This is a genomic window from Bacillus sp. m3-13, assembly GCF_000175075.1.
Classification (GTDB): Bacteria; Bacillota; Bacilli; order Bacillales; family Bacillaceae_I; genus Sutcliffiella_A; species Sutcliffiella_A horikoshii_C.
Map to the genome: position 1 here is coordinate 288,358 of NZ_ACPC01000020.1, position 57,671 is coordinate 346,028.

Consider the following 57,671-nt stretch of genomic DNA (forward strand, 5'->3'; position numbering starts at 1 on the left):
ACAAACCCCGCAACTGCAGGTAATGCGATTAAAAATATTAGGCTCGTGTTTTTTCTAACCTGCTCATATGCTGCGATCTCCCCTTTTTCCTCCATTACTTTCACAGCGATTGGGAATGCTGCCAGGTTAATAATCATCATCAAAGTGAAAATTGTCTGTTCTGAAAGGTCATAGGTTACCGCATAAATACCGGTTGCACTTGTGTCCAACAAATAATTTATAATTAAGCGGTCAGAGTTATGAATAATCACACCCATCAACAACGTAATCGTTAAGGGCATTCCGTATTTCAAAAATTGTTTTAAGTAATCCGATTGGAAAGCCTTTAGGTTAACACCTAGCTTCCAATACTTCAATGTTGGCATCAACAAAGTAATCCAAAATGCCAGAATGAGTCCCGATAGCAGACCAATCTCTGCAAATCCGGCATAGATGAAAGCTGTACCAAGAACCAACCCTAATGTTGTACGACTGAACGCTAACATACCATAAGATTTGGGTGATAGTTTAGCTCGCATGAGCGTCAGATTAATACTATTCCATGATTGCGTCCATGAAAACAATAGGGTGAGAAAGATAAAAATCGGTGAGAACTCTTTTCCTTGGAAAAAGAACATAGTAATGACTCCAACAACAAGTGTCGCGACAATCAATGCTAAAAAGGATAATTTAATTGTCTCTAAAAAGCGACTATCTTCTTTATATTTAGGATAATACCGAAGCAAACTCAACTTTAGCCATTCAAAAAGAACAGCGTTCACCATTCCGGCAACCGCAAAAACCAGCGCATACATCCCGTATTCTTCAGGACTTAATAATCTAGTAAATATGGCGATACTGGCAAAGCTGACAAGTGCCGGTACACCATGTGATAAAAAATAAGCAAAAGCATGTTTTGATAGCATAAATATGGTTCCTCCACATCATCAATACAATTCCATTCATACCTCATTTATTATACATAAAAGTCGAGATAACTAAAACTTTGAGTCATATTTACTAATAGGGGATTTATTAACTTAAGTTGTACACAAAAAGCTGCCCTGCATAAGGACAGCTTTTCTAATTATTTCAAGATATTCAATTCAATTTCGCTTCTGGTACTTTCAGAAATTGCACCTGTTCCACCCAAGTAATGTACAGATGGAACGTAATGAATGTTTGTATTAATGTAACCAGAAACAGCATCTGGCAATGAATCCTTTTTCGTTAATAAAAGCGGCGCCTCCATTTTAGCTGCAAGAACCGATCCTGGAAGAGCATCAATAAATTGCTCTCCGCGTGCAAAGAAAAGGTTACGTGGATCTAAATTGTACTCATTTACAATGGCTACACTAGTTGCGTAACGGTCCGGCCCGCTGACACGCTTCACTTCATCAACAAGGCTGGACAATTTCGCTTCTACTTCATTCGACACTGCGCTTTTACCACCAATGATGGTGACCTTTTTCACATTGTTATTTCTCAAATACTCTTCGACACTTGACGATACTTCCTCAACCTTGGTAAAGAGAATCGGAATTTGGTTCAAAGCAGCATGAGATGCAACAGATAGTGCATCAGGTGAAGTAGAGCTACCTGATGTGATGATAACTTCCCCTTTTGCATCAATTTGACCTGCTACTTCCACTGAAGTGTCATAACGGTCACTACCTTTAATTCGTGTAACCTGTGTAGCATATTTGCTTAATTCCGCTACTGTTTTATCAGAAACAGCAGCTTGTCCACCTAGAACAAAAATCTGGTGAATGGTTTGTGTTGATAACAATTCTTTAACTGAACTTGGAATTTCGTCTGTTTTCACTAATAATAGAGGTGCATCATACTTTTTCGCCAACACACTTCCAGTCAGCGCATCAACGGGATTGTCTCCGCGCCCGATAACTACCGTTTGGAAGCCTTTGTCCCAGCCGTACTCAGCAATTGCAGTACTTGTTTCATAACGATCAGAGCCTCTTAAACTATTATTAATATGATCCATGAAATAATTGGCAAAAATAGTTCCAGAATAGTAGAAACCAAGAATATCAACATAGGAATCTCCTTGATCTGCCATTGCCTTGGCACCGTATTGACTCATTCCTACGCCATGGCCCCAGCCTTTACCTTTAATGTCATAGACTCCATCTTTTAACGAGATTGTTGTGACAAAGTGACTTTTAAAATCATTTATTCCGAAGATGGAACGCATGTTAGTGATTGGGCTGTTCACTTGTTGGTAAGAATGCAACTTGATTTCTGTTTGCTCTTCACCGTCAACTTCCTTTGTTTCCATTACAAAGCTTCCATCTTTATGTTGAACCATAAAATCCACAGTATAGCTACCATGTGTTCTTCTTTGACCTGGTGTTGTAGTATTGGAAACAGCCACATCTTTGATTGAAACAATTTTAATAGTTGCATCTTTTAGATCAGTAGTTTCCTTTTTTAAATAATTCTTGACGTTCGTTAACACTTTTGACTCATTTGTATTAGCAAATTTCAACGGGTTTTTCAATCCAATTTCTTGAGTGGATGCCCACCAGTCTTGAGGGGTTTTAAGGTCAAGATCCTTCAGTTCGATTTGTTGCTCTCTTAGAGAAAGATTCCAATCAAAAGCTGGATCGTTTGGATCTTCTTTTGCAGTTAAATAGTCTAACTGACTACCACCTGGCCATGCCCCTTTATTACTTTCAATATAACCACCGTTATTCGAGCTAAATACTGCATCGATTAGACGGTCATTATATGTTAGGACTTGTCCTTTTGTTTCATTAACAGCTCTATTAGTATTCTCAAACTTCGTATCATCCCACCAGATGTAACCGTCATAACGTTGTGAACCAACATCATCTGTGATTACTTGATGGACTCGTTTCAAAGCGTAAGTCCTTGCCGCAACAGCTTGAGCCTTTAGAGCTTCAATATTCCAACTAGGATAAATCTCACTCGGCAAAACGCCTTTAAGGTAATCTTCCATCGGCAATTTATTAACAGGTACCAGATAGTTATTTTCAATCATGAAACGAATGCTTCCTAGATAAGGACGTCCATTTAAGCGGATGTAATTGCTTTTTCCGTACTTAACAGGCTTTATTTCAAACGTTTGATTAAAACTTTTAATTTTTTTGCTATTTTCATAGAGTTCAATGACACTGCCATTTAATTTCACTTCATAATTTCTATCTTGCTTAAGCTCAAAACCACTGCCTACCAATTTATACGTTCCATTAAAATTGAAAGGAATTGCTTTTTTCTCTTTCAGATGGTACTTCAATTTCACTGAAACCTCATTTGGAATGGAAGCTGCAGATGAAGCCTCTACTTGTGTGAGGCTCGGCAGGAATACAAGACAAGCCACTAGCAATGAAACAATCCACTTTTTCATTTCTCTTCCCCCATTGTGTTTCTTTTCTTATTTTTCTACAACTTCAAGCTCGGATTTTCCGGAATAACCATACTCCCCTGTTACCTCATATGTTTCTTTTACTAAGCCATAGCCAGGAGCATAATAGCGTGTATAAATGGTATCAGCATCTTCTACTTCATCTGTCACTTTCTGAATGACATAGACATCCTCAAATGAACCATATTCTACATCTAGCTTGACTCCGCTTTCTACTACTTCCCAATGTGCTGTTGTTTCAGAAAGCAGCACTTCCGGGTTCTCATTTGGTGTGAAGGAATCTAGCATGTTTACAGAAGCATCATCCACAGATACCTCTTCATAAACAAGAGCCACTTCAGTTGGTGTCCATTTATAGATCTGAATAGACTGATTTCCACCAACCATCATAGCAAGCTGCACATATTCTTCATTTACTGCAATTACTTTTTCTGTAACGACAATGTCCTCGCCATCGGTGAATTTCTTTTCCCAGCCAACGCTTGGTTGATAAACCTTTAAGCCAGGATCTGAGGGAGCTTCACTTTCCTCTGCCTCTTCGGTTGAAGAATCTTCTTTAGGCTTTTCTTCTTTTTCTGTAGTATCCTCCTCATTAGTATCGGCAGAACCGGTATCTTCTGAAGTTTTATCTTGCGTTTCTTCGCTAGTTTCATTGTTTGTTACGATTTCTTTTTCTTCGGTCTTGGAGCAAGCAGAAATAATCAATAATAAGCAAGTTAAAACAATTAATAGATAAGACTTTTGCAAAACAATCACCTTTCAAAAGAAGCTCGATAAGATGATTCTTATCGAGTCTTCTGTTTGTTATTTTAATTTTGTAGTAATAGTAGAAATTTGAGTATTATTTATCGCACTTGTTCCGCCGATAACTTCTACTTTATTTACACGAACGTTATTTGTATAAGCCATAAGGAATGACTCAACATTTCTGTTTCTGCTGTCTCCTACTAATACTAGTGGAGCACCATTATGAATGGCTAATGGGGCAGAAACTAAAGCATCAGGGAAGTTTTGACCTGTTGATACAAGAACCGTCTCACCTGTAAGGTCACTTGAAAAATGCCACAATAGCTGTGCCAATGTTTCATATCTATTTGCTCCGGATAATCTGGAGATTTTACTTGCACCTGTTATGGAACCTTCTACTTTAGTTGACACCGCTGCATTTCCACCAACAATGACAACTTCTTTACCTGCCAAATAAGGGATTGCTTGTTGCGAAATCCAGCTTTGTTCAGTGAGGAGAATTCCCCAGCCCTTTTTAGCTGCAATCGGTGCAGCCGCAAGAGCATCAGCAAATCCTTGACCAGATGCTAAAAACACCCCACTTACATCACCTAGTTCAGATAGGATGGCTCTGTTCGTTTCATAGCGATCTTTACCTGAAATACGCTCTACTTCTAAACCGCTATCGCGGAGAGTGGTTTCCGCATTTTGGGGAACCGCACCATGTCCTCCGATAATCACCACTTTATTTGCTCCCAGACGAGTAATTTCAGCGAATACTTCTTCGTTAAGTTCTGTATTCCTAGAAAGTAAGATTGGAGCATTTCCGTATTTTGAAGCTAGCGGCCCAGCAGAAAGGGCATCTGCAAATGTTTTACCAGTTGCTAGGATGACCGTTTTTTCTTCTTTTGCTCCGTCAAAACCATTTGGATAGATTTTTTTTGATGTCTCAATAGCAGTCAAATATCTATCTGTACCAGAAAGTCTCTCTACATCTACGACACGACTGACTGGAACCCCGCTGATATTTGTCCAAATCACTTCGCCTGTCCCGATAACAGTAAGTTTGGAATTGGAGCTCGCCTTAGCCTTACTTAGTGCATAATCATAATCAAGATAGTTTCCTATAAGCTTATCCTGACTGTATACTTCATATTTAGAAGTTATATAGTTCGACCAAACGATGAACCCGGTTTTGTCTTGAATAACTCTTGAATCTTTTCGATTCTTTGCAAAATTAATGGCATCTTGTTCTGTATAGAACTCTTGCAATAAACCATTTACCTTATCGTAAACTTTATATTTATCACTTGTGAAGATGGTTTGTTGCTTATCTTTGTCCCAAACTTCAACAAATTTAGTTTGTTTTTTTGCATAGTTCAGTGCATCTTCTTTTTTATTCAAAAGTAGCTAATTTATTGCGATCTTTATCATACACTTCATAAATTTTGAAGTAATTGATGACCGCTGTAGCCAATCCTTGAGCAGCATTTTGCTGGAATTGAGAAGTTTTGATTATCTTCTCTTCTTCCTTGTTCGACATGAAGCCAAGCTCAACAAGTACAGATGGCATTTGCGCGTTTCTGATAACGAAAAATGCTTGGTGGTTGTGAACGCCTCTATCAATGTATCCCTTTTCAACCTGTCTAATTTTACCTAGGGTTGAATTATGTACTAATCTAGCAAACTTTCCACTTTCTTCAGCTAATCCTACCTGTATTGGGTCAGGTGGATATTGCTTTTCCGACTCACTCATCGCACTGTAATCATAGTAATAAGTTTCAAACCCTTTTGCCACTTGAGAAGTTGGATGTGCGTTATGGTGAATCGAAAGAAACAAACTTTCATCATTGTTGCCTTTAACAAAATTATTTGCCACTACCATTCTTTGAATCAAGTCTTCCTTTGAAGTTGCAGCGAAATCTTTATTATTGGATTCACGTGTCATATAAACTTTGATGTCTGTGTTCTTTAGTAATTCTTTTAAACGGATTGCTACATCTAAATTAGCATGTTTCTCACAATAACCAGTTTGGTTACCTGAGAATCCACACGTACCGGAGAATTTCCCACCATGCCCCGGATCAATAACTAGTACCTTCTCTGCAAAAGAAACAATCGGTGCCATAAAAAATAGGAACACTAGCAAACTACAAATCTTAAAATAATTCACAATTAACACTTAACCTCCCAAGAATGAAAAAATTATCGAATCTTGCTATATTATACCATCGTATATTACAGAATTGTGTCGTTTTTTACATTTTTTCCTTTTACAAATTGAACCAATTTTAAAAATAGTTATTAAGCTTAGTCTTGACGCACGTATCAAGGTAATTTTACCCAGTAAAAATGAGTACTATCTACTATATATAAAATGGATAAATTCTAATAGAAAAAGCCGCCAGAGGTTTCCCTCTAGCGGCTTTAATACAATTAATCTATTACTTTACGATTTTTGCTAAGTGCTCAAACACTGTAGCAGATACAGCATTTTCTCCACCAATAACAGTTAAAGTATCTACTCCCTCAGAAGCTACGAAACCTTCAACATGGCCAGAGACGCTAGTACCAACTAGTAAAATACCAGTGTGGTCATTAGCAGCAAGTGCCGCACCAGCTAGTGCATCGGCAAACTGCTTGCCTGTTGCAACATAATAATGGTTTGCATCTAAACCAAAGTGCTTTGCAACATTTACAGCAGTTTCATAACGATCTTTTCCTCCAATTCTCTTAGGATTTGGTAGGGATTTCAATACGTTATCAGAAACAGCAGCTGTTCCACCCACAACAATGGCTTGTTTAGGGCTAAGTGCGATTAATGCTGCATTAGTTTGTTTTGGTAATTCTTTTTGATCCGTTAATAGAATTGGCATGCCGTTTTGTGCTGCATAAGAAGCAACAGATAAAGCATCTGGGAAGTTCTTGCCATTAACAACAACTACTCCATTCGCTCCATTTGGTGCAACTTCTGTAGCAATTGCTCCAGCAGTAGACCATCTATCAGAACCGGATAGGCGTTTCACTTCCAGACCATGCGCTTTGAAAGTATCTTCTACATCTTTGCTTACAGCTGCAGTTCCACCAAGGATGTAAACTTTCTTCGCACCTAATCTCTCAATCTCAGCTTTTGTAGCATCTGGTAGAGATGCAGTCTTTGTTAATAGTAGTGGTGCATTGTATTTATGAGCCAACGGTACACCAGCAAGTGCATCTGCATAGTTGTCTCCACGTGCAATAACTACTACATCCGACTGTTCCCAACCTTCTTTACTTAATTCTACTGCAGTAGCATAACGATCTGCACCTCTTAAGCGATCAACACGCTCTGCAACTTCATTACGGTAAACAGTTACTTCTTTCGTTACTGTGTTTCCACCTAGGTCTGTTAAAGTGAAGACAAAGTGGTTGTTTCCTGGTTCTAGACTTAGTGTAGTATCATATTCCACGCTAGCAGGCTCCATGATTTTCACAGGACTTGTGAAAGGCTGTTCAAATTCATGATTATCATCTACGTGAAGAGAAACGTAGTTGAAGTTGTCTTCTAATAGAGTAGTAGCTGTTACTTCTTCTACATCCATATCAACAAACTTCGGCACATCTACAGTTAAAGTTGGCACTGTTGTGTCAACGAAAACCTTTCTGGAAATTCCAAATTCATTACCTGCGCCATCCAGGGCAGTGATAAGAACATCGTAATATCCATCTTCTTCATATGTTACTGTCGTTTCGAATTTGTAGCGGTCTTCTCCCTCTTCATTTACAAGAGTCGTAGCTACTTCATTACCATTTACCATCACTTTTTCAACACGAACGTCATCTGTAACATAACCAGACACAGGAACTTCATTTGTTGCATATGCTCCAAATGGTTCTGGATCCATCATAAATATTACAGGCTCTGTACCGTCACCAAAAGTGAAAGTATCAAAACCGATATTCATTACTTTGTCTACTGCAAGAACTTCAATGTCATTAATATCAGAAGTAGGTAATGTTACGCTTGTAGCATCAGCGGCAAGTTCCATCGCTTCACCATTGACATAAACAAGGATTAAATCAATTCCAACTCCTGAGTCAGTAGCAGTCCACTCAAGCTCACCAGTCTCTTCATCGAAAGATGTGATTTCCACTGCTGGAGCAGTAGTATCAACAACAACCGGAATCTTTTTGGATTGCCATTTATCTGTACCATCAACTAGAGCGTTGATTTCATAATAGTATTTACCGTCTGCAACTACATTGCCCTTAACCGTACCATCCCATGCACGATCAGCATTCAATGAGTAGTATGAGCCGTTTCCAGCATTATAATAAGTCTTTCTTACGTAGTTGGTAGATAATATTCTACGAACCTGCTTCCCATTTTCGTCAAGTACATTGTATTGTACTTCTTTTGCATTACGAAGGTATGCATTAATGAAGTTAATGTCATCGTTCCAAGCATCTCCATTAGGGCTGATACCGTAATAAAGGTTCCCTTCTTTATCTTCCAAGTGATCGATGAAGAATACATCTCCGTCAATTGCGTCAGACGGGAATCCTGCTTCATAATACTTGTCTTCTTCAAGTACTTTAAAACCGTCCATTACAGAAGGCTCGCTCCAATCACCATAGAAGCCTAAGAATGGAACAGAAAGATCTGCTTCATATTCATGAGAAAGTGTTACAAAACCTTCTACAAAAATATTTTTCACAAGATCCATACTTTTAGGTGTGCCATCCACTGTGTAACCAGGAACTTTTGCATTTGCCAAGTCAATGGAAACAGTGAATTCTTTCGTTTCACCAGCTGCTAATGTAAGCTCTTTAGGAGCTGTCACTTTCGCACCTTCTAAAGCACCAGTTGTTAATGCATTTAGAGTTGGCCCATTTTCTTGCTCTAAGAAAGAGTCTGTTAAAACAGAAGTATCAACTTTGTATGAAACTTCGTAATCTGCAATATTAGTAGCAGAAAGAGTGAAACTTACTTTAGTGGAATCAAATGCTTTTAATTCTACTTTACCTTCACCGCTATTCTTTTCTACTACATATGCAGGTGTATCTACTGCTGCAAAAAGTTGCATCATTCCTGCACCTTGTCGGCGAGGAGAATAGTCATTACCATACAAATCTTCGATGCTGTCAGCAGTGTTCATCATCAAAGCTTTTGCTAATCTCGTACGCTCTTCAGCGTTCAGATCAGTAAATCTCTCATCAGTTTTCAAGTATTGTTGAACTAGTGCAGCACCACCAGCTACGTGAGGAGCAGCCATGGAAGTACCACTTTTCACACCATACTTATCGTCATTTAATGTAGAGTAGATGTTTCCACCAGGTGCTGTTATTTCTGGCTTTAACTCTAAGCTCGGAGTAGTACCCCAAGAAGTAAACTCTGTCATTCTACCCATTTCCGGGCTTTCTTTCTGATTTAATTGCTCTACGTTTCCGTCTGTATTACCATTTTCAAGAGCTTCTACGATAGCTTGTCCGTCCTCATAGCTAAGCTTCATGAACGGAACAGCCCAACCACCTTGGTCTTCATAGAACAATGCTTCTGGATCATGGTTGTAAACGACAACCCCTGCTGCTCCTGCTGCAGCAGCATTTTGAGTTTTGTCGAAGAACGTTAATTCTCCACGTGACATCACTACTACTTTGCCAGTAACGTCCACACCTTGGTAATCTTCAGGATGACCAAGTCCATCTAATAAAAACAGTTCCACTTCTGCAAGGTCTTCCCAGCTATCAATGCCGTATCCAACCCCTCCAAAGTCTGTTCCATCGATAGTTAAAGAGTGTTGATATAAGTAAGCTGTGTTACCTGAAGCAGCTACTTGTAAAGTATCTTTGTTAAGACCTGGCGCTCCAACTACTCCAATATCAGGATTCTGGAATAATGGATTATCCCAACCGTATCCGATATGACCGGAGTTACCAGCAGATACAGAAGAAACGATTCCGTTTTCTACTGCACGTGTAATTGCTACATCTTCAGCACTATCCGCTTCATAGAAAGAAGCAGTAGAACCTAAACTCATGTTCAGCACATCTGCACCTAGTTTGATAGAATCATCGATTGCAGCAAGGTAAATATCTGACCAAGTAGAAGGATATAAAGGATCATTTGAGAATACTTTCATCCCTAATACTTGCGCTTCAGGTGCAACACCCATGATTTCTCCATTTGCAACTACGGTACCAGCGACGTGCATCCCGTGCTCAGATGGAGCAGGTCCTACATCTTTAATTTCGTAGTTTTGGTCATAGTAGTTATAGCCATAAGGTACTTTATCAGTATAGAATTTCCCTTTAAGGCCTTCAGAGTTTACTAGGCCATCTACTAGGTCTTTCGTTAAGTATTCTTCCGTGTCATCACTTAACACGAAATCTTTGTGAGAAGGATCTACTCCTGAGTCAATTACCGAAACGACCATACCTTCTCCCTTGAAATGAGCATCAGCCCAAACTTGCATGGATTGAATGTAATCATGACTAGTAGTCATGTTTGGTTCAAATTCTGGACGATTATACTCATTTGCTAAGTATACGTTCGCTACCCCATTTAAAGCTTCTATTTTCTTAATGTCACCAAACATCACTTCACCACTGAAGCCGTTGAAGGCTGTAGTAAATTGTTGCTTGTACTCCATAGATAAACCTTTAGAAGAAATAGCAGATTTTACAGTAGCCTGCTGTTTTTCAACTGTATCTACCAAAGATTTTTTAGTAGACTCATCAAGGTCTTTATAAAGAACATTTTTCTTTGTTGCATATTGAATTGGTGCTTCTCCATCCAATTCAACAATTACACGGACTTTATCCGTTGCTGAAAAAGCAGCCTTCGCTGCATCAGCGGCTTCCTCAAACTTTTGTCTTTCATCAAGCATTTGTCTTACTTCTTTTAGATCAATCCCATTAGGTGTTTTCGTTACCGATGTAGCACCAACAGCAAATTGCAGGTTGGAGAACACTAGTAAGAAAGCCACAAAACCTAGAAAGTACTTACGAAGTTGCACTAACAAAAACCTCCCCCAAATATTGTTGAAAAATGAAACGATACGTAAAAAGATAGTCCTCCTTTCTTCCTACATAAGATTTCAAATTACACTATAATTTTACAGAGGGTTTACTTTTTAGTCAATTGTTTATCTTTTAAATATTTAGAATATTATTTGTTGCATAGAAAAAGGAGCCTCTAGTAAAAGATTGGCTCCTTTATAAAACTATTTTACTATATTTGCATTTACTGACTTTGTCCCGCCATAGATGTAATAATGCTCAACCTTCGCTTCTTTTAAATATCCGGTAAGATTATTTATCATCGCTTGCCCATTTACTAATACTATTGGCATATTGTTCTTGGATGAAAAATTGCTTCCGCTCAATGCATCTGGGAACATTTTGCCGCTTGCTACTCCTACAGCTACACTTTCTGGATAGAACTTCTCGGCTACTTCAACTGAAGTCAAGTATCTATTAGTACCTGACACTCTAGAAACATCTTTGACCCCGGCAGCTTTCAACTTATTTACCGCATCTTCTGTAACCGCCTACCTTCCACCTACTACAGTGACTTTCTTACTTTGTTTAGTATTACATAATTATCCAATTCTTTTGTCAGAGTAATCTTGGTGGTATTAAGCAATATAGGTGTCGTAGTATTTGATGCGTATGGGGCGATACTTAAAGCATCAGCAAAGTCTAAACCTGATACTACTATAATTTCCTGTTGATTTTTCTTCACTTTTTTTGCTATTTCAATAGAAGTTTTTGTTCTATTTTCACCAGAGATTCTATCTATTTTAAAGGATTTTTTTATGTTTTTTACCATATTGGAAGAAATTTCTTTTATTCCTCCAAGGATAATTACTTTGCCTTCTTTCTTCAAAAGACGCTTCAATTCATTTATTGCATTTTGTAGAACTTTGTCGTTATCGTTAACTAGCAGAGTAGTTCCGTTCATAACTTAATTCAATACGACCCCTGCCTCCTGCTAGAATCGCTCAATTTTGCATACAAAAAAAGAACGCAACCTTAGTCACGTTTTTTACATCAGAACCTACACTCTCACATATTTCTTATTAGCATGCATGACCACCGCAACGACGGACCAGAACACTATAAATAAGCCACTGTAGAAGAAATGCGGATACGCCACTCTTCCCTCTAAAAACTCAAACAATAATGAAGCCAGAGATCCTTCTCTTTCAAATAGATTAATAACAATCTTCCCGAATAACAGGAATACAAGCATCTTCCCAAAATAAATTAAAAAGCTGTTTCGTCCAAATGCCTCTAAGTACCAAAGAGGGATTCCTGTAAGCTTCCCTTGCTTCCTTTCTCTTGTATCAATAAGGTAAAAGAGAATCGCCAGAAGTAGCAAGGTCAATCCGCTTGCTAGGATCGCAAAAGAAGGCGTCCATAACCGCTTATTTAATTCTATAAAGTTATTAAAAATAAATGCTAACGATATGAGTCCTATAGAGATACCAAAAACTCGTTGAAGAATCTGTTTTCTACCATTTAACACCAGCCCCACCGCAAAACCAAAAGCTACATTAGACAAGGCACTAAATATAGACAAAATCCCCTCAGGATCAAATCCTTTCTCTCCTTGTGCATACATATGTTTTTCACCGAACACCAACACATCTACCACTCCTGAAGGATTACAATCTCGCTGAGGCACTCCTCCTTCACATCCTACGCTCGAAATCACCAGAATCGACAAATAGGCGGTGGCAATAACCATCCCTAATGCCAGCATGCTCTTCCAACCCTTTGCCAAGTAAGATAGAACAACCACTCCAAGACCAGTAATCGCAAATAATTGCAACACACCTGTAAACCTTAAAGTAGATAAATCAAAACTCCATGAAGCTATTAGGTTAAAAAGAAGTCCGTATAGAACCAGTAAAAAAGTTCTCCTTAAAAGGTCTTTCCACCTCACACCCTTCCGATATACAATAGCTAAACCGATACCGTAAACAGTTAGAAAAGCAGGAAAAACAAGGTCTGTAATCGTCAAACCGTACCAATATGCATGACGGAGAAAGTCGTATTCCGCTCCCCCAGGCAAGGCACTGACAAATACTGATACTAGGACGACAATCCCCCTAGTAACATCTATTGATCTATATCTTTTTTTCGTGATATGATTATTAGTTTCCATAATTTTTGTTCCTACACTTTCATCTATAAAGTTTGATAAAATGATTGTAGCATACTTGTTGAACAGGAAAGGAATACAGATGAAAAAAATGATACTTCTATTTACACTTATACTAGCAGGCTGTTCAGCCACCAAGAATGATCAGGTTGACGTTTTCTATTCCCCACATCCAGATGATGAAGTTCTTAGTCTGGGACCAGCTATCATTCATGCTTTATCTTCAAGCAAAGAAGTACATGTTGTACTTCTTTCTAAAGGGAAAGCTAGCAAAGCCATCAATACAGTAAACGAACAGTTGGAATTGGAAGGCCAACCTCCAATCTCAGTTGATGAGTTTGGGGATGCAAGAGCAACAGAATTTAAGACGGCAGTTAGTGTTCTTGGTGTGAAAGCATCCAACGTCACAATCCTTGATCTGCCAGATGGAAAACTAAACAAAGATGATATATCAAATATCATTCTCCACAAAGATAAACTTGATGATAAAGTCATACACCATGTTATGAGTGATAAAGATCCTCACTCTGATCATTCTGTCACTGGACAGGCACTTCAAGACTTAATAGATGAAGAAATAGTGCATAATGGAAAATTCTATTTTCCTGTCCAAGAACACGAAAATTTCCCTTTTGATAACAAAATAAAACTTATAAACAAAGATCAAAAATCCCGCATGAAAGATGCTTTAGAAGCTTATGAAAAATGGGATCCTGCTTCCGGCAGTTATTCCATAGGCAAAATTTCTGTCCCAGATTACTTTATTTCAGCAAAAAAACAATATGGAAAGCCGGTACCATTACACACCAATAAAAAAACAGGATGGAAAACAATTGTTTTCCATCCGTTTTTTTCAATGATAACGTTTAGCGCCAAGATATCTTGGGTAAAAGTAACTATTGGACATTTCATCAATTGTCACGCCAACATTAGATCCAGCTGATTTGGCATGGATGAATTTGTTATTCCCGATATAAATGCCTGCATGGGAAGCTCCATTGTAGCTTGGGTCTGTTTTGAAAAATACAATGTCTCCAACCTCTAGCTTGGAAACCGATTTACCACCAGAATATAGGTCCCGCGTAGTTCTAGGTGTACTAATTCCATGTTTCTCAAACACGAATTTAATGTATCCACTACAATCAAAACCTGATGGAGTGGTACCGCCGTATTGATAAGGAGTACCTAAGTACTGTTTAGCAGTGTTCACAAGGGCATCTGTGTTGAAAGCAAGTACATTTTCCACATTCGAAGAAACCGCACTTGTCCCACCAATAATGGAAGCTTGAGAAGAGCTTACAGAATTTAAAACAGTCTGAACAGATGAAGGAACCTTGTCCTTTTGAACCAATACAAGGGATGAATCTTTCTTTGCAGCTAAGACAGAACCTGTTAATGCATCTGCATAACTTTGACCTGTTGCCACATATACATTTTCCCCAAACTGAACGTTAAGACCATTGACTACTTTCGACACAGTGTCATACCGATCTTTTCCGGAGTATCTTTTGGCATTTGGTACATCTTTCATAATCTTGTCAGAAATTACGCCTGTTCCACCAACGACAATTGTATTTTTATATTTAGAGAGTACCTTTTTGGTTGCAGAAGGCAAAGAGTCTGTCTTTGTTAACAAAATAGGATAGCCTTTTCTGGCTGCATGCGAAGCAATTGCTAAGCTATCAGGGAAATTTTTCCCATAAACAAGTACTGCAGTATCCGTCTGGCCCGCTAACTTCTCTGCAATTTTAACAGATGTTGAATATCTGTCCGTGCCGCTAATTCTTTCTATATTTGTAATGCCAATCTTTTTTAACTGAGTTTCTACATTTGCAGTAACTACACTTGTGCCACCAAGGATGATGACATGTTTAGCCTTTAGTCTTGTTATTTCATTCTTTGTTTCACTAGGAAGAGAACTATTTTGTGTTAATAAGATAGGTGCATTCAGTGAATAGGCAAGCGGTGTACCGGTCAGTGCATCAGGAAATTGATTTCCGGCTGCGATAATTACCGTATTAGAGCTTGTCCACCCTTTCTTAGAAACCGCCACTGCAGTTTCATATCTATTTTCCCCATTGATTCTATCAACATTAAAACTGTTTGCATAATTAACGGAAGGCAAAGTGACAATAACGACCATACCAAGAACCAGAACGACTATGTATCGTTTCCATGCTGAAGTCTTCATTTTTTCCCCCTAAATCTACATATTATTACATAATTCCTTACTCATTATAACACTAGTAAAATAGTCCGAATATTAAAATTCAGTAACAAAAAAGCGCTATAATGTAATATTATAGACGCTTTTTTGGCCAAGACTATTTAACTAGATTAATAACGGTATCTGTTCGTACAGCAGAAGTACCACCCAAAACAGATATACGGGAAAAATCTCTAACGCGTGCCAACTGCAGCGTTTCCGTTGGTAAGTATGTTGGATTCACAAGTAGAAGTGGCGCATTCCTTTTGGCAGCCAATACTGATCCAGTCAATGCATCTGGAAAGTCTGTCCCACTTACAGCCAACCCTTCATTTGATGAAAAGTCGAACTGTGTGCCAATTTTATAAGCTGTTTCATACCTTGTTGCTCCTGAAATCCTGGTAGCTTTAGGCATTCCATTTAATAGATTTTTATTCACAACAGCAGTACCACCAACAACAATAGTTTTACTCGCTGAGTTAAGAATCGTTTTTGTAGCACCTGGAATATAGGTCTTTTCAGTCAATAAAATCGGGATACCGTTTCTTGCTGCATATGGAGCGATAGCAAGTGCATCAGGGAATCCATAACCATTTGCTACAACAACAGTGGAAAAGTTTGTCCCCATTTCATTTGCAATCAATTTAGCCGTTTCAAAACGGTTAGCCCCTGCAATTCTTTTTACCTCCATCCCCATATTACGGACATTTGTTGAGACTGTATTAGAAACAGCCCCTGTTCCTCCGAGGATAACAACATTCTTTGCACCCAAACGTACCAACTCGTTTTTCGTTTCTTCTGTTAGTTCATTTTTCTTAGTCAGAAGAATAGGTGCATTCAACTTATATGCAAGTGGAGTTCCAGCCAATGCATCAGGGAAGTTGTCACCACGAGCGAGCACAACTGTGTCCGCTTTATCCCATCCAGCTTTAGAAATACTTACAGCTGTCGCATAACGATTAGGTCCTGAAATACGGACGTTTTCAAGATAACTTGACGCGATGAAATACGTTTCATTTGAACTCATATCTTTCACAGGGTACCAGACAAAATGGTTGCTGCTATTATTCCCTGCTTGATAAGGACCAACAATCTGCAGCGTTTCACCTGCTGTAGTCATTCTTATCTCCGAACCCTCCGGAGACTTTCTTAACCTGACTCCGCTTTCCGTCGCTTTTACAAGGTCATTTTTTGAGAAAAAGTGCTTGGAAATGGTGAAAGGCCCACTCACATAATAATGATTTTTTCTAAAAAGAAGCGATCCTGCATCGTTGTAGTAAATATCGTTTCTTAATTGGGTTTCTGGAAATTTTGTAACCGTCAACTGCGCCATGCGCTCGATATGACGATAAATGACATCTTGGTACGTATTATCGGGATAATATTGCGGATCATTTCTACGTGAAATGCCATTATAAGCCATAACCGCAAAGTACCAATCCTCTATTACAGCCATGTCATTCCCATTAATTTTCGGGATACGCCCCCAGCTGCTGTAGTTCCACTTTTCCTTTAATATCCTTAAGCCTTCTTGAATATTGTAACGAATATCTTCTTTTAACCTAAGTTCACGTTCAGCGGTCATATTTGGCTCAGTAATTTGCATAATACCAATACCACCGTCAAAGGAAACCACCGGATCTCCCTTTTTCCAAAGACCACTTGGATCATTTGTTGTACGGAATTGTCTCCAAGAACTTTCTTGCCATGCAATCGCCTTTACAAGTTCTGGAGGAACACCTGCGATAATTGCTTCCTGCGTTAACATGCTATTCAATTCAGCGTTCGTAGGATTCTCACCTAAAATACGATTATCCCCAGTAGCTTGAAAAGAATAACCCTCTGTAACAGTTTCTTTAGTAAGTTTTTGCTTTACACCTTTCTCTACTAAAGTTAGAGAACCATCTTCAGACTGCGTATATGTATCTTTTAGTAGCGTGACACTATCTATAAGACTTTCATTCGCATCTGCATAGGTTACTTCTATTCTGTCAGTATCAACACTTACAGAACCCATCTTATAATCTTCTGATAAGTATACTTGCTTTGAAGTACCATCCGACAGTTCCAATAAGATGAATTGCATATAACCGCCTGTACCTTGTTTTTTATTTTCTAGTAACACATACCCTTTATTGTTAACATTCCAAGTGGATACTGTGGAAAATTCAGCAAGATCCATCACTAATTCTTCTAGCAATTTCCCTTCAAAATAAACACTTGCAGTAGAAGTCTCTCCATTAGAAACCGATACTTCATATTCCCCTAGCGACACTGTAGCATTTCCGCTTGGATGAACAGAATGATTCTCCGCCTTCCATTCTGCGTGGCCTTTGTCTACAGCCAGTACCAGCAAAAGTAACAAACACAACTTTACGGCAATAATACTTTTTTGCACGAAAAACTTTCCTCCTTGTTGTAAAACTACAATTATTTCATTACAGTATTAATTTTATCAAATAGATTACAAGAGAATGAATAGGTAATTTGTCTATTATTTGCCGATATTGTCGTGTTTCCACTAAAAATGTAAATGATTGTGTTTATTTGTGAAAGAAAAGTTGTGAAATGAATGTTACAAAACTAGCAATTGGGGAATAAAGTAAAGTAGGAATATTACTAGAAAAATATACATAAGATGAGATTAGAAGAATATAGGGGAGGTTCCTAATGGAATTTACAAAACGATTTCTACCTGCACTTAAGCTGAAACGGCCGAAGTTAAACATTGCTTTTGAAAGAGAAAACTTCTCAGTCTTCTTTGAAACATACTGGATACAAATGATTATAGTGTCTTGCCTATCCAGTGTGGCACTGGGACTGCCGGCATACATTATTAAATTTGCCCATACAGAAGGCATCTTCACCTTTTATTTGCTTGCTCTATTACTCTCCGTCCCATGGTTTTTAGTGCCAATACTTTTTGTTTTGTATTATGTGAAGGACATAACCCTTGCAAAAAAGGCTGCTGTGATTACTGGGGGGGTATTACTTTTAACTTTCATTATATGGATTATTGCACTTTTTCAATTATAAAGCATGGCACGAAAGTTAATCCCCACTCCGTTATAGGGAGTGGGGATTGTGGTGTTATTTAAGGATAAGTCTACTCAAAACATCATTATTGACTGCAGAGTCTCCTCCTAGTACATAGAAAGTATCAATGTTGTGTTTAGCAATGAGATTTGTAGTTTCTATGCTCTCTTGGTTTTGCGTGTTCCCAATTAGTAAGATTGCTGTATTTTCCTTTGCTGCTAAAACAGAGCCAGTCAATGCATCAGCAAAGCTCTTTCCTGTTGCAACATAAAGCATATCTGTTGGCATGTTAAGTTCTTCAATGATAGCAACAGATGTAGCATAACGATCCTTACCTGCAATTCTATCAGCTTTAGGGAGGGCATTAAATGCTTTTTTACTTACCACATTGTCTCCACCTACTACAATAGTTGAAGTAACCTTATGGTTGTTAATGGTATTAGCCACAACTGAATTTAAAGGTTCGCTTTCTCCACCCTTTGTTAACAAGATAGGGATGCCATTTTTGGCGGCATATGGTGCAATGGCAAGAGCATCTGGAAAGTTGCTGCCACTAGCTACAACTGCTTGAGAAGTAACTCCTAGTTCTTTTGCAATGAGGGCAGATGTTTCATATCTATCTTTCCCTCCAATTCGTTTAACTGTTAACCCCATTTCCTTTATGGTGCTTTGAACTTTAGAAGACACGGCACTTTCACTACCCAAAATAATAGCCTTTGTTGCTCCTAGCTCTTTTATTTTTGCTTTGGTAGATTCATTGAGCTCTGCCTTTTTATGTGAAGTAAGCAAGATTGGTGCATCTAACTTATACGCTAATGGTGCACCAGATAGTGCATCCGGAAAGTTGCTTCCGTCTGCGATAATAACAGTATTGGCCTTATTTCCCCATCCCTCTTCAGAAATCTTGGCAGCAGTTTTATATCGATCTATTCCTGCAATTCTTTTCCCGAAAGGCTTTAAGTTAATTGTAGAGACATAACCTGTTAATTCATTATCCACTGCTCCGTTGGATGCAAAGTACCAGCCAAAATGGTTGTAAGAGCGATCTTCATATTTTTTAGGTGTTTCATCGGTCTTGACAAAACTTTCTATTGTTAGAACACCCGGCTTAAAGAAATTCTTTTTTTCCTCACCGGTTCTTGGTTGCGCCCTTCTGCCAACTTGTTCATCCACTCTTACTAAATCATTAGGTCCAAACAAATAAGCAGTGTGTGTAAGAGGACCGTATGTAGTGTAACTTTTTTTCTTGAAACGAATTATTCCTTCTACATACTCAATATCTTCTGGTTGAATTGGTTCAAGTGTTCGATTTAAATTTAGACCAGGGTTCCCTTCTTCCAATGCTGTTAGTACTTTATCCTGATAAGAGTTCATGTTTCTTTGTCCTTTTTTATCTTTGTTTTCCTCAGATAAATAGAATGGACTATTCTTAGGAACGATCCCATTGTATGCCATGATTGCAAAATACCAATTCTCAATGTATTTATGTCTGTTGTCTCCATCATTAAGCATTGGTATTACATTCCCACTGAATCTCTCAAACTTATCATTTAGAATCATAACACCACTTTCAATATTATATTGAATGTCGGTTATTAATCTCTTCTGATTTAGTTTATATTCACCCTCAAAATCTGTAACCTGCATAATTCCAATTCCACCATCATCTGAGATAAGTGCTTTATCTCCTACACAGTGAACCCAGCCTTCTGATTCCACAAATGCAATTGCTTTAACTATTTCAGCAGGTACACCCTGTTTAATCGCCTCTTCTGTTAACATTCGGTCAATCTCCATCAATGAAGATGGTTGTTTACACCCCGTATTATCTTGCGCACTAATGGATTGTGGCAATAATAGTGCAAAAACCACCAACATTACTAACACTTTCATTTTCTTCACTAGTTAATATCCCCCTTAATTTTCAATTCGTCCTTTTCTATGATAACAAGATTAATAGATAAAAACACTAATTATTACCATAATAGTAAAATAGATTGGTTGTTTATGAGTTATTCTCCATTCTTCAACAAATTTCATCTATTTGCCTTTTAATATTTTCCTATTCTACTAAATTGTATATAATGGTAATAGATTCTAAGAAATGTAGAAAGGTTTGTGTTCATGGATAAAAAATATGTCTTGACTATTCTCTTAGGGGTAGTGGCTATCGGAATGATTGGCTTTTTAACATTTAATACTATACAAGCAAGTAACATCAATAATCAATTTGAACTAGCAAATAAATACATGACTGAAGAAGAAATAGAAAAAAGTATTGAGGAGTATAAAAAGGTTTTGGAACTAAACCCAAATCATGTAAAAGCTAGAATTAATCTTGCTCAATGTTATGCTCTCTTAAGCAATATAGAAGAAGCTGCATCTACACTTCAAGAAGGAACGAAGTTGTTACCTAAAGAAGCTTCCTTTTACCTCAGTTTATCTAATATTTATGTTTCCAACTTATTGATACTAGAAGCCGTAAATGTCCTGGAAAGTGGTTTGAAGCAAACGAAAAATAGTCAACTTTCGGAGAGCTTAAAATCCATTACTAGTAATATCTCAATTGATCTTAAGAGAAAATTTGTCCAAGTTGACCATAAAAGAACCCTGGCTCTTGTTTGGACGGATGAGAAAGATAACAAAGTGGAACTTCCTGCTGAATGGAGTGTAGAGGAAGAAGAAATTGGTGCATTAACAGAACAAACAAATAAAAATAGAATGGAATTTACCGGTAAAAAAACGGGAAAGTTAAAGTGGTAGCAGAAGCTGGAACCATCACTAAAGAGATAGAAATACAGGTTTCGGAACAAGTAGTAGAATCTATTGACTTTATTGTTGAAGATTTCGATAGCTTAGCAATTGGGCAGGAATTAGGTTTAGAAATCACCGGTTTGGATGCAGATGGGAACGAAATGATACTAAATCCAACCTGGAAGATAAAAAAAGATCTTGGAACTCTTACTTCAAATAATGGTGCTTCTAATAGCTTTACTGCAAATAAAGTAGGACTTGAAACAATTACAGTTGAGTACCAAGGTCTTGAACAACATATGAAAGTATTAATAGACGGGGAAGGTCATGTAGTCAATTTCAACGTAGTTGGCCAAGGCCAAGCAACTATTTCCCCAGCAAAAGATGTCTATGATGAAGGCGATGAAATTACGATTGAAGCTGTTCCTGAACCAGGTTGGAAGTTCATTGGATGGGAAGGTGATATTACCGACACTATAAATCCATTAAACCTCACCATTATTGAAAACCTTGATGTTACAGCTATTTTTGAAGAAGAAGAGGATTATGAATTAACTATAAATAGAGAAGGTGAAGGAGAGATCATTAGAAGTTCTCTAAGCGATACGTTTGCACCTTCTGAAAATGTAACACTAACAGCAAGCCCTGCAGATGGGTGGGAATTTGCACGTTGGGAAGGTAGCGTTAATACTTACACAGAATCCATCACTGTTAAAATGGATTCAGATAAAGAACTGACTGCTGTTTTCAGAAAGGTAGAAGAAGAGGTTTCTTCACCAACACCGGCTCCTCCTACAGCTCCACCACCTGTACAGACACCTACGACTTACACACTAAGCACCTCAGTAAACGAAGGTGGAAGTGTCAATCACAATGGAGGCGGATCCTCCATTAAGGAAGGTACAACCGTTACACTGACAGCAACACCCTATGATGGGTGGGAATTTGTCCGTTGGGAAGGTAGTGCAAGTGGTAGTTCGAGCACTGTATCAATAACTATGAACGAAAACAAATCTGTCCGTGCTATTTTTACAAAAAAACAAACGACACCGACCAATTATTCTATTTCTACATCTACTTCAGGAGATGGAAGTATCTCAAAAAACCTCTCCGGATCAACATTTGTAGAGGGAACTGTCATTACACTAACAGCTTCGGCAGCACCTGGATGGGAGTTTGTAGGTTGGGAAGGCGACTCTACTAGCACATCTCCTTCTATAAGTATTACATTGACTAGAAATATGTCGGTTGTGGCTGTGTTTAAGGATACACAAAATCACGATGAATAAGAAGAGCAAAGCACACAAGCTTTAATAAAGAATAGACTGTTAAAAACCTCACTTTCAAAGTGAGGTTTTATTTTAGGTATATAAATTTAAGTTCTATTTTCATCACATAGTAACTTATTACCCCTCCAGTATTTTCCTATTTTTTATTGAAACCAATTTATAGTTGCAATTTCTCGTAAGCGCTTAATTACATGATCCTTAAAACGGAATTTAATATGTTTCGCTGGTACTCCTCCAACTATCTCATAAGGTTTTACATCTTTAGTTACAACAGATCCTGCTGCTATCACAGCCCCATCATGAATAGTAACTCCTTTTACAATTGTGACGTTAGTTCCAATCCAAACGTCATTCCTGAGTATTGCGGTAAGAAAAAGCCAGCAGTGCGGAGTTTGGAGCCACCAATTGCGGAAGATAGAGCCACTTAATGCAAGACAGGGAGCCAATACTTACAAATATATAAAAAAGCCATCGATTTCAGTTGCTTCGATGGCCGTATAGTTACTTGAAACTCTTTCCTTCTAACCGAGATTCTATAATTAGCACAGCTTGTCTGACAAGCTCATCTGCATCTAACATGTCATCTTCATTAAGTTCTAAATAGAGGGGCAAAAGGAGGTCTATTATTTCCTCCATTACCTCTTCTGGAAGAAAGTGATGAAAGAAATGCTTGGCGATACGGTTCTCCACTTCTATAGGAATCATGATGAGCCTACCAATCCATGACGTTCCCGCATTGAAATTTCTCCATCTACCATAATGTGATATGAATCATGAATAATTCGATCAAGAATGGCATCTGCTACTTGAGCTTGGCCATTCTAAAGCTCTTATTGATAATAAACAGTACTTTACTTGTTTTTAAGGATATATGTTATAACGTCAAATATACTTCCACGTTTACCTGTTTCAGGATTTAAGTAAGTGCAATACATAATATAGGATGCAGCAAAGATTTCTTCTATAGTTCTATTTCTATTTCTTCTACTAATAGTTAGTTCATCTTGTGTTAATCCCCAACCTGCATAAAAAGGCATACCAAAACAATGTACTTCTTTTCCTAATAATAAAGCTTCAAACCCCATTTGAGATGTTACTACATATACCTTATCCATATTCTCAATTAATGATAACGGGTTAGAGTTCTCTGAGAGGATAAATGTTCTTTCATCCTCTATTATTTCTATATTCCCTTTTTTCTTTCCTGCAATTACATCAGGATGAACTTTCACATATATATCTGAATCAGGGTTATCTTGACGAGCCTTCTGATACATTGACATAAAAGATTGTTGGTCAGCTAGTCCTAAAGATATAGACATATCACCAAATGTTTGATCAACCACTAATACTCTTTTACGTCCAGTTTGTTTAAACTCTGAAGGAGATAATATTCTGCCTGTATTATATTTGCTCAAATAATTATCTTTAATTAACTCAATTGCTTTCTTTGATTCTTCTAGAAGTTTAATATTTTCCCAACCAGTAGAGTTAAGTATATTTTCAAGCCTTGAAGGTCTAGATGCATCATAGTACACACCTATATCATCTAAAGAAAATGATAATGCTGGTGCACCCTCCACACCTAGTCCTAATGACCTTAAGAACCCGTCTTCCATTCCCAGATATGGTATTCCATATTTCTCTGCAAATACTCTTGCATCTTTGTATCCTGGCTTTAACCCCCATCCAGCAACGAAATCTAATTCCTCTATCTGATTGCCAGTTGGATCGAATATTATTTCAGCTGGTACAAGTTTCTGCAAATTAGCCATTCTTTTTTAACCCTGGTGATACTATCCCAACTTTTTTATTTTCTAAATCTGATTTTAAATCAAAAAATGATTCTTCACTTAATGTTTCTATATTAAGGCTTTCGTCTTCATTGTTACTTATTCCATATTCATCTTCAATTCTCGAAACTTCTTCTTGTAACATTAAAGAACTTTCTACACTTAAGGACTTTTTGGTGAAAGGATTAATGTATTTAGGGTATTCAATAAGTGAAACAGCTACTAAGGATTCCAAGCTTAACTTTTTATTTTTTGGAATGGCATTTCTATCGTCAGTTAGTCCCCATCCCGAATAAAATGGAGTACCTAAAGTTACAACCGGCTTTTCACCAATCAACCCAATTAGCCCAAACGGTGAATCCTTTGTGTAAATCTTAGTTATAATATTCAAGAAAGCAGATATATTAACATTAGAATCGAGTACTTTAGCCAATTTCTCTATTTTCTTTATATCATTTTCTCTTTCACTATTTACAGGGTCCGGCACAAATAAAATAATTGCATTAGGATTTTCTAACTTAGCTATCCATACTAAATCTAAACTATTTACGTTGTTGGAGGTTTTCGGAATAGAATCGGAGACTCTTCTTGTACCTATAACTAAAATAATCTCCGTATCAGTTTTATCTTCTATCACTTGTTTTATTAAATTCTCATCGTATAGTTTATATAGTGAATTCCTAACTTCTGATATTAAATTTGTGGATCTATTAACATTAGATGAGCTATCTATTTCTATTGCTGATAGTAATTTAATTAGTTTTGTATCATCTTCTCTTTGATACGGATTATCTTTATCATCAAAAACAACAGAAAATGGAGATAACTTCAATTTATTAAATTTGTGATAATTTATTAAACCATTGTCAACATAAAGCTTATCATAGTCTTTTTGAATAACAATTTCTATTAACTTCTGTGTATTATCTACACCTAATGAATTATCTTTATTTCTACCTGTCCAAATTATTGCTTTCCCTCTAGGATTTGATTCAATTAGTTTTCTGAATTTACCAATACCTTGATTTTTTTCAATTTTCACCAAAATATTGTCTTGCATAAAACTTTTCATAATTTCAAATTGCTCTTGATCAAAACCTATTAAATATACTTCTTCTTTTGTGGTTTCTTGATCTTCCTCAAATGCTTCTCTTTTTCTAATCGTGTTCTGAGACACTCTTAACAAATTTATTATTTCTTCCATATCTACTTGTTCGTTTGTAAACGGATGAAAATACTTTATATTATTTAGGGCATAAGTTGTAAAACATTCTTCAAGAGTTAAAGTTCTTCCTCTATTGGGTACTTCTATTCTATCATCCGTTAAGCCCCACCCTGAATAGAACGGTGTTCCATAAGTGACTACCTTTTTATTGTTTAATAGGGCCTTAAACCCTAATATAGAAGAGAATGTGTATACCATATCTATTTTTCGTAGAATCGCCCCAATATCCTGAGAGTTATCTACTAAAAAGGCAACTTCATTTATGTCATGAAATTCTTGAGGATTAGATACATTTTGGTTTAAATATGGAAGGTAAAATAAATCTGCTGTAGGATTTTCATACTTAGCAATCATTACTAAATCGAAATTGTTAATTTTCGAAGATTTAATATTGTTTAGCTCCCGAGCAATTTCATTTTCACCAATTATTAGAATTTTTTTTTCTACCCTTTTTTTAAATTCAAGATTACTCTCTTCAGCTGATTTTCTTCCTTCGAACTCTTTTAATTCATTTATTAACTTTTCTGAACGCTTAATCAGAAAACTGTCTTTTATAATGGTACTATTCATTTCACTAATTAGTTGATCTTCATTCGCATTTACATTTCTTATTTCTATAGAAATACTATCAGGTAGTGGGCTCCCAATTTCGCTTGGCTTTAGGAAACTCTCCTTAACAAAAAAAGTTTTAATCTTGTTTTCTCTAGCAAACTCAATTATCATTGAATTTTTACTATTATATCTTTCAGTTATATAGAAGGATATATTTTTGTATCGTAAGGTATTAATTAAATAATTTTTTGTTATTTTGTTTAAATCTTTTGATAATATTTCTTTATCTTTCAATAGTGCCTCAAGATTATTACCTAATTTCCTTTAATACCAAAAAGATAAGATTTTTCTATTCTATTACTTTTTTTGGGAGTTATTGTTATTAAGGAATTTCTTATTTTTTTGTATTTAGTATCTCCTAATATTTTTCTAGCAATTTTCCTTAAAATCTTTGCCACTACAAAACCTCCAGTTGAAATTAAGAATTTATTAAACCAATTACTTCTTCTAAATCTAGTTCATTACCATTATATGGATTAATATACTTGGGGTAAATTAAATATGATCCAGCAAATAACTCTTCAATACTTAATTTCTTTTGCCTTCTAGACACTTTTTGTCTATCATCGGTTAATCCCCAATTTGAATAAAAAGGTGCTCCAATTGTTGTAACCGGAATCCCCCCTTATTAAGGCTTCAAACCCTGACAAAGATGTAATAGTGTAAACATGATCTATAGTTTCTAGAGAGTCTACTAAGCTTATCTCATCAAAAATCACTTTTGATATATTTGACACATCTTGAGGATTAGATACCATTGCCCTTTTCCCTGCTAAAACATCTGGATGTGGTTTATATATTATCTGACAATCTCTATTTTCCTCAAAAGCTATTCTGACTAAATCGTTATTTGTAATTTTTCTAGAGCATTCCTTTTTTTATTGATGCATCTTCCTCCACTTGACCAATAACTAATATACGTTTTTGTTTTTTTGGACCGTATAACTTTTGAACATCTTTTGAGGGTAAATGATTATACTTACTAATTCGTTGATTTATTAATTTCCCCATACAGATTTTAGCTTGCTCTATAATTCTCGTATCTTCACTAAAATCATAAGTATTCAAGATATCTTCCAATTCACTTGGTTGGGTAGCGTCAAAATACATACCCTTCTCATCAACGCATAAGGAGTAAGGAAGCGCATGTAAGGAACCCAAACCTTTGGATCTAACAAATCCATCTTCGATTCTAATTACTTTAATATTATTTTTTTCTGCGTACTCCAATACTTCTAAGCTTTCATTATATCCCCAAATTCCGAAAGCGATATTTTCATGCTTTGCTAATTCATATTTCAAGAATGAAAACTTGCTCCCAAAAGGAACAAAAGTTAAGGAATACTTATCAAAATAAAACTTCATTAATTCATGCTTCCATTTAGCAACACCAAACAGATATAATTTAGTTTTATGATTATTAGTTCTTGGTCGTATAATCCAAAATAATAATATTAAATAAGAAAGTAATACTTTAATGTATTTTTTAATTTTACTTATGATTATTGTCATATTAAAAAGTCACCCTAGACAAATAAGTTTTTACTAAATATTGTTTTTATCTTCTATTTCAGTCTCGTAGAAATGAATAGCACTCTCTGTGTCCCCTACATAAACCAATTCACCCTTGTCAAGTACTATTGCTCTCTTACATATTTTTCTCACTTGATCTGTACTATGTGATACAAATACAATTGTTTTACCTTTTAGATAAGTTTTTATTGCTTTCATGGCTTTTTTCCTAAATCTTTTATCTCCAACGGCAAGGACCTCATCTAGAAGAATAATATCGGCTTTCACATGGATAGCAATAGAGAAACCTAATCTTACCTTCATACCAGACGAAAAGTATTTAATAGGTTTGTCAATATGATCTTTTAGTTCAGAGAATTCTATAATATCATCAATAATATTATCTATTTCCCTCTCTCTTAAGCCCAAGACAACACCATTCATATATATATTTTCTCTTCCGGAAAGTTCCTGATGAAAACCCGCGCCTAGTTCAATTAATCCACCGATTTTCCCATTAATATTAATTCTCCCTGTACTGGGAGAAGTAACCCCTAATATTACTTTTAATAATGTACTTTTCCCAGATCCATTATCACCGAGTATAGCTACAGACTCTCCCTGGTTAATAGTTAGTGAAACGTCTTTTATTGACCACGATTCCCTGTTCTTATTACTTTTGTTTAATAGGATATTTTTAATACCAAACACCTTGGCAGCGTTTGTTGAGTATTTTTTTCCAACTTTATATAGTGTTATTGCAGCTTCACTCATGTAATCACTCCTATACTACATCTGCAAAGTTCTTTTCTAGTTTATTGAAGGTTATCCAACCAATAGTTAGAATTATAATACTAAAACACAAGGAATAAAGTAACAGCGTTATATCTGGCATTTCATTATGGAGAATTGTTTTTCTATATCCATCAAATATCCCAGTGAATGGATTTAACGCCATAAATGGTTGGTATTGAAGTGGTATAGTATGATATGAATACATTACCGGTGATAAATACCTACCCATACGTAATATTAAAGGTGCCACTAAACCAAAATCCCTTACGTAAGCATTAACAGAAGATAGAAGAAACATAAAACCAAGTATCATCATCATTTGTATAAATAATATTGGAAGTGCTAAAAGTGAATAAATACCTGGCATTATTTGATAATATATAAGAACTATAACAAGCCCAATTAATGCAAAGAAAAAATTAACAGTTTCAGAGACGAATTTTACAAACACTAATGTAGGTCTATAAAAACTCCTCTGCCTAATCAAGCCCGCATAGCCTGTTATTATTCTTGTAGAAGTACCAACAGAAGCGTTAAAATAATACCATGGTAATAGAGCAACAAAGAGAAATGCAGCATAAGGAAGCCCTTCGCTCGGCAGTTTAACAAACAAGGAAAATACTAAGGTTAAGACGAGCATCAAACCTAAAGGTTGGATTATTATCCAAAGTTTCCCTAATAAAGATTGTTTATATTTTGAGATTATCTCTCTTTTGGCAAGAGTTAAAATAAAATCTTTATTTTTCAGAATTTTTTTTATTGATTTCATTATCACCAACACCTATTTTTTATCTTGTTATAAGAACCCACAAGCAATTCAAAAATCAAAAACAAAGCACTAGTTTCGAGGATTCACTCGACTAGTGCTCTAAAATACTACTGTAGAAAAAGATTTTTTAGATTACTATAAAATAAATTTATTTTTTCCGAATCATATTTTATAGGTGTAATTATCTCTTGTTGAGTTGCTTGCTTAATTAGGTCTAAGCCTCTTGACTCACATTTATATTCTCTAGGAATTAAGTGTAAATGCAAATGTCTAACTGCCTCACTAATAGTTACAACATACAACCTTTCTACTTCTAACTCATTTTGCATTGCTACTTCAACTTTTTTAATTAAAGGTCCGAGTTCTAAAAGCTCTTCTGAAGTAAAGTCTGTCCAATTTTCCACATGTCTTTTCGGTTCAAGATATAGATATCCTAATATCTGTGATTCTAATGAGCCTTTGGTGATCACCCAATTTACTCCTGTATATAATATGTCTTTGTTAGAACTATTCTTCTTGCATATAGAACAATTACTCATAAAAGTACTCCTGTCTATTGAGTTACCTTTAATTTACCATTAATGAAATCAATAAGAATTGAATCATAATCTTCTTGAATTGTTAATAAGTCATCTATTAGCTCCCTAACAGCTCCGTCGCCACCGTTTTTCCTTGCAACTTTTTTGCAGGCTTTTTTAACGATATCCACAGCATTGCCAGGCGCACATGGATAACCTACAATTTTGAGGATAGGTAGGTCATTAATGTCGTCACCAATATAACATATCTCTTCGTATGATACTCCCATATTATGTTTGATTTCATCCAAAACTTCTAGTTTTTGATGAATACCTTGATATAAATAATCTATTTTCAGCTCTTTTGCTCTTTTAGCAACAGCTTCAGACTTACGTCCTGTAATAATTGCTGTTTTAATTCCAGTGTAACGAGCAAAGCTGATACCCATACCGTCCTGAGTATTAAAACCTTTATACTCTTCTCCGTCAGAACCGATGAATAGTTTTCCGTCTGTTAATACTCCGTCTACGTCAAGTACAATAAGTTTTATTTTAGTCAAGTTATCCACGCCTTATAATCCTAAATTCATCAAATCGTGAATTTGTATCATTCCTACAGGGCGGTTAATTTCGTCCAAAACAGGAAGAACGCTTATTTTTCTTTCATCCATTGTAGATAGAGCTTCTACCGCTAACACACCCTGCTCTATGCATAGTGGTCTAGTGTTACAGAATTCTTCAACCGTACGATTTAAAATGTCCATACCGCTTGCAAAAGCGCGACGAATATCGCCATCAGTTAATATTCCTTGTAATTGTCTGTTTTCATCAACTACGGATGTTGCCCCTAATCCTTGAGCAGTCATAACAAATAGTGCTTCTTGTATCGTAGCTGATCCTAAGATCATAGGGTTTTTATTAGTAGCAACTACAACATCATTTACAGTAAGCAATAATTTACGCCCCAGTGAACCACTTGGATGGAACAAGGCAAAGTCTTCTGGTCTAAATTTTCTTGCCTCAAGTAATGCAACCGCTAATGCATCACCTAATGCCAAAGTAACTGTAGTGCTGGTGGTTGGAGCAAGTCCAAGAGGACATGCTTCCTTCACATCACCAATAGACAATACTACATTTGACTTCATGCCTAACGTAGAATTTGGATTCTTCACAATAGAGATGATTTTTGCTCCTATGCGTTTAATGGATGGTATTAGATTTAAGACCTCTTCCGTTTCTCCACTGTTGGAAATGGCAATGACAACATCATCTTTTGTTACCATTCCTAAGTCACCGTGAAGTCCTTCAGATGGATGCAGGAAGAAAGAAGGTGTACCTGTACTCGCCATTGTGGCATTTATCTTGCGGCCGATAATACCGGATTTACCGATACCGGTAATAACAACACGACCTTTACAGCTAAGTATTAATTCCAGAGCTTCTTGTACTGATTCACCAGAACTTTTGATTTCCTCACGAAGGTTTAAAATGGCTTGTGCCTCTTTATCTAATACATCCATAATACTTGTTGTGTGATCAACAGGTAATTTCACTAAGAGCATAATTCAGTCCCCTTTTATATTTTTATTAGTATTGTTTAATTGCACGGTCAATTTCAATGATTGGCTTTAATACTTCTTCTAGTTCGTCAAGTTTGACCATGTTAGGTCCATCAGATTTAGCTTCGTTTGGATTTGGATGAACTTCCATGAAAATAGCGTCTACTCCTACAGCTGCTGCTGCTCTGGATAGGTAAGGAACAAATTCACGTTTACCACCAGTAGTCGTGCCATTTCCTCCGGGTATCTGCACACTATGAGTAGCATCAAATACTACAGGTGCTCCAAGTTCGCGCATCGTTACTAGAGAACGCATGTCAACTACGAGGTTGTTGTAACCAAAAGTAGACCCACGTTCTGTTAATAAGATGTTTTCATTGTTTGACTCTTTTAATTTTGTTACAACGTTTTTCATGTCCCAAGGCGCTAAAAATTGTCCTTTTTTTACATTTACAATTTTGCCTGTTTTAGCAGCAGCAACCAATAGGTCTGTTTGACGGCAAAGGAATGCTGGAATTTGAAGAATATCTAAAACTTCAGCTGCTTTTTCAGCTTGACTTGGGTCATGAATGTCGGAAGTTACTGGTACATTAAATTTCTCTTTTACTTTTTTAAGGATTTCAAGACCATCCTCAAGTCCTGGTCCTCTGTAAGAATGGATAGAAGAACGATTTGCCTTATCGTAAGAAGCTTTAAAGATAAAAGGAATGTTTAACTTTGTCGTAATTTCTTTCAGTCTTTCAGCAGTTTCCATAATTACTTCTTCACTTTCAATAACACATGGGCCTGCGATAAGTACGAACGGGTTAGTACCACCAAAAGTAATTTCTTCGTTTAATTTTACTGTTTTAGTCATGTTGTTTTCCTCCAAGTATTCTCTCTACTTTTTCAATATCTTCTGGTGTATCCACACCAACAGCATCAAAGGCTGTTTCAACCAATTTAATAGAATAGCCGTTTTCCAAAAGACGCAGTTGTTCTAGTACTTCCACTGCTTCTAAAGAAGAAGTTGGCCAAGTAACGAACTCCGTAATAACGGACTTTGGATATCCGTATATCCCCAAATGTTTATAATATGTGATATCTTTCTTTGCACGATTAAATGGCACCGCTGACCGTGAGAAGTAAAGTGCAAAACCACTATTATTAGTAACTACTTTAACAACGTTTGGATTTTTCACATCTTCTTCATTCTTTATAGGTGTCTTTGCGGTAACAACGCATTCAGGTGATTCTTTTGCAGCTAAAACTAACTTATCAATTAACTCAGGACGAATTAGTGGTTCATCACCTTGAATATTTACGTAAAAGTCGCCTTCCACTTTTGTTGTCACTTCTGCCATACGATCTGAGCCTGTTTCATGATCGGTACGAGTCATAACAACTTGGCCACCGAAGCCTTCCACCACATTTTTAATTTCCTCATGGTCTGTTGCAACAACCACAGTATTTAGCTGTTCGCTTTTTACTACTTGTTCGTATACATGCTGAATCATAGGCTTACCATGTATCAGTGCAAGTGGTTTTCCAGGAAACCTTGTGGATCCATATCTAGCTGGTATTACTCCAACAACCTTCATGGTTAATCTCCAATCTATTTAAATAATGATTATTGTTTACTTTTTTTGAAAAAATTTCTAATAAAAATTAACACTTTTTCTATTATACTTATTTTTCATTAGAATTCAATCCTATTTGCTACATTTTCCGCTGTTTTTCGACTGGAATTGTTAATATTACCCTCCACTTGATAGAAGAACCTTAGATAATAAAGAAATTTATCAATCCGCTCTTTATTAACATCTTTATTAAGAGTAATAGGTAATATTTTTTTTAGTTTGCTTGGTTTTTCACAATGCACTGCAACTCCATCAATGTTATAGAGGGCGTCCCCTAAAGTAATAACTTTCTTATGCATGGTTAGTGCTTCGATGCCAACAGTTGAATTAATTGTAATTACTGCCAAGGCTCTATTAAGCATTTGTTTCATATTGGTTTTTTTTACGAAAATAACTTCTTCTACGTTCTCATATTCTTTTTTCAATTCTGAATAATTGTTTCGAGACATATCTTCGGGGTGCTCTTTTATTATTAATTTAATGTTTTTTCCATGAAGCATGTTATATTCATGTACAGCTTCTAGGACAGTTTGAAGAAGTAGTTTCATATCTTTAATAGATTTAGAGTTATAAAAGATTTGAGTGTCTCTAGAAACCTGGAATGGCACAAAGATATATTCATCCGGCAATTTAATATCATCGTTTCTTTTACGCCTAAAAGTTTGCTTGAATACGAAATATTTTATAGCCTGCCAGAGGGTAATGTGTACATATAACTTAGGGGAAATATTAAAGGCACTTCCAATCATACTTATCCCCTTCACTAAGGCAACTTTAGAAAGGTTTTCTTTCGTTTTTTTTAAATTATTTCTTCATCCTGAGGCTTAAAGAGATATTCTGTAAGTTTGTTTGAATCAATCTTAATTTTATCGAAGAATTCTCCATCTTTAGATATGGAAGCATTGGCGTTAATTCCTTTTTCATCACATGTGATGGTATAAGGTCTAAACAATCCATCTTCAAAATAAAAATGTTTTCAAACCCCTTTTTTGTGCAATGTATTTTGTAATCTGATCAATCCAATGATAGCCATTGAAAAGGCAAACCGCATCAATGGAGTGTTTCTCAATATACTGATCTATAAAAAGCATATACCGTTTATATATAGCTAATTCTTTTTTGCTTACATCCTTTTTCAAAACGTTTCTTTGATAGGTAATATTATAGATTTTCATTTTCAATAGGGTCTTGTCTGATATAGGATACTCCTGTTTTGTAACATGAAAAGGAGCAAAGATTGTTTGAATCTTACTCTTAAATAACAATTCACCTAATTCCAATTTAATGAGATGACAATTATGTCCCCTATCTATCAATTCCTCTGCTATATCCATAAAGAAACGTTTGTTTCGATTACCTCGCAAAAATAAATAATTAGCCATATAAACCCCTGTTCTCATTATTGCACTTGTCATTATATCAAAATATTTAGTATTTAATTGTTTACTTTTTGTAATAGTTCTGTAATATATACTAAGCAAAAATTGTCGGTTTGTAAATAGATAGAAAAATAAAGGTAAAAATTGTACATCTTTTATAGTTTATTAAAAGTTCTGTACATAGTTCGACACATTAAGTATTCTAATTAATCTATCATACTTTATTTAAATATATTTTTAACAGAGAGAAAGTCTTAATTTTCACGAAGTAGTTGAAGATGTTTACCTAATAAAAAAAGACCCCCTACTCCTCTAATACAGAAGTGGGGGGCGTTTCATTAAGAGATTCTCTTATAATCTCCAAAGAGTAATCCCTTCAGGGCATTCCTCTTTTGGTAATTTACTTTTAATATCTACAACTACTCCTTCTCCACCTTTCAGGAGCGTTCCAAATTGACTCCAGCCTTTTTCTACATAAGCCGTATGTGGAACAGCAAAAATGACAGCATCGGCCGGCTCAAGTGCATCGTAGTCAATTAATTCAATTCCATACTCTTTGTAAGCATCTTCCTTTTCAGATAATGCGTCCGTAACTTGTACCTCAATGCCGAACTCTTTTAGTTCATCAATTACATCGATTACTCGAGAGTTTCGCAGATCCGGAACGTTCTCTTTGAACGTCAGTCCAAGGATGGTTACTTTTGCACCTTGGATGGTCATTTTTTTGTGAATCATTTGTTTAATAAGAGAAGTTGCAATAAACTTCCCCATGTTACCGTTGATACGGCGGCCTGAAAGAATAACTTCTGGGTGATAGCCAACACTTTCTGCTTTAGATGTCAGATAGTATGGATCTACTCCAATACAATGCCCACCAACAAGTCCAGGAGAGAACGGCAGGAAGTTCCACTTTGTACCTGCTGCCTTAAGTACTTCTTCCGTGTCAATATCAAGTCGGTCAAAGATAAGTGCCAGTTCGTTCATTAGTGCAATATTAACATCACGTTGCGTGTTTTCAATGACTTTAGCAGCTTCTGCAACTTTGATAGAGCTTGCGCGGTATACACCAGCTTCTACTACTGAATTATAAACAGCTGCTACTTCTTCTAAAATTTCATCATTCTGACCTGAAACAACCTTTGTAATTGTTCTAAAAGTACGTTCTTTGTCACCAGGATTTATTCGTTCGGGAGAATAGCCAATGAAAAAGTCTTTTCCTCCTTTTAAGCCAGAACGCTCTTCTAATATCGGCAAGCAAACTTCTTCAGTCGCACCTGGATAAACTGTAGACTCATACACTACAATAGTACCTTTTGATAAGTTGCTTCCCACTGTTTCTGATGCTTTGACCAATGGGGTCAAGTCCGGTTGGTTATTCTGGTTGATTGGTGTAGGTACTGCAACAATGATGAAATCTGCTGCTTTCAGTGAAGCCGGATCCATTGTGAAATCAATATCCGCTTTTCCAAGCTCTTCTGGAGATACTTCATTCGTATAATCTGTTCCTTGCTTCAAGGTGTTAATCCTATGCTCATTTATATCAAATCCGATAATTCTATGGCTTTTGCCGAATTCTACCGCTACAGGTAATCCTACGTAACCTAATCCGACTACTGCAATCTTCTTGTTCATTATGCTATATCCTCCTTGGATGAAAACATGGCTTTATATTTAAAAGGAAAGTTTGATTTAAAATATATAGAAAAAGGTTCTAAAAAACAAGTTTCACTCTAATCTCCTATTATAAGTACAAGCTTAGGGAAAATCCACTTTCAAATCGGAATGTAACCGGAAAGTAATATTCTGCGTTTTTCTAGCAAGTCCCCCCTACTTATTTTTCACTAAATCTACAAAAAGTTACAATTTCAAGAAGTAATTGATTATTCCTATATTGTATAAATGACAGATTACCCATATAATCAAACAAAGAATATGAAAAGGAAGCGTGTTGAATGTTCAAGAAAAAGTGGTTCATTATTTTAGTTAGTTTTTTAGGCATTGCTACAATAGGAGTGGGAATTTTTGCTTTCAATGTTTATAAATCACTCGAAAGTACTGCTAGCTCCATGCATACTCCACTCGAAAGACCTAGTTCTGAAAAAAGGGCATCTGAAGTTGACTTCAGCCAAAAAGACCCATTAGCCTTCCTGATCCTAGGAGTGGACGAAAGACCTGGGGATAAAGGGCGTTCAGATTCCATGATAGTTTTGACAGTAAACCCGAACGATAAGTCTATGCAAATGGTTAGCATCCCGCGAGATACTAGAACGGAAATTATCGGAAAAGGTTTTGACGACAAAATCAATCATGCTTATGCGTTTGGTGGACCAGAAATGTCTATAGCTACTGTCGAAAATTTTTTAGATATCCCGATTGATTATTTTGTCCAAGTCAACATGGAGAGCTTTAAGGATATTGTTGATGCGGTAGGCGGAGTAACTGTAAACAATAAACTGGAGTTCAGTCAGAGCGGACATCATTTTCCTCTAGGAGAAATTGAGCTGAATGGTGAGGAAGCGTTAAGCTTTTCCCGTATGCGTAAATTAGATAGTGACTTTGGTCGTCAACAAAGACAACGCGATATTATTCAAGGTGTAATTAATAAAGGAGCATCCATTTCTTCGGTTACAAAGTTTGATGATATCCTCAACGTCTTGGGTAACAATGTTCGAACTAACCTAACTTTCAATGAAATGATTGACATCCAGGCAAACTACAAAGAAGCACGTCATAATCTTTCCCAACACCAGTTAACAGGATCTGGAACAAGGATTGAAAATATCTATTATCTTATTGTGGAAGAAGAAGACCGCCTCGATTTATCTAACCAATTGAAAGAACATCTAGAACTTGATTCCGAATTTGCGAGCAATAACTAATAAAGAAGAGGGCTACCGCTAATTGGTAGCCCTCTCTACATTTTATAATTATCCTAACAGACCAAACAACTTCTTTTTTTTGTATTCTCTCAGGGATATCCTTCATCATCATAGAACCTTCCACTAGTAGTTCTGCATTTTCCATCAAAAGGTACATTGCTTCTGTACCACTTTCTTTTTCAATAACCTTGTAAGCTTCAGCCATCTGGAAGCTTCTACTTTTCAAATTATGTGCGTCAGATGCGACAAGATGAGTAAGGTTGGCATCAATTAGGTCTAATGAAAATTTTTTGATTTTCTTTCCAAACTTTCCAGCTACACTTGATGCCGTTATTTGCGTACATGCACCTTTTTTCACTAGTTGGTACAACTTCTCCGGATTTTCAATTAATTCTGCATTCCTTTCAGGATGAACAATGATGGGGGTCAAACCTTTTAGCTGAACATCATAGATAATTTTTTCCGTATAAAGGGGAACTTGGCTAGAAGGGAGTTCAATGAAAACGTATCTATCTGTGTTGTTTATAGTAAGTAGTTCATTTCTCTCGTACTGTTCCAAAATTTCACCTGATATACGACACTCTTGCCCAGGTAGTATAGTTATATCAATACCTTCCTTTTCCAAGCGATCATTGAGTTCTTTGACCTTTTCTAGTATCTCTTCTTTGGAATTCATGTATTGCCCATTATTATGATGGGGAGTAGCTACTATTTTCGTTATCCCCTCTTTTGCAGCAGCTCTGGCCATCTCCAAACTCTCAGTCATATGTCTTGCTCCATCATCAGCAGCCGGAAGTATATGGCAATGAACATCAATCATTATTTCCCCTCCAAATATAGTACTTTTGTACCACCTATCGTTCTTTATATCGATTATTACTATATTATCATAGTAGAGAATCATTGAGAATGGGTGTATTTTGTCGAATTAAGTAAGTACGGGACTATTTTCACCTTTCCCAAAAATAACGAGTTGAAAAAGTATTATACTAATATATAAAAATATCTATTCACCATTCTATATTACGCATGCTTTTCCTAATAAAAGGTTTTTGTAAATAACTACTTTCTAACTATTAAGAATTTCCGTATTTTGTCGATAGTGAGAAAATAAAAAACACCCCGAAAGGTGTCATTATCTTGAATCAAGAGGTTTTGCATATAAAATATATCTTTCAGGAGCAGCCCCAGTGAGTGTAAAGGGGTAACATGTGGTGAGAAGCAGATCCTTCTTTTCCTTTTGAAGGGTAATCACCGTTCTATCATCCTCATCCACTATCTTGGAGTCATAAATTTCATACATATATTCCCCATAAGGCATATTCACATAAAACTTATCACCGATCTCCAATTCACCCAAACGAAGAAACACAGTATCTCTGTGGCCGGAAAAAACAATTTGGCCCTCTTCACCAGGAAAAGATGCACCTTTATAGTGCCCTACTCCCTTTTCCAGCTCTGCAGGGTCCGTACCTTCAACTATTGGCAGCTCTGCTTCAAGTCTAGGTATTTTCAGCAGTCCCACTACTTCTCCTGTCTCAGGCGCAAAGTCATCGGGCTTTTTTGGGCGTTCTTTTTTATCGGGTGTCTCCTTTTCACCCACCATTCCCTTAGTTATAGAAACAGCATCTTTTAACGCCGCCTCCGTTTTTCTATCCATACTGATTTTTTCAAATAGGCCATAGCCTATAAAGGAAATACCGGTAACAATAAACAGGATGGCTACAATCATTCCTTTTTTCAATTTGTCCTGTCACCTCTTCATTCGTTTTATCTCTGTTATATTTATTCTACTTGTTAAACGGAAGACATCAACCACAATTCTTCGACAAATTATAGGACTCTATCAAACACAGCAGACATATTCTTCATTAATATAGGTAGGAATGCAGCAACAAAATGGAGCCCTATTAAAGCAAAATAATAGAACTTAACCTTCGCCAACTTAAATACAAGCGGAATAATCACAAGAAGAATTCCCGCTACGCTAATTAAGGAATAGATCAAGGTACCTTGTGTTTCTCCATATGTAACAAGTAAGTAAAAGAACCCTACAATACTGATATTGTAGATTAGAAATATCAAAGATAGTGCAAAGCAGATAAAGTTTGTAACACTCTTAAATATTGATTTCCAATCGATATTTTTCATTCCTTTAAATCCCCCTATGAAACATCATTCTTTATTCTATTTCTTTATTTCGATATATAAGTAAATTTTCCCTGTTTTTTTCCTAATTTTGAAGAAAATATTGTCGAATCAAAAAAGACCCCTAGATAGGGTCTCTTTAGATGCCGATAAAAGTCGAATAACCTTGGGATCTTAATGTCGCAGCCAACCGATCGGCATTATCTTTTTGCGAGAAGGCTCCCGCCTGTACTTTGTATAGATTATCTTCTCTGAACACGAATGTGTTAAAGCCTTTTCTGTTAAGTTCAGCTGCCATGCTATCTGCGTTTTCCTTTGCTCGGAATGCCCCTACTTGCACTTTGTATACTCTTGTTGTTGGTGGTGGTGTTGGTTTAAGTTTTAAGTTGAAATATTCTACTAACCCACCGGCAATGGCCAAGGCACACGTTCTACGGTAGCTATCTGTTTTCAACAGCTGTGCTTCTGGGTAGTAAGTCATAAAGCCACACTCACAAAGAATAGATGCCATCGTTGTTTCGCGGAGAACATGGAAATTCGCTGATTTAATGCCTCTATCTCTTCTACCTGTTGCTTGAATAAGTCTGCGGTGGACCATATTGGCGAGTCGATCGGAATTTGGAGACTGAACAATTGGGGTATATGTTTCTATTCCTTGAACGGTATTCCACCCCCCATTTCCAAATGCATTCGCATGGATGGAGACAAACGCTCGTGCCCCCCAGGCATTCGCTTTATCTGTTCGTTCTTGCAAAGGAATATCCCTATCATCTGAGTGAGTGAAAAGCACCTCCACATCTTGATAGCGTAGCAGTTCCTGCCTTGTATATTGGGCAACCACCCTATTGAACTCATATTCTCTCATCCCATCAGGTGTACGCTTTCCAGAGGTACTGTATCCATGGCCTGCGTCTAACACTATTTTCATACATTCCACCTCTTTCTACATATTTAGACCACTTGTACTATCATCATATGTCCTATTTGTAAAACATTTACAAAAACAGGCATGTGACCTCTCCTCCTCCTTGTAACTTTTTATATAATTAAACGTCTAACTATTCAAAGAAGGGTATGAGTCATATATAGTGGTGTAAGAGGAAGAAACGGCTCATTCGATAAGTCCATACCACCAAAACGGAGGTTGAACTATGTATAAAATAGCTTCATTACTACTAATGTTCCTAATACTGACTGCTTGTGGAACGACGGGAGACTCTTCCCAAGGTAGTCCCGATTCTTCTGATGGAAAAATACCAGTAAGTGAAGGGACGAATGTGGATGATTCTTCTACAGGTCCAAAAGAATCAAAAGATCCTATCAAATTAAAGGAAGAAACTAGAAAGAAGCTAGAAACAAATAAGTTAAACAAAGAAGAATTGGCTGTTCATGTTGACCGTCAAAACGAAGACTTTCTATTTAAGGTTATTAACGACCAAGAAGAAGATGCAGAAATTCAATTCTCTTCTGGACAGGAGTACGATTATGTAGTGTACGACGAATCGGGCAGCGAAGTTAAACGATTTTCCGAAGGCATGATGTACACCCAAGCCATAAAAGAGATGATTTTAGCTCCAGGGGAGTCATTGGAGTACCCTATCCCCTACAGCGATTTGGCAGCAAGTCTTCCACCAGGAGAATACACCATCCAATTCATCTTTACTGATTCAAACCATCACGCTACAGCAAAAGAAACCTTTACTGTCGAATAAGAAGTACCTGTGTCACGAGGTTGTAACTGCCACCCAAAAAACCTATAATAGAATAAGAAGATTTTACCGGCAAAGGTCTACGCGATGAAGTAGACCTTTTCGTTTTTTGGTATAGATAAGCAATTCCCCTTCAGCCTGTAGTGCAGGACGTGAGACTCCTTGAAAATGCTAACGCATTTTCTTCGTGCGATGTAAAGCTGTCGCAGAGTTCCTTGTCCTGCGGGAGGAAGGGACAGGGGAGACCCCGCAACGAAGTGAGGAGGCTCCCGGACCGCCCGCGGAAAGCGAACGTCCGGAACGAAGGGCTGAAGGGAGTCTAAGTAACCCCTAGATATGAAACACTAATGGATGGTGACAAAAATGGAGCAGTTCGCAGCATGGCTGATAAATACATACCCACTCACTAACGACAACAACAGAAAAATCCTAAAAGAAGGCCTAAAACTGTTCCGCCAAGGCAACGTTATACACGCCTACCAAGAAGGCTCCGTTATGACCGGAAAAGTACAAGACAACGGCCAAAAACACGTCCTGCTTGACGAAGAAATCGGTGACCTCAGCAGATGCTCTTGCGGCGAAACGACACTCTGCCCCCATCAGCTAGCCACCTTTCTATCCGTTTGGTCACAATCCAAAACAATAGCATCCCTTATCGACGGCTGGAAGGAACAAAGTACGGACAACATCCTTCCAACTTTTGCATCTGCAAAGATAAAAAAAGAAAGCAACAACCTATGAGGAAAGCTCCCTTTCAAGCTGGCTGGAATTTGTCGCCTACCAGCATCAACAATATAAAAGCTCCATCCCTAGTAAAAGAACGTACCTGACCGGGCTGACACACGCGTTTTTTCCTAAACTGCGTACACAGGCTCCGAAGAAAGCGGAAATACGTCCATTGTTTTTATTACACGCTTCTCTCTATTGTATGGAACAGGTGATAGACAGCTATGATAGCTCCCAGCCTTATCAATACATCGCCGATATCCTGCACCGTTTTGTAGATACGGTAGAAGAGGAATCTAAAGGCTTGTTTCACAGCGCTATCGCCTTTCAACTTGACTCTCTGCTGAAGGAAAGCAGACAACTGATTCGAGAAAAGCTGTTGCAACAAGAGGAACCTTTTATAAGAGAAATGTTTTATGTGTATCAATTCACTTGGAATGATGTGTTCCAACGTCGCAATTGGATGTCCTCAGAGCTGAAGGAGCTACAAGACGAGACTTCCCTGCAGGCTGAGCTGGCTAAAACACATTTGTTATTTTTGCTGAAAAAAGATGAGGATGCGTTGAAGCTCGTCAAGAAAAACGGCAACCAGTATGCGCCATACCTTTTCCTCTGGTTACAATCCCTGGTTTCCACCAAAGCGAAGGACCGGTTGGAAAGTTGGCTTGCTATCTCACTGCCGATAGTGACGTCCTATATCCATTCGGAACCGACCTATGACAGAAAAAGGCAGCTGACGAAACATCTGCTCAAATTGTTGACGGATTATGCAATGGAAACAAGGCAAGACAAACTTTATAAGGATGCGATGCGCCAGCTGATGCCATATAGCTACGGAGAATATGAATGGTATCTGTTTGAAACGAAAAACTACCGTCAATGGGTGGAGTTGCAACTTTGGATGGGGTTTGAGTTAAGCGGGTTGGAGGCTTATAAGCTGAAAGAGATAAAGAAAACGGACGCCTATGCGCTTTTCCCGCTCTATCATGTGGCAATAAACAAGGCGTTGGAGCAGCGCAATAAAACCGCTTATAAAGAGGCTACATCCCTGTTGAAGACCCTACATAGTCTGTATAAAAAAGAGAAACTTGAAGACATCTGGCTTCAGTATTTACTGCAGCTAAAAGAAGGAACGAAGCGACTCCGCTCCTTCCAAGAAGAATTAAAAAAGGGAAGATTCAGTTATGATTAATGAGGCGTTATTTGCCAAGTCGAACTATATTGAGGAACGAAACCAATTTTTTCTGTATGTGAAAATTCGCTCCTCCGTCCTGCCGCCATCTCGTTTCACCCCATTGCTCTTTACCTGGCATGAGGGGTCCTTTTTCGGCTCTGTCCTTGAAGAGTCTACCTATGACGGGATTTCTGGCATATTTTTAAATCCGAGTGACGCGCTTGAACTGTATGCCAATAATACCGAGAATTCTTTTATCGAGCTGGAATGGTGTGATCAATCGGAACAATATCGCCTAATTGCTCCCACCGTCGCTGATTTGTTAAACGAAAGAGCCTTTCAACCAAGCTTTGCCGCGTGGCAGGAAGGCAAACTTTCGTTTTCTTTAACAAAGGAAGGTCAGGAGATGATTGCACAAAATCCACTCCTCCCTTCTTATGCAGGTAAAATGGAAGAATGGTTGGACGCCATCATGAAAGATTGGATGGAACGCAAGGAAGAAGGGTACCTCCAAACATACTGGATGGACTATACAAAGGACCCGCGCCAATTAGCAGCGGAAGGTTCCCTAGTAGAATATTTAGATGAAGAAGACTGGCTTCGAGACATCGGCTGGACGAAAGATACCACTCCATTTAAGCTAGGGCTCCGTCTTTTGGAACCAGAAAAAGGGGATCAAGACTGGAAGCTGGAAACGTTGCTGAAAGATAAGAAAACAGAAGAATTATATGTGTGGGAACAGGATAGCCTCCCTCCTTCTTATAAAAAATACAAAAAAGAAGTGAACCGCGGCTTCAAAAAGTGGCAGCAGCTGACTCCTTCTTTATTTTCAAATGGCCAGATACGGTCCTATTTGACGGAAGAAGATGCATGGCGTTTTCTTGTAGAGGGCAGCGAAAGGCTGTTGGCAATCGGAAGCTTCATCTTCCTTCCGCCATGGTGGCAAGCCATCAAGGATTCCCGAATCAAGGTAAAAGCAAGAGTGAATGGTTCCAAAAAGGGCGGAAACCACTCACAATCCTTTGTAGGCCTGCAGTCGTTAGTTAACTTTGAATGGCGCTTTTCCACCCGCAATACGGAGCTTTCCGAAGAGGAGTTCCTAGCGCTAGTGGAAGAAAACCGCCGTCTTGTACAGATTAAAGGCGTATGGGTTGTACTTGATCCAGGGTTTATTGAAGAAATAAAGCGGATGATGAAGCATGCAGAAGAAAATGGGATCCGTATGGAAGACCTGTTGAAAAGCAATGCGGCTGGCATGGGCGGGGAAATTCCGGATGAAGTTAATGCGGAAGGGAGTTATTCCATACAGGATATTTCTTATGAACTGACCGGATCTGCTGAGCGCTTGATTGAACAACTCTATCAAGGCAAGGATATTCCACCATTTGATGTCCCTGAGACATTCAAAGGCGAGCTCAGACCATACCAGGAGCAAGGTGCAGCATGGCTGACCTTTTTAAGGGGTCACGGCTTTGGGGCCTGCCTTGCAGATGACATGGGACTCGGCAAGACTATTCAGCTGATTGCGTATTTCCTATCATGCAAGGAAAAAGAGCCAGAAGGTCCACCAGTTCTCATCATTTGTCCGACATCTGTTCTTGGAAACTGGCAAAAAGAACTGGAGAAATTCGCGCCAAGCTTGGATGTTATGTTGCATTATGGACCTAACCGTGGAAAAGGGTCTATTTTCCGAGAAGCCGTTTTAAATTCAGATGTTGTGTTAACTTCCTATGCCATCTCCCATCTGGATGAAGAGGAACTGGCAAGTGTAGGCTGGCGCACCATCTGCTTAGATGAAGCGCAAAACATCAAGAATGCTGACACGAAGCAGTCCCAAGCAGTGCGTAATTTGAGTGGTTCCCATCACATCGCCCTGACTGGTACGCCTATGGAGAACCGTCTGTCAGAGCTTTGGGCAATCTTTGATTTTATTAACCCTGGCTATTTGGGGTCACTTGGCTCCTTTCATAAGCAATTTGTGTTGGCGATTGAGAAGGATCAGGACAAAAAGAAGATTCAACAATTACAGATGCTCATTCAACCGTTCCTTCTGCGCCGCACCAAGCAGGATGAACAAGTGGCACTGAACCTGCCAGCCAAGCAGGAGCAGAAGGAATATTGCCCGTTGACCATCGAGCAGGCTTCTATTTATGAACAGCTCGTAAAAGAAACCTTGGATAAGGTGGAAGAGTTGGGCGGGATTCAACGCCGCGGACTTGTGTTGAAAATGCTTGGCCAGTTGAAGCAAGTGTGTGATCACCCTGCCCTTTATCTGAAAGAGGAAACTCCAGAGAATCTCTTGATGCGCTCTAGCAAGATGGAAAAGCTGGTGGAGTTAGTGGAGCAGATTCGCTTACGCGGAGAAAGCTGCCTTATTTTTACCCAGTACATTTCCATGGGGAATATGATTATTGAGGCATTGGAATCCACACTCGGTGAAAAAGGAAGATTTCTAAACGGCAGTGTCGTTAAAAAAAACCGCGATCAGCTGATTCAAGAATTCCAGGACGGCGAGTTTCATGTGCTGGTGCTTTCTTTGAAGGCCGGGGGCACCGGCTTAAACCTGACAGCAGCCAACCATGTAATTCATTATGACCGTTGGTGGAATCCGGCCGTTGAGAATCAGGCAACAGACAGAGCGTATCGGATTGGGCAAAGCCGATTCGTCCACGTTCATAAGTTTATTGCGACAGGTACGCTGGAGGAGAAAATCGATGCGATGATCGAATCCAAGCAAGCGCTGAACAATCAGATCATCACAAGCGAGGGTTGGATTACTGAACTTGATAATGAAGAATTGCGCGATTTGTTGACGTTGAGGTGATAAACTAAAAAAGCGCAGCACCCATCTACATAGATGAGTCTGCGCTTTTTTGTTTGCCCTCTTTACGATTCTTTTTAACATAAGTAGAAAGAAATCCCGTAATAATCCCTTTCAGTCCGCCCATCCCATCCAGCCAAACATCTGCCCACTGCCCGCTGCGGTCTGGATGGTGGAATTGCAAAAATTCATCAAGCATTGCAATAACAAGGAGAATGGATAAACTGAAAGCAAACACTCTCCAATACTTTCTTCCTAGAGAACTGGCAAAGTACCGGACAAGCAAATAACCAAGAACACTATAAAAAAATAGATGAGCTCCTTTTCGAAAAAGGAATTCTACAAACTGATACCCTCCCATATTGTCCACACTCATTTTGTTATTCACATACGGAATCTCCACTCCCGCAAACACTGCAGCAATATGTTCCTCTGCCACAAGCATTCGCAAATATGGCCTGATATCCTGCTCAGCATAGGACATGGAAGACAAATAGAACAATATGACGGTCCAGCCAAAGGCCAGAAACAGATAGTATAGAATCCTCTTATTTCTCATATGAGCCACCACCGTAATTGAGTTAGAAGCTGAAAAAATCCACTTAATTACGGTGTGTCCTATCTAGGCATGCCTTATACCTTTCTACTCAAATTCTATTCTTACTGGTCACTCCATGTTTTGATTGCTTTAAACTTAGATAGGCCGTTTTCCCATTGTATTTGACAAAGATCCTTTGTAATAGCCCTTCTACTAATATCTGGCAGACTTGTTCCGGGCATTCTAGCTTAAGGAACGCTTTACGCTGTCTGTACCAGGCATAAGAGGAGATATCAAGTTGGTAGCTTGGGAGGTTGATGGTTACCGAGATAATCCTTTTATCCTCGTATGAGCGAAAATGCAGTTCAACAGACTGGTTGGAACTTGTCGAAATGCAACGCCAATTTCCACTTTTAGTCGTTTCTTCCTTAGAAAGTTCCAATGCATCAAAGAAAGAGGATCTCGGTGCTGATGAGTAGTCATCCTTTGGTTCTTTTACATAAATATAATAATCTTGTCCTTCTTGAATCTGATCTTCCCTGCCTGGAAGGAAACTTACCGTAGTCAACTTAAAATCAGCCACATCCATCACTCCCTCTTTCATCCTAAACTCCTCCTTAGTATAGATAAATTTACTTTTTATAGAAAATATAGGTAATTAGACGATTTACGGTGTTTTTCTGGGTATTCTGCCCTATTCTCCTTCATTCTCTTTCTTTTGCAAAATTCGACAATGTTCTATTTAGGAACACACAAGCCACTTGTTCTATATGAGAACAACGACTCTTTCTCTTTTCTATTACGTTAAAAGAAATGCGGAAAAGAGGCAGGAGATATGATGAACAATACGTCCTTTTTAGCCAGAAACATTAAATCCCTTCGTAATCAAAAAAACTGGTCGCAACAAGATCTTGCTGATCGCCTTAACAGGGTTCACGGTACGATCAGCAAATGGGAAACGGAAAAAGAAGTGCCGCCAATTGAAACACTCATTGAGCTGAGCAAACTATTTCAAGTTTCCATTGATTACTTGGTCGGAAACCACTACGAACAAGAACATTATGTAAAAGAATTCAACCAACTCTATCAAATCAAGCAAGCTGATGAAGAACTAATGCACATTGTTGACTATTTAAAACAACACCCAAACTTTAAGGATATCCTACATAAGTACATCAACCAAAGCATCTCAGATAGAAAATTGATGGAAGACATGATGAGTATCTACGTGAATAAATGAAACTGTTCAAAAAAAGCCAACCCTTAATAAGGCTGGCACCAAGGAATGGAGATCAAAGAGGCACATCTTCTCTCTAGAGGAACCAAGAGGGCTTATCCTCTGCTACATGCTGATAAGCGTAAAAAGAAAGGCAGCTTGTTTCCGCAAGTTGCCTTTTTTAATGAAAGGCTAAAGCAAAAATGGGAGGGGAGCCCTTTGCTTTATAGGTAAAATATAGATTACTTGTTACGTTGCTTGGTTATTGGGATGACCGCGCATGACTTTTAGCTACACTCCCACCTTTTCAGGCGTCTTCGGTTGTGTCGGAAAGTCTGGAAATTCAGATGTCCTTTGTGAGGAGTGGGTAGCAGGCGGCGGACCTTGGTGATGTTCCGGTTGCCTGTTTTCCCGCTGCGGAGGTTGGGACCTCTCCCAATTCTGCACCTCATGACGTACTTGGTTTGTTGTCGTTGTCGACTCCTGTTTTTCTGGATACGGTGGAGGTGGAACTGGCGGCACAGAAGGCTTTTCTTCCTTCCTTTTTTCAAGAAACCGCACATTGTCCACCACCACATCGGTCACAAAAACTGTCGTCCCATCCTTGGATTCATATCGACTCGTTTGTATCCTACCAGTGACTGCCACCAGCGCGCCTTTTCGACAATAATTTGCCGTTGTTTCCGCAGTACCTCTCCACGCCGTACAAGAGACAAAGTCTGCCTCATAGACACCTTCCTGATTTTTGAAATTACGGTTAACAGCAAGTCTGAAGCTTGCAACAGGAGTTCCATCACCTGTATAACGTAAATCAGGGTCTTTCACCATTCGACCAATCAACACCACTTCATTAATCACGATTCTCCCTCCTTTTTTCTACAAAATTCGTGTTGCTCCGTTATCATAACTGCTTGCTTGAGGTAGGTAAAATGAGTGTTTTCAGGTTTTGTAATGGTTTTTAGGAGTAAAATCGCATTTTGCTCTAAGGGGAAAATCCTGTTTTAGGGTGGCGGGGAATTGTCGAAAGATGAAATTAGGGATATGAGAGATTTTTTTCATGCCTTCAGATGGTGGTAGGTATCTTTCCTTTTGCTTATGTTATAATAAGACAAAATATTGGTACATGTTCTTGAAAAGAATCGAAAATATACCCGTTGGAGGAAAATCATGAAAACGTTCAGACTTGTTGCAATATCCCTCGTACATGGTGAAGAAGTTGAACAACTGGATTTACAAGACGGATTGATTATCAATAGAGAGTACGGAAAAGAAAATTGGTTGATTGAGGCATTGCTACCTAAGAGCGAGCCAGAAAAGTATGAAGAGTTCCGCGATAACGAAAAAATGCTGCATGTTCAAGCTACTATCTCTAAACCGACAAATGACCCAGCTTCCTTTGAGGCCGTCGTCCGCCAAGTGGCAGTGATGGAAGACAAGATGAGCATCCTGTTCGAAGGCGAGCTCTTCCGAAAAAACGCCAACTACCATGAAAAACTACTAGAACGCCTAGTGAACGAAGGCTACAATGGCGACGAACTAGTGGAAGCCTTCAAAAACAAAGTAAAAGAAAAACCAGTGCTTGAGAAGAGCAAGTGAGGTTTAGCGTGATAAAGCGATAAAGAGGGGTCTGACCCGCTGTGCGTTAATGCACTAAAGAGGGGGCTGACCCTTTTGCTTCTAAGCAATGACTTTCTTTGTCAATTCAGGTGGTTGTAAGGCAAATGTCCGAAGTTTTGCTGATTTTGGCCGAAGTTTTCGAAAAGTTGACCGAAGTTTTTGCATAGTTGGCCGAAGTTTTCGAATTTTTGTCCGAACGAATTTTTCAAATGACCGAACCCCACCTTTAAGTTGACCGAACAAGCTAGGCAATTGTCCGAACCGCATGGAAAAGCAGCTTCAAAGTGACCGAACCTCTCCCAAGAATGTCCGAACACTTTTCAAAGCAATAAAAACATTAAGAACCCACACATTTCGTAACAAATTTACTAAAAAATGACGCTTCTATTTCTCACCTACTGGTCACTAACTCTGCGTCTCCCTCATCAACCCATCTTCCATCAATAGTTCCTTCCCAATAAACTCCGCCTCCAACACATATCGCTCAGGCGCGCTTCCGATAAACCTAAAAGGATAACACGTTGTAATCGTCAATACCTCGCTCGGCCGCGGGACCACCACAGAAGTGTCCTCTTTATCTACAACCCTGATCTTGCCGATTTTGTATGTGTACAAGCCCCCGCCAAACTCAAACACAACCTTATCGCCCACCTTAATCTCCTCCAGCCTACGAAAAACAGTATCCCTATGCCCAGACAGTACAATGTTTCCCCCATCCCCTGGCAAGCTAGTACCTGGAACATGCCCCACACCTTTTCCAAGCACGCCTTCTGTCACACCATGAAATACTGAAATTCCAACTTCTAACACCGGAATATACACTTCTCCAATTTCATCCCCTGCTGCGATATTCACAGCCAGAGGCACTGCCCACTCCTGCCCGCCTCCTTCCTCCACCTTACTCCCAATTTTTGACTTCTCCTCAACCGCAGAAACTCCCTGCCAATACAAAAGGCCGCTTCCAACAAACAAAACAGCCCCTGTCCCCATCAAAATCCAAAGAACAACCACCAAACAACGATCCCGCATACCCTATCCCCTGCGGACCCTTCTCGCACCAAGCAACAAACCAGCCAATCCAACCAGGCATAATCCCACGAACATCCCCAATCCATAAAGAGACGCGGTGTCAGGCATCCTGTTATTATAAAGCTCATCACTCATTTTCACACCAACCTGCCCCAAGTGTATGAGCTCTTTTCCTGTAGACTGCACGTAAGTTGGCGATACAATTTGCTCATCCATCACTGCGGAAGCAAGAAGCGAACCCTCCCCATCAAACAGGTCCAGGTGAACTTCCTTCCCTTCCAACCATCCAGGCTGCATAAGTGCCTCTTGGGATACCTTAACCCGGCTACCATCCTCTACATGAAGATCAGCCTCCACCTGAAACACTTCCATGAATTCAGTCCATAGCGAAAACACTTTATCCACAGAATTTGGTTCTTCATTCAACATCCCTTGCAATCTTTCAAGTTCTTCTGCCAAAACATCTTTCGGGAGACTCAAAATATGCTGGAAAATCTGGCGTGCTTCTTCTGCTTCAAATCCCATGGAAACGAGAAAATCCTCCGCACGCGCAACTTTTTCCTCATGTGTCATATAAAAATCAACCGCGATTTCTAAGTCCTCAATGAATGTGTAATCCTGCACCTTTTCTCCAAAACGAGACAAAAGGACTTCCAGCTCTTCTTTCGTCAAATCGTAAGTCTCTAGCATAACTAGAAGATTTTCCTCATTGATTGGAGTCCCAAGCTCATCCCGCAAATGATCGATGTCTTTGAAATCCTCCAAACGAACCTCATAAAATGCCAAATACTTATCAAGGTCCTTCCTTGTCCAGCCAATCTCCTTCAAGTAGGAATCCACCTCTTCCTCTTTTGGAGCCGCAGTTGCACCAAGCGGGGAAAAGAACAGTGTCGACCCTATTAAAAATGCACAAATAACCAATATAAACCGCTGCATTTTTTATGCCTCCCATTCATCGTTACATTTTTTTAGTAGCATTCGCATACGCGGAAAATTTATGCAGGAAATTGACTATTTTCCAAATAAAAAAAGCACCTAACCTCCCCGCGTTAAATCGGGAAAATTAGGTGCTTACTCTTTTATGAAGCGCCCTCTAAGGCTGCCTCGATATCTTCTTCAAAAGTTTGGATAACTGGCTGTAATACCTCATCCAGCTTACGGAACGTGGATGAAACACTTCCTGCTGAGATGCCGAACTCTTCAGCAAGTGCTTTCTGGGTTTCTTGTTGATCTTTCGTAAAATGAGTGTCTAAAAAGTAAATCAATGCAGCAGCATAATTCTGCTCATTGCGGATCATCGGACTCTCTTTCATGCAATAGATGGACCAGAGCATGGAAGCAAATTCAAAAAACCTTTTCGGGTAATCGCGCTTTTTAGCTCCTTCTGCAAATAGGTCCAACACACGTTCCTGCGCTTCATTTTGAACAGGTAACTGCTGAACATCCTCTTCACTTAACTCGAATTCTACCATTTTACCGGCTAAATCCGGGAATTGAGCACGAATATCTACTTCCGCAAACTCCTCCGCTAATTTTTCTTCTAGACGAATAGCTTCCAATACCCCGCGTTCAAAGGTGGACATGAACACAACCTTTGCCTGTTTGAACGGAACAAACATCCCAATTACTAGCTCATTTTTGCTTAAGCTGTCCTCTCTGCCGATGTATGTGACTTTTTCTTTCTCTTTTGTAAAAAAGTCCTCCATTGTGTATGTCTCACTACGGACATTCGCCACTTTATAGACAGATGGATATGCCATTTGCCAGCTTTCCGCCCATTCTTTTACTTGCGGTCGGGAGAACTTGCCCTCTTGAATTGCGGCGAACTCTTCGACAATTGTTAACCCATTATCTCGCTTCACCGTGAACATATACCAGAGATGAAGCAGCTCGTTAAATGCCTCTTCTTTCATCTCATCTAATGAAAATTTATGTAGATACTTGGAGCTGACCGTTTCAAGCTCACTAGCAAACTTTTCATAGGCAAACCGCATCATTTCAACCTGAAGCCCCATCACTTCTGATTCCAACACTTTATCAAGGTTGTCTTGTTTTTTCTCACAACACTTCTTATATTTTTTTCCACTGCCACAAGGACATGAATCATTTCTTCCAATCATTCTATCACCTTAAACCTTTTGTTTTTTCTAAGTTGTTCTCATTCGATATTTACAGACAACGTGTTTAATTCTAACATATTTCTCTCTTTCATGGAGGAAAGCAATGGCTGGATATCTTAGCCAAACATATTTAGCCAAAATAAAAACACCTTCAAACGGGTAAGGGAAGGTGTTATCTAGTAATCTATTATCTTATTTATTTTATTAGCAGCTGCAGCTTTTCTTTCATTTCATTTACAAGTTCCATCATCGAGATATTCTCTCTCTCTGTTCCTTGTTGATAGGCATATTGAAGCACTTTGATAATCTCTTCCTTACTATCAATACTTTTATTATCTTTCATGAGCTAAACTTCACCGCCTAATTAATTACAAAACATACTATAATTCTACTATTTTTCAGTAAAATTACAATAATAATTTGAAATATTTTCAATTTACAGCTTGATTTTCGTCGTTATTTGTTTCTATTCTTTTACCGTTAAATCCAATCTCTAAACTCTTTTCTCAAAATTTGCTTTATGCTGCATTAATTTTATATAGTTAGGGAGAAAGAAGGTGTCCTAATTGAAATTTTTCAAAGGATTATTTATTACAGCTCTTATCCTAGGGATAATTGGATATGCAGGCTATTACTTTGTCAATAAATTCATTGAAGATCAGGCTGTCGAATACGTAGAAAAAGATCTGGTGGAAAATAATGATGTGGCGATGGCCCGGGATTATGTGGACAAGTCTCCTACCTTGAAGAGCTATATTGCCGAAGGGGCAGAAGCCGACCTTGAAGAGCTGCCAGTCCAAACACGTGAAGAGGCAACAAGGATGGTCATGCAAAAGCTCAGCTTCCAGGAAATGCAGCAGATCCAGTCAAAAGCAGCAAATGGCATGACAGAACAGGAAGTACTAGAGTTAATGGAAACATTTGAGGAGAAATTGACTGATGAAGAATTGCTGGCATTGAAGGCGATTGTGTATAAGGAATTGTATGAATGATACTAAATGAGGCCATAAACCTATAAGAAAAAGGGTTTATGGGCTTTTTATTTTTCTTCTTCAAGGCTCCTACCCTCGCCAAACACCGATGACAAGCATATGTTATGGAATGGATAGTATGTCTAAAGGAGGCATTATTCAATGTCCTTATATTTCGAATGGAGAAAGAGTTGCGGCTGCAGGGTGCCGTGTAATTGTGACGTGCAACCTAGAGGGATGGAGCCGAGGTATTATTTTAATCAGAGCGATGAGATGTTGGGAATAGAAGCGGATACGCCCACGCAAGCGATTGAGTTGAAGGTGAAGACACATTTTCCGAATGAAGTAGTAAAGTTGGATGCGATGATCGAAGCTTTTATTCTAACTGAGAACAATCCTGCCTACAGTTTTATTGTGGAGTTTTCTTTGCTGCGGGAGACGACGCCGTTAACAAGTGAGAGTTTTGCCCTGATCAATCAATTTGGACAAAATGATTGTGAAAAAACAATTATAAATACAACAAAAATTATTTGGACGGATATTATTCCACTTCCGGGCACGTATACGTATTATTTAGAAGTGAACCACATAACCCTTCCGAATCAAAATATTGCAAGCGTGGAAGTTCAGGATCGTTCACTTACTGCCATTGCGTTCCCTTCTACTAAACAAAAGCCGGCAATCAAAGAATAGTAAATTTTAAACAAACGTTGGTTTAAACGGAAATGGAAATGTAGGATTCCCAAGGGGTACAGGGGTTGGATTTGGGATTAACTTTTGAAAAAGCTATTTCAGAGGAACTTATCTGGCGGTGTGGAAATGATAAGGTTTTTGTTATTTTGTTGAAGAAGCACTTATTTAGAATAGCTTTTTTTTAAACAAACGTTGGTTTAAGCAGGAATCAAAATTGAGATTTCCCATAGGATACAGGTGTTGTGTTTGGAATTAACTTTTAAAAATGCTATTTCTGAATAAAAAAAGGCCTAGGATAAATTCCCAGGTTTTTTTGTCTGTCTAAGTTTATTGTCCCGCTCGAACTTGGTATTTCTCTTTGAAAACCCATTCCTTCTGAATCACGTAACTTGCTAAAAAAAGCAGTCCATCAACTACAATTTTTATGCCAACTTCCCCAAAGCCGACCAATTCAAAGATGAGATACACTCCACCTGCGGATGCAAGCATTTGCGCGATACTGAGGGAAAAATATTTTACCATAGCATAGGAGCTGGTAGATTTAAATACCACCTTCCTGTTTACAGTAAAATTAAATAAGGAAGACAGAACCCTTGATAGCACGGTAGCTAGAATGATGTAAGATTCAACGAAAACACCATTTAACATCATGACAAAGAGTGCAAATAACAGAATATCCAAGCCAAAAGAAAGTACAGAAGATAAGACGAATTTCAGGAAGGTCGCGTAGATTTTAATGGAGTCCCTTATCGGCTTAAAGTGGGAAGATTTATTTTCCTCTAAATAGATGGTTTGGATTTCTACTTCTTCAATCTCAATATTATTCGGTTTGCATTCCATTAACATGTTCATTTCGAATTCATATCGTTGACCGGCAACATAAATCAGTTTTTCGATAAAGTGGGCCGGTATTCCCCTGAGCCCTGTTTGGGTATCGGAGATTTGCATGCCACAAGCAAAGCGAGCTATGTTTTTCGTCAATACGTTCCCGAATTTGCTCCGGAAGGGAATGTCATCTGCTGAAAAATTACGGACTCCAAGAACAAGGCTCTCCGGCCGCTCGCAAAGCCTGGTGGCCACCTTTTTCATATCCTCGACCGCATGCTGGCCATCTGCATCCAATGTAACAAGCCCCACAGCGTTAGGACTGGTGCTTAAGAAGTGGGAAAAAGCAGTCTTTAACGCCTGCCCCTTCCCTTTATTCACCTGATGCTCCAGTAAGGTACATTCCTTCCATTCTTTTATCTTTTTTAAAAATAGAATCACACTCTGGTTTGCTTCCATCATTAACAACCAGGATCTGCTTGAAGCCTTCTTTTACAATGTCACGGATAAGCTTGATGAGTTGTTCATCAGGATTATAGGCTGGAATCAGGACGGTAACTCCATTTGGATTTGTCATATTATCCCCCAGTTCCTCGCTTTATTAAAATATGTAATTCATTTTCTCTCTAGGTACTAATATATGTTTTATATGTCTTAAGTAGTAAATCATTTGTAATTATTTTCCCTATTTGGACGTTTTTCTAACATAAATGGTTGCGTTTTTTGAATTATTTTCTAGGTTGGTTTACCCTTTTTACACTTCTGGGTATAAGATTCTTATTACAGCACTCTAAGGAGGAAGTTGCATGATCGAGCAACGTAAAGAGGTTATTGGTTCTTATTTAATGGAAGAAGAGGCGCTAGCTAAGATTGATTGGCTTCAATCGGAGGGGTACCAACCGGAGGATATCTGGATTATTCGAGATAACCGAGGTATTGTAGAGCAATTCAGTGAGGGTGGATTCTCGCGTGGTCATGATGAAAGGGAAGCTCAGCTGAGTGAGTATTCCAGCATCAATCCAAGCAGCTCCATAGTAACTCCAAAGAGCCTTTTCACACCTGAAAATAAAAGCGTAGCTGATACTCTAATGGAGGTGGGCATTGCCAAAGAGGAAGCATACCGCTACGAGTTCGATGTAAAAGTCGGAAAAGTGCTTGTACTTGCAGAGCCGATTTCAAGTATGAAATTACGCCAAGAAGCTTTAACCGAGAGCCGTATGGAAAGGTATGCGACGGAAGAGCCTTCATTGCATTTAGAGGAAGAAAATACCGAGCCCTTAAAGGCGCAGAAACCCGTAGTTTCAGAGGACGAGAGAATGACAGAATCAAGCACCTCCATTAACCGTCCAATGCCTGATACAAATATAGATGGAAGCATTCCGCTCGATGAGCAGCTCCTGAGCGGGGATCCTGTTGAAACGGAGAAAGATTACGCTCGTGAAGAGGTCACCGCTCTGCATGACCAGGCAAGTGTGACGAATGAAGCAACGACAATGGAACGCACGGGAAATCCTGATCTAGAATTTGAGGAGAGTCTGGCTGGAGAGCAGCATACTAGGACTAATAACGGTAAACGCTATGCGGAAAATCGTTCTGAAGAAGACGTGGACAAAGCGTTACTTTATGAGCACGGACAACCGTTCCCGATGGAAAAGCCGTATGAGGAAGATGTTTATGACAAGCGTGTGGTTTCTGATGGGCCACTAGGTGTGGAGTTGGAGGAAACAGCTGGGGATATGAGCCGCAGTCAGGCTGAAAAGCCGCTTTTCAGTGCAACGGAAACACGAGGCGCCCCAACTAGACCTGCAGCCTCTACGTCTCCAGTACGTCGAGAGGAGAGTTTAACAGAAGACAAAGGCCCTATTCTCTTTGAAGATACCTTAAATGAAATTGAAGGAGATGAGCCTTTGGTGGAAAGCTATGAACCTACTTCTTATGAAACAGAACACCCAGGAGACATTTATGCTCCAGAAGAGGAGACGTCCGTTCATATAGAAGAGGAAACATACATGCAAGAGGAAAATGTCCGCTACACAGAAGAAAGCGATGCCCCTCTATTTGAAGAAGACAACTCAGAGGGCCCTTTCTCAGACCGCAAAAAAGAAAGAATGACCCAAAAGCGCAACAACCTATTCAACGACCAAGACGACGACCTTTTTAGAAGATAACTATAGAATATGATTAATAGAATGAAAAAAAGCAGAGCGGGATTCGGTAGAATTCCTGCTCTGTTTTTTTTTCGAAAAGGGGTCAGACCCTCAAAGTATTTTCCCCTGCGACGTCGAAACCCCTCTTCCCTCCATTATAGACTCACACTTCTTCCGCTTTCGCTGCTGCGGTAGATGGCGTCGATGATGAGGGAGACTTGCATGGCTTGTTGTGGTTTGACGATTAGTTCTTCGTGTCCGAGGCAGCTGTTTATGAAGTTTTCAGCTTGAGGGAGACTTGGGTCGTCTTCGCCTGGCACCCAGTCTGCTTCTGTGTTCAGCAGCATGCCGTGTTTCATCTGGTTGACGTGGAATGGAAACAGGTCCACTCCGCCGCTTATTCCGGAGATCCTTACACTCTCTTCGTCTCCTTTTACATTGGCAGACCAGGAAGTTTCGAATAGCAACGAAGCCCCTCCTTCAAATTTGATGTAGGCTGTTACGTGATCATCCACTTCAAACGTTTCATGATCAAAGCTCCCCCACTGATTTACCTGCCCCGGCATTTTACTTAACTCATTATAAGTGGTTCCCATCACTTCCACAGGCTTTGGATTTCCAAGCAGCCACAAGGATAAATCCAACAAATGGCAGCCATAATCAATCAAACTTCCTCCGCCCCTGCAGCTCCTTGTTCGTAAACACACCCCATCCAGGTACCTTACGGCGA

Annotated in this window: 57 protein-coding genes and 3 pseudogenes (2 of these 60 only partly in view); 14 read left to right on the forward strand and 46 right to left on the reverse strand. The window is 38.4% G+C overall.

Features of this window, described 5'->3' with window-relative positions; genetic code table 11:
* From M313_RS0115220 to M313_RS0115260, 9 genes are all read right to left on the reverse strand, one after another.
* On the reverse strand, window positions 1–905 hold the 5' portion of the coding sequence (locus tag M313_RS0115220) for an oligosaccharide flippase family protein (RefSeq protein WP_010197244.1). The gene continues 526 nt to the left of window position 1, outside the view; 905 of the gene's 1,431 nt are visible here — the first part of the coding sequence; it begins with the start codon at window positions 903–905; the stop codon falls past the left edge of the window.
* Between the two features lie 161 nt (window positions 906–1,066).
* Window positions 1,067–3,367: a SpoIID/LytB domain-containing protein gene (locus tag M313_RS24665; protein ID WP_010197247.1), complete on the reverse strand. Its 2,301-nt coding sequence runs from the start codon at window positions 3,365–3,367 to the stop codon at window positions 1,067–1,069.
* 27 nt (window positions 3,368–3,394) lie between these two features.
* Complete coding sequence (locus tag M313_RS0115230) at window positions 3,395–4,132, reverse strand: hypothetical protein (protein WP_010197249.1); 738 nt, start codon at window positions 4,130–4,132, stop codon at window positions 3,395–3,397.
* 57 nt (window positions 4,133–4,189) lie between these two features.
* Window positions 4,190–5,515: a cell wall-binding repeat-containing protein gene (locus tag M313_RS23745; protein ID WP_010197250.1), complete on the reverse strand. Its 1,326-nt coding sequence runs from the start codon at window positions 5,513–5,515 to the stop codon at window positions 4,190–4,192.
* On the reverse strand, window positions 5,508–6,284 hold the full coding sequence (locus M313_RS0115240; protein WP_010197251.1) for an N-acetylmuramoyl-L-alanine amidase family protein: 777 nt from the start codon (window positions 6,282–6,284) through the stop codon (window positions 5,508–5,510). Before M313_RS0115240 ends, M313_RS23745 begins: the two co-directional genes overlap by 8 nt.
* 271 nt (window positions 6,285–6,555) lie before the next feature.
* Window positions 6,556–11,109: a cell wall-binding repeat-containing protein gene (locus M313_RS0115245; RefSeq protein WP_010197254.1), complete on the reverse strand. Its 4,554-nt coding sequence runs from the start codon at window positions 11,107–11,109 to the stop codon at window positions 6,556–6,558.
* A gap of 207 nt (window positions 11,110–11,316) precedes the next feature.
* Entirely contained in the window at window positions 11,317–11,583 is a 267-nt protein-coding gene (locus tag M313_RS0115250; RefSeq protein ID WP_157182481.1) for a cell wall-binding repeat-containing protein, read from the reverse strand.
* Window positions 11,584–11,657: 74 nt separating this feature from the next.
* Window positions 11,658–12,056 (reverse strand): cell wall-binding repeat-containing protein, encoded by a 399-nt coding sequence (locus tag M313_RS0115255; RefSeq protein WP_010197260.1) that lies wholly within the window; start codon window positions 12,054–12,056, stop codon window positions 11,658–11,660.
* A 96-nt stretch (window positions 12,057–12,152) separates the two neighbouring features.
* Complete coding sequence (locus M313_RS0115260) at window positions 12,153–13,265, reverse strand: heparan-alpha-glucosaminide N-acetyltransferase domain-containing protein (protein WP_010197262.1); 1,113 nt, start codon at window positions 13,263–13,265, stop codon at window positions 12,153–12,155.
* A 79-nt stretch (window positions 13,266–13,344) separates the two neighbouring features.
* On the opposite strand from M313_RS0115260, the gene M313_RS0115265 reads away from it, so the two are divergent.
* Window positions 13,345–14,205 carry a PIG-L deacetylase family protein gene (locus M313_RS0115265; RefSeq protein WP_029326549.1) on the forward strand — a complete coding sequence of 287 codons (861 nt, stop codon included), beginning with the start codon at window positions 13,345–13,347 and terminating at the stop codon, window positions 14,203–14,205.
* Here M313_RS0115265 and M313_RS0115270 read toward each other — a convergent pair.
* Entirely contained in the window at window positions 14,116–15,453 is a 1,338-nt protein-coding gene (locus M313_RS0115270; RefSeq protein WP_010197268.1) for a cell wall-binding repeat-containing protein, read from the reverse strand. The genes M313_RS0115265 and M313_RS0115270 overlap by 90 nt on opposite strands.
* Before the next feature lie 133 nt (window positions 15,454–15,586).
* Window positions 15,587–17,866 carry a cell wall-binding repeat-containing protein gene (locus tag M313_RS24670; protein ID WP_010197270.1) on the reverse strand — a complete coding sequence of 760 codons (2,280 nt, stop codon included), beginning with the start codon at window positions 17,864–17,866 and terminating at the stop codon, window positions 15,587–15,589.
* 272 nt (window positions 17,867–18,138) lie between these two features.
* Here M313_RS24670 and M313_RS0115280 point away from each other — a divergent pair, with 272 nt between their 5' ends.
* Window positions 18,139–18,504, forward strand: a complete 366-nt coding sequence (locus M313_RS0115280) for a hypothetical protein (RefSeq protein ID WP_010197272.1) — start codon at window positions 18,139–18,141, stop codon at window positions 18,502–18,504.
* Between the two features lie 54 nt (window positions 18,505–18,558).
* Here the strand turns inward: M313_RS0115280 and M313_RS24675 are convergent, their stop codons facing one another.
* Window positions 18,559–20,397 carry a cell wall-binding repeat-containing protein gene (locus M313_RS24675; protein WP_234946577.1) on the reverse strand — a complete coding sequence of 613 codons (1,839 nt, stop codon included), beginning with the start codon at window positions 20,395–20,397 and terminating at the stop codon, window positions 18,559–18,561.
* A gap of 231 nt (window positions 20,398–20,628) precedes the next feature.
* On the opposite strand from M313_RS24675, the gene M313_RS0115290 reads away from it, so the two are divergent.
* On the forward strand, window positions 20,629–21,267 hold the full coding sequence (locus tag M313_RS0115290; RefSeq protein WP_010197276.1) for a tetratricopeptide repeat protein: 639 nt from the start codon (window positions 20,629–20,631) through the stop codon (window positions 21,265–21,267).
* A complete protein-coding gene (locus tag M313_RS0115295; protein WP_010197281.1) occupies window positions 21,261–22,547 on the forward strand; it encodes an InlB B-repeat-containing protein in 1,287 nt (428 codons plus the stop codon). Before M313_RS0115290 ends, M313_RS0115295 begins: the two co-directional genes overlap by 7 nt.
* A gap of 143 nt (window positions 22,548–22,690) precedes the next feature.
* On the opposite strand, the pseudogene M313_RS26440 reads toward M313_RS0115295, so the two are convergent.
* The 20 genes and pseudogenes from M313_RS26440 to M313_RS0115380 form a co-directional block, all read right to left on the reverse strand.
* Window positions 22,691–22,906: pseudogene (locus tag M313_RS26440) on the reverse strand (DapH/DapD/GlmU-related protein); the annotation flags it as partial.
* A 142-nt stretch (window positions 22,907–23,048) separates the two neighbouring features.
* A complete protein-coding gene (locus M313_RS0115305; RefSeq protein WP_010197285.1) occupies window positions 23,049–23,252 on the reverse strand; it encodes a hypothetical protein in 204 nt (67 codons plus the stop codon).
* Window positions 23,249–23,350, reverse strand: a pseudogene (locus M313_RS26445) (AAA family ATPase); the annotation flags it as partial. The gene M313_RS0115305 and the pseudogene M313_RS26445, both read right to left, overlap by 4 nt.
* A 48-nt stretch (window positions 23,351–23,398) precedes the next feature.
* The gene (locus M313_RS23765; protein ID WP_010197287.1) at window positions 23,399–24,322 is read right to left on the reverse strand and encodes a capsular polysaccharide export protein, LipB/KpsS family; all 924 of its coding nucleotides are present in this window, start codon (window positions 24,320–24,322) and stop codon (window positions 23,399–23,401) included.
* Window positions 24,315–26,411, reverse strand: a complete 2,097-nt coding sequence (locus M313_RS0115315) for a capsular polysaccharide export protein, LipB/KpsS family (RefSeq protein WP_010197289.1) — start codon at window positions 26,409–26,411, stop codon at window positions 24,315–24,317. The genes M313_RS23765 and M313_RS0115315 overlap by 8 nt, the downstream gene beginning before the upstream one ends.
* A 20-nt stretch (window positions 26,412–26,431) precedes the next feature.
* Window positions 26,432–26,575: a hypothetical protein gene (locus M313_RS25890; protein ID WP_010197294.1), complete on the reverse strand. Its 144-nt coding sequence runs from the start codon at window positions 26,573–26,575 to the stop codon at window positions 26,432–26,434.
* Window positions 26,576–26,595: 20 nt separating this feature from the next.
* A complete protein-coding gene (locus M313_RS27025; RefSeq protein WP_157182489.1) occupies window positions 26,596–26,796 on the reverse strand; it encodes a capsular polysaccharide export protein, LipB/KpsS family in 201 nt (66 codons plus the stop codon).
* Window positions 26,741–27,034, reverse strand: a complete 294-nt coding sequence (locus tag M313_RS27030; protein WP_083800953.1) for a capsular polysaccharide export protein, LipB/KpsS family — start codon at window positions 27,032–27,034, stop codon at window positions 26,741–26,743. Before M313_RS27030 ends, M313_RS27025 begins: the two co-directional genes overlap by 56 nt.
* A 4-nt stretch (window positions 27,035–27,038) precedes the next feature.
* A complete protein-coding gene (locus M313_RS26665; protein WP_010197297.1) occupies window positions 27,039–27,689 on the reverse strand; it encodes a capsular polysaccharide export protein, LipB/KpsS family in 651 nt (216 codons plus the stop codon).
* 33 nt (window positions 27,690–27,722) lie between these two features.
* Window positions 27,723–28,463 (reverse strand): ABC transporter ATP-binding protein, encoded by a 741-nt coding sequence (locus tag M313_RS0115330; protein WP_010197299.1) that lies wholly within the window; start codon window positions 28,461–28,463, stop codon window positions 27,723–27,725.
* Between the two features lie 10 nt (window positions 28,464–28,473).
* The gene (locus M313_RS0115335; RefSeq protein ID WP_010197305.1) at window positions 28,474–29,253 is read right to left on the reverse strand and encodes an ABC transporter permease; all 780 of its coding nucleotides are present in this window, start codon (window positions 29,251–29,253) and stop codon (window positions 28,474–28,476) included.
* Window positions 29,254–29,360: 107 nt separating this feature from the next.
* Window positions 29,361–29,723, reverse strand: a complete 363-nt coding sequence (locus tag M313_RS0115340; RefSeq protein ID WP_234946574.1) for an HIT family protein — start codon at window positions 29,721–29,723, stop codon at window positions 29,361–29,363.
* 83 nt (window positions 29,724–29,806) lie between these two features.
* The gene (locus M313_RS0115345) at window positions 29,807–30,340 is read right to left on the reverse strand and encodes a KdsC family phosphatase (RefSeq protein WP_010197310.1); all 534 of its coding nucleotides are present in this window, start codon (window positions 30,338–30,340) and stop codon (window positions 29,807–29,809) included.
* Between the two features lie 3 nt (window positions 30,341–30,343).
* The gene (locus tag M313_RS0115350) at window positions 30,344–31,333 is read right to left on the reverse strand and encodes a KpsF/GutQ family sugar-phosphate isomerase (RefSeq protein ID WP_010197312.1); all 990 of its coding nucleotides are present in this window, start codon (window positions 31,331–31,333) and stop codon (window positions 30,344–30,346) included.
* Between the two features lie 25 nt (window positions 31,334–31,358).
* Window positions 31,359–32,186 (reverse strand): 3-deoxy-8-phosphooctulonate synthase, encoded by an 828-nt coding sequence (gene kdsA / locus M313_RS0115355; RefSeq protein WP_010197315.1) that lies wholly within the window; start codon window positions 32,184–32,186, stop codon window positions 31,359–31,361.
* Window positions 32,179–32,910, reverse strand: a complete 732-nt coding sequence (kdsB, locus tag M313_RS0115360; protein WP_010197316.1) for a 3-deoxy-manno-octulosonate cytidylyltransferase — start codon at window positions 32,908–32,910, stop codon at window positions 32,179–32,181. Before kdsB ends, kdsA begins: the two co-directional genes overlap by 8 nt.
* A 98-nt stretch (window positions 32,911–33,008) precedes the next feature.
* Window positions 33,009–33,698, reverse strand: a complete 690-nt coding sequence (locus tag M313_RS24685; RefSeq protein ID WP_010197319.1) for a capsular polysaccharide export protein, LipB/KpsS family — start codon at window positions 33,696–33,698, stop codon at window positions 33,009–33,011.
* A 50-nt stretch (window positions 33,699–33,748) separates the two neighbouring features.
* A complete protein-coding gene (locus tag M313_RS27035) occupies window positions 33,749–33,901 on the reverse strand; it encodes a hypothetical protein (protein WP_010197320.1) in 153 nt (50 codons plus the stop codon).
* Window positions 33,902–33,908: 7 nt separating this feature from the next.
* Entirely contained in the window at window positions 33,909–34,331 is a 423-nt protein-coding gene (locus tag M313_RS0115375; protein WP_010197323.1) for a hypothetical protein, read from the reverse strand.
* 348 nt (window positions 34,332–34,679) lie between these two features.
* The gene (locus M313_RS0115380) at window positions 34,680–35,960 is read right to left on the reverse strand and encodes a nucleotide sugar dehydrogenase (protein WP_010197326.1); all 1,281 of its coding nucleotides are present in this window, start codon (window positions 35,958–35,960) and stop codon (window positions 34,680–34,682) included.
* A 320-nt stretch (window positions 35,961–36,280) separates the two neighbouring features.
* Here M313_RS0115380 and tagU point away from each other — a divergent pair, with 320 nt between their 5' ends.
* Window positions 36,281–37,207 carry a polyisoprenyl-teichoic acid--peptidoglycan teichoic acid transferase TagU gene (tagU, locus tag M313_RS0115385; RefSeq protein ID WP_010197329.1) on the forward strand — a complete coding sequence of 309 codons (927 nt, stop codon included), beginning with the start codon at window positions 36,281–36,283 and terminating at the stop codon, window positions 37,205–37,207.
* Here tagU and M313_RS0115390 read toward each other — a convergent pair.
* The 4 genes from M313_RS0115390 to M313_RS0115405 form a co-directional block, all read right to left on the reverse strand.
* Entirely contained in the window at window positions 37,152–38,027 is an 876-nt protein-coding gene (locus tag M313_RS0115390; RefSeq protein ID WP_010197330.1) for a tyrosine-protein phosphatase, read from the reverse strand. The genes tagU and M313_RS0115390 overlap by 56 nt on opposite strands.
* Window positions 38,028–38,342: 315 nt before the next feature.
* Window positions 38,343–38,951, reverse strand: a complete 609-nt coding sequence (gene srtD, locus M313_RS0115395) for a class D sortase, LPxTATN-specific (protein ID WP_010197332.1) — start codon at window positions 38,949–38,951, stop codon at window positions 38,343–38,345.
* A gap of 89 nt (window positions 38,952–39,040) precedes the next feature.
* Complete coding sequence (locus M313_RS0115400) at window positions 39,041–39,358, reverse strand: hypothetical protein (RefSeq protein WP_010197334.1); 318 nt, start codon at window positions 39,356–39,358, stop codon at window positions 39,041–39,043.
* A 136-nt stretch (window positions 39,359–39,494) separates the two neighbouring features.
* Entirely contained in the window at window positions 39,495–40,283 is a 789-nt protein-coding gene (locus M313_RS0115405; protein WP_010197335.1) for an N-acetylmuramoyl-L-alanine amidase, read from the reverse strand.
* Window positions 40,284–40,506: 223 nt separating this feature from the next.
* Between M313_RS0115405 and M313_RS24690 the strand changes: the two genes are divergently transcribed.
* The 4 genes from M313_RS24690 to M313_RS0115425 all read left to right on the forward strand — a co-directional run bounded on the left by M313_RS24690 (window position 40,507) and on the right by M313_RS0115425 (window position 45,788).
* Complete coding sequence (locus M313_RS24690; RefSeq protein ID WP_010197336.1) at window positions 40,507–41,067, forward strand: BsuPI-related putative proteinase inhibitor; 561 nt, start codon at window positions 40,507–40,509, stop codon at window positions 41,065–41,067.
* Window positions 41,068–41,427: 360 nt separating this feature from the next.
* Window positions 41,428–41,805 (forward strand): hypothetical protein, encoded by a 378-nt coding sequence (locus M313_RS0115415; protein ID WP_010197337.1) that lies wholly within the window; start codon window positions 41,428–41,430, stop codon window positions 41,803–41,805.
* 157 nt (window positions 41,806–41,962) lie between these two features.
* Window positions 41,963–42,982 (forward strand): hypothetical protein, encoded by a 1,020-nt coding sequence (locus M313_RS0115420; protein WP_010197338.1) that lies wholly within the window; start codon window positions 41,963–41,965, stop codon window positions 42,980–42,982.
* Window positions 42,975–45,788, forward strand: a complete 2,814-nt coding sequence (locus M313_RS0115425) for a DEAD/DEAH box helicase (protein WP_010197340.1) — start codon at window positions 42,975–42,977, stop codon at window positions 45,786–45,788. The genes M313_RS0115420 and M313_RS0115425 overlap by 8 nt, the downstream gene beginning before the upstream one ends.
* Window positions 45,789–45,813: 25 nt before the next feature.
* Here M313_RS0115425 and M313_RS24695 read toward each other — a convergent pair whose 3' ends face one another.
* Both M313_RS24695 and M313_RS0115435 read right to left on the reverse strand, forming a co-directional pair.
* A complete protein-coding gene (locus M313_RS24695; protein WP_010197342.1) occupies window positions 45,814–46,344 on the reverse strand; it encodes a VanZ family protein in 531 nt (176 codons plus the stop codon).
* 88 nt (window positions 46,345–46,432) lie between these two features.
* Window positions 46,433–46,927 carry a hypothetical protein gene (locus M313_RS0115435; RefSeq protein WP_010197344.1) on the reverse strand — a complete coding sequence of 165 codons (495 nt, stop codon included), beginning with the start codon at window positions 46,925–46,927 and terminating at the stop codon, window positions 46,433–46,435.
* A gap of 231 nt (window positions 46,928–47,158) precedes the next feature.
* On the opposite strand from M313_RS0115435, the gene M313_RS23790 reads away from it, so the two are divergent.
* Entirely contained in the window at window positions 47,159–47,563 is a 405-nt protein-coding gene (locus M313_RS23790; RefSeq protein ID WP_010197348.1) for a helix-turn-helix domain-containing protein, read from the forward strand.
* 267 nt (window positions 47,564–47,830) lie between these two features.
* Here the strand turns inward: M313_RS23790 and ssb are convergent, their stop codons facing one another.
* Window positions 47,831–48,397, reverse strand: coding sequence for a single-stranded DNA-binding protein (gene ssb, locus M313_RS25375; RefSeq protein ID WP_010197353.1), 567 nt, complete (start codon window positions 48,395–48,397; stop codon window positions 47,831–47,833).
* Between the two features lie 309 nt (window positions 48,398–48,706).
* On the opposite strand from ssb, the gene M313_RS0115455 reads away from it, so the two are divergent.
* Entirely contained in the window at window positions 48,707–49,135 is a 429-nt protein-coding gene (locus M313_RS0115455) for a YwpF family protein (RefSeq protein ID WP_010197355.1), read from the forward strand.
* Window positions 49,136–49,561: 426 nt separating this feature from the next.
* Here the strand turns inward: M313_RS0115455 and srtD (M313_RS23800) are convergent, their stop codons facing one another.
* From srtD (M313_RS23800) to M313_RS25905, 4 genes are all read right to left on the reverse strand, one after another.
* Window positions 49,562–50,185, reverse strand: coding sequence for a class D sortase, LPxTATN-specific (srtD, locus tag M313_RS23800; protein WP_010197357.1), 624 nt, complete (start codon window positions 50,183–50,185; stop codon window positions 49,562–49,564).
* 3 nt (window positions 50,186–50,188) lie between these two features.
* Window positions 50,189–51,121 carry a processed acidic surface protein gene (locus M313_RS0115470; protein ID WP_010197359.1) on the reverse strand — a complete coding sequence of 311 codons (933 nt, stop codon included), beginning with the start codon at window positions 51,119–51,121 and terminating at the stop codon, window positions 50,189–50,191.
* Window positions 51,122–51,264: 143 nt separating this feature from the next.
* The gene (locus M313_RS0115475) at window positions 51,265–52,305 is read right to left on the reverse strand and encodes an SEC-C metal-binding domain-containing protein (protein WP_010197361.1); all 1,041 of its coding nucleotides are present in this window, start codon (window positions 52,303–52,305) and stop codon (window positions 51,265–51,267) included.
* Window positions 52,306–52,501: 196 nt separating this feature from the next.
* Window positions 52,502–52,648 carry a YwzD family small protein gene (locus tag M313_RS25905; protein ID WP_010197362.1) on the reverse strand — a complete coding sequence of 49 codons (147 nt, stop codon included), beginning with the start codon at window positions 52,646–52,648 and terminating at the stop codon, window positions 52,502–52,504.
* Between the two features lie 223 nt (window positions 52,649–52,871).
* On the opposite strand from M313_RS25905, the gene M313_RS0115485 reads away from it, so the two are divergent.
* Both M313_RS0115485 and M313_RS0115490 read left to right on the forward strand, forming a co-directional pair.
* Window positions 52,872–53,297, forward strand: coding sequence for a hypothetical protein (locus tag M313_RS0115485; protein WP_010197364.1), 426 nt, complete (start codon window positions 52,872–52,874; stop codon window positions 53,295–53,297).
* A gap of 141 nt (window positions 53,298–53,438) precedes the next feature.
* Complete coding sequence (locus tag M313_RS0115490) at window positions 53,439–53,969, forward strand: hypothetical protein (protein ID WP_010197365.1); 531 nt, start codon at window positions 53,439–53,441, stop codon at window positions 53,967–53,969.
* 327 nt (window positions 53,970–54,296) lie between these two features.
* Here M313_RS0115490 and M313_RS0115500 read toward each other — a convergent pair whose 3' ends face one another.
* Together M313_RS0115500 and M313_RS26170 are read right to left on the reverse strand one after the other, a co-directional pair.
* Window positions 54,297–55,175, reverse strand: coding sequence for a bifunctional glycosyltransferase family 2/GtrA family protein (locus M313_RS0115500; protein ID WP_010197368.1), 879 nt, complete (start codon window positions 55,173–55,175; stop codon window positions 54,297–54,299).
* Window positions 55,168–55,371: a glycosyltransferase gene (locus M313_RS26170; protein WP_010197370.1), complete on the reverse strand. Its 204-nt coding sequence runs from the start codon at window positions 55,369–55,371 to the stop codon at window positions 55,168–55,170. Before M313_RS26170 ends, M313_RS0115500 begins: the two co-directional genes overlap by 8 nt.
* A gap of 229 nt (window positions 55,372–55,600) precedes the next feature.
* Here M313_RS26170 and M313_RS0115510 point away from each other — a divergent pair, with 229 nt between their 5' ends.
* A complete protein-coding gene (locus M313_RS0115510; protein ID WP_010197373.1) occupies window positions 55,601–56,962 on the forward strand; it encodes a general stress protein in 1,362 nt (453 codons plus the stop codon).
* A gap of 134 nt (window positions 56,963–57,096) precedes the next feature.
* Here the strand turns inward: M313_RS0115510 and M313_RS23805 are convergent.
* A pseudogene (locus M313_RS23805) lies at window positions 57,097–57,671 on the reverse strand (Gfo/Idh/MocA family protein) (it continues 464 nt past the right edge of the window).

Coding starts and splice junctions, on each gene's coding strand:
- M313_RS24665 (WP_010197247.1), bottom strand. CDS start 3,367: ATGAAAAAGTGGATTGTTTCATTGCTAGTGGCTTGTCTTGTATTCCTG.
- M313_RS0115255 (WP_010197260.1), bottom strand. CDS start 12,056: ATGAACGGAACTACTCTGCTAGTTAACGATAACGACAAAGTTCTACAA.
- M313_RS0115260 (WP_010197262.1), bottom strand. CDS start 13,265: ATGGAAACTAATAATCATATCACGAAAAAAAGATATAGATCAATAGAT.
- M313_RS0115265 (WP_029326549.1), top strand. CDS start 13,345: ATGAAAAAAATGATACTTCTATTTACACTTATACTAGCAGGCTGTTCA.
- M313_RS0115270 (WP_010197268.1), bottom strand. CDS start 15,453: ATGAAGACTTCAGCATGGAAACGATACATAGTCGTTCTGGTTCTTGGT.
- M313_RS0115280 (WP_010197272.1), top strand. CDS start 18,139: ATGGAATTTACAAAACGATTTCTACCTGCACTTAAGCTGAAACGGCCG.
- M313_RS24675 (WP_234946577.1), bottom strand. CDS start 20,397: ATGAAAGTGTTAGTAATGTTGGTGGTTTTTGCACTATTATTGCCACAA.
- M313_RS0115290 (WP_010197276.1), top strand. CDS start 20,629: ATGGATAAAAAATATGTCTTGACTATTCTCTTAGGGGTAGTGGCTATC.
- M313_RS0115305 (WP_010197285.1), bottom strand. CDS start 23,252: ATGATTCCTATAGAAGTGGAGAACCGTATCGCCAAGCATTTCTTTCAT.
- M313_RS23765 (WP_010197287.1), bottom strand. CDS start 24,322: ATGGCTAATTTGCAGAAACTTGTACCAGCTGAAATAATATTCGATCCA.
- M313_RS26665 (WP_010197297.1), bottom strand. CDS start 27,689: ATGACAATAATCATAAGTAAAATTAAAAAATACATTAAAGTATTACTT.
- M313_RS0115330 (WP_010197299.1), bottom strand. CDS start 28,463: ATGAGTGAAGCTGCAATAACACTATATAAAGTTGGAAAAAAATACTCA.
- M313_RS0115335 (WP_010197305.1), bottom strand. CDS start 29,253: ATGAAATCAATAAAAAAAATTCTGAAAAATAAAGATTTTATTTTAACT.
- M313_RS0115350 (WP_010197312.1), bottom strand. CDS start 31,333: ATGCTCTTAGTGAAATTACCTGTTGATCACACAACAAGTATTATGGAT.
- kdsA (WP_010197315.1), bottom strand. CDS start 32,186: ATGACTAAAACAGTAAAATTAAACGAAGAAATTACTTTTGGTGGTACT.
- kdsB (WP_010197316.1), bottom strand. CDS start 32,910: ATGAAGGTTGTTGGAGTAATACCAGCTAGATATGGATCCACAAGGTTT.
- M313_RS24685 (WP_010197319.1), bottom strand. CDS start 33,698: ATGATTGGAAGTGCCTTTAATATTTCCCCTAAGTTATATGTACACATT.
- M313_RS0115375 (WP_010197323.1), bottom strand. CDS start 34,331: ATGGCTAATTATTTATTTTTGCGAGGTAATCGAAACAAACGTTTCTTT.
- M313_RS0115380 (WP_010197326.1), bottom strand. CDS start 35,960: ATGAACAAGAAGATTGCAGTAGTCGGATTAGGTTACGTAGGATTACCT.
- tagU (WP_010197329.1), top strand. CDS start 36,281: ATGTTCAAGAAAAAGTGGTTCATTATTTTAGTTAGTTTTTTAGGCATT.
- M313_RS0115390 (WP_010197330.1), bottom strand. CDS start 38,027: ATGATTGATGTTCATTGCCATATACTTCCGGCTGCTGATGATGGAGCA.
- M313_RS0115400 (WP_010197334.1), bottom strand. CDS start 39,358: ATGAAAAATATCGATTGGAAATCAATATTTAAGAGTGTTACAAACTTT.
- M313_RS0115405 (WP_010197335.1), bottom strand. CDS start 40,283: ATGAAAATAGTGTTAGACGCAGGCCATGGATACAGTACCTCTGGAAAG.
- M313_RS24690 (WP_010197336.1), top strand. CDS start 40,507: ATGTATAAAATAGCTTCATTACTACTAATGTTCCTAATACTGACTGCT.
- M313_RS0115415 (WP_010197337.1), top strand. CDS start 41,428: ATGGAGCAGTTCGCAGCATGGCTGATAAATACATACCCACTCACTAAC.
- M313_RS0115425 (WP_010197340.1), top strand. CDS start 42,975: ATGATTAATGAGGCGTTATTTGCCAAGTCGAACTATATTGAGGAACGA.
- M313_RS24695 (WP_010197342.1), bottom strand. CDS start 46,344: ATGAGAAATAAGAGGATTCTATACTATCTGTTTCTGGCCTTTGGCTGG.
- M313_RS0115435 (WP_010197344.1), bottom strand. CDS start 46,927: ATGAAAGAGGGAGTGATGGATGTGGCTGATTTTAAGTTGACTACGGTA.
- M313_RS23790 (WP_010197348.1), top strand. CDS start 47,159: ATGATGAACAATACGTCCTTTTTAGCCAGAAACATTAAATCCCTTCGT.
- M313_RS0115455 (WP_010197355.1), top strand. CDS start 48,707: ATGAAAACGTTCAGACTTGTTGCAATATCCCTCGTACATGGTGAAGAA.
- srtD (WP_010197357.1), bottom strand. CDS start 50,185: ATGCGGGATCGTTGTTTGGTGGTTGTTCTTTGGATTTTGATGGGGACA.
- M313_RS0115470 (WP_010197359.1), bottom strand. CDS start 51,121: ATGCAGCGGTTTATATTGGTTATTTGTGCATTTTTAATAGGGTCGACA.
- M313_RS0115475 (WP_010197361.1), bottom strand. CDS start 52,305: ATGATTGGAAGAAATGATTCATGTCCTTGTGGCAGTGGAAAAAAATAT.
- M313_RS25905 (WP_010197362.1), bottom strand. CDS start 52,648: ATGAAAGATAATAAAAGTATTGATAGTAAGGAAGAGATTATCAAAGTG.
- M313_RS0115490 (WP_010197365.1), top strand. CDS start 53,439: ATGTCCTTATATTTCGAATGGAGAAAGAGTTGCGGCTGCAGGGTGCCG.
- M313_RS26170 (WP_010197370.1), bottom strand. CDS start 55,371: ATGACAAATCCAAATGGAGTTACCGTCCTGATTCCAGCCTATAATCCT.
- M313_RS0115510 (WP_010197373.1), top strand. CDS start 55,601: ATGATCGAGCAACGTAAAGAGGTTATTGGTTCTTATTTAATGGAAGAA.